The organism is Polyangiaceae bacterium, assembly GCA_016715885.1.
In the GTDB taxonomy this organism is placed as follows: Bacteria; Myxococcota_A; Polyangia; order Polyangiales; family Polyangiaceae; genus Polyangium.
Genome location: JADJXL010000025.1, coordinates 115,343 through 173,013, shown reverse-complemented (window position 1 = coordinate 173,013; position 57,671 = coordinate 115,343). Strand labels below are relative to the sequence as shown.

Annotated in this window: 43 protein-coding genes (2 of these 43 running past the window's edge); 21 read left to right on the top strand and 22 right to left on the bottom strand. The window is 58.8% G+C overall.

Going from position 1 to position 57,671, the window contains the following annotated elements; all coding sequences use genetic code 11:
- Positions 1-671, top strand: the 3' portion of a protein-coding gene (locus IPM54_35770; protein MBK9265127.1) for a PAS domain S-box protein. The gene continues 124 nt to the left of window position 1, outside the view; 671 of the gene's 795 nt are visible here — the last part of the coding sequence; the start codon falls outside the window, past its left edge; the stop codon is at positions 669-671.
- A gap of 176 nt (positions 672-847) precedes the next feature.
- On the opposite strand, the gene IPM54_35765 is transcribed toward IPM54_35770, so the two are convergent.
- Entirely contained in the window at positions 848-1,240 is a 393-nt protein-coding gene (locus IPM54_35765; protein ID MBK9265126.1) for a DUF779 domain-containing protein, read from the bottom strand.
- Positions 1,240-2,760 carry an aldehyde dehydrogenase family protein gene (locus IPM54_35760; GenBank protein ID MBK9265125.1) on the bottom strand — a complete coding sequence of 507 codons (1,521 nt, stop codon included), beginning with the start codon at positions 2,758-2,760 and terminating at the stop codon, positions 1,240-1,242. The genes IPM54_35765 and IPM54_35760 overlap by 1 nt, the downstream gene beginning before the upstream one ends.
- A gap of 130 nt (positions 2,761-2,890) precedes the next feature.
- Here IPM54_35760 and IPM54_35755 point away from each other — a divergent pair, with 130 nt between their 5' ends.
- Complete coding sequence (locus IPM54_35755; GenBank protein ID MBK9265124.1) at positions 2,891-4,018, top strand: hypothetical protein; 1,128 nt, start codon at positions 2,891-2,893, stop codon at positions 4,016-4,018.
- A gap of 130 nt (positions 4,019-4,148) precedes the next feature.
- A complete protein-coding gene (locus IPM54_35750) occupies positions 4,149-4,421 on the top strand; it encodes a hypothetical protein (protein ID MBK9265123.1) in 273 nt (90 codons plus the stop codon).
- 21 nt (positions 4,422-4,442) lie between these two features.
- Here IPM54_35750 and IPM54_35745 read toward each other — a convergent pair whose 3' ends face one another.
- Together IPM54_35745 and IPM54_35740 are read right to left on the bottom strand one after the other, a co-directional pair.
- A complete protein-coding gene (locus tag IPM54_35745; protein ID MBK9265122.1) occupies positions 4,443-4,727 on the bottom strand; it encodes a DUF3634 family protein in 285 nt (94 codons plus the stop codon).
- A gap of 48 nt (positions 4,728-4,775) precedes the next feature.
- Positions 4,776-6,281: a protein kinase gene (locus IPM54_35740; protein ID MBK9265121.1), complete on the bottom strand. Its 1,506-nt coding sequence runs from the start codon at positions 6,279-6,281 to the stop codon at positions 4,776-4,778.
- A 310-nt stretch (positions 6,282-6,591) separates the two neighbouring features.
- On the opposite strand from IPM54_35740, the gene IPM54_35735 reads away from it, so the two are divergent.
- The 4 genes from IPM54_35735 to IPM54_35720 all read left to right on the top strand — a co-directional run bounded on the left by IPM54_35735 (position 6,592) and on the right by IPM54_35720 (position 11,167).
- Positions 6,592-7,146, top strand: a complete 555-nt coding sequence (locus IPM54_35735; protein MBK9265120.1) for a hypothetical protein — start codon at positions 6,592-6,594, stop codon at positions 7,144-7,146.
- Between the two features lie 226 nt (positions 7,147-7,372).
- Entirely contained in the window at positions 7,373-7,774 is a 402-nt protein-coding gene (locus IPM54_35730) for a c-type cytochrome (protein ID MBK9265119.1), read from the top strand.
- 7 nt (positions 7,775-7,781) lie between these two features.
- Positions 7,782-8,825 carry a hypothetical protein gene (locus IPM54_35725; GenBank protein ID MBK9265118.1) on the top strand — a complete coding sequence of 348 codons (1,044 nt, stop codon included), beginning with the start codon at positions 7,782-7,784 and terminating at the stop codon, positions 8,823-8,825.
- A 92-nt stretch (positions 8,826-8,917) separates the two neighbouring features.
- Entirely contained in the window at positions 8,918-11,167 is a 2,250-nt protein-coding gene (locus IPM54_35720; GenBank protein ID MBK9265117.1) for a CHASE domain-containing protein, read from the top strand.
- A 5-nt stretch (positions 11,168-11,172) separates the two neighbouring features.
- Here IPM54_35720 and IPM54_35715 read toward each other — a convergent pair whose 3' ends face one another.
- Positions 11,173-12,177, bottom strand: coding sequence for a hypothetical protein (locus IPM54_35715; GenBank protein ID MBK9265116.1), 1,005 nt, complete (start codon positions 12,175-12,177; stop codon positions 11,173-11,175).
- A gap of 136 nt (positions 12,178-12,313) precedes the next feature.
- Here IPM54_35715 and IPM54_35710 point away from each other — a divergent pair, with 136 nt between their 5' ends.
- Complete coding sequence (locus IPM54_35710; protein MBK9265115.1) at positions 12,314-12,694, top strand: c-type cytochrome; 381 nt, start codon at positions 12,314-12,316, stop codon at positions 12,692-12,694.
- 69 nt (positions 12,695-12,763) lie between these two features.
- Positions 12,764-13,318: a GNAT family N-acetyltransferase gene (locus IPM54_35705; GenBank protein MBK9265114.1), complete on the top strand. Its 555-nt coding sequence runs from the start codon at positions 12,764-12,766 to the stop codon at positions 13,316-13,318.
- Between the two features lie 18 nt (positions 13,319-13,336).
- Here the strand turns inward: IPM54_35705 and IPM54_35700 are convergent, their stop codons facing one another.
- The 3 genes from IPM54_35700 to IPM54_35690 all read right to left on the bottom strand — a co-directional run bounded on the left by IPM54_35700 (position 13,337) and on the right by IPM54_35690 (position 19,095).
- Positions 13,337-16,240, bottom strand: coding sequence for a hypothetical protein (locus IPM54_35700; protein ID MBK9265113.1), 2,904 nt, complete (start codon positions 16,238-16,240; stop codon positions 13,337-13,339).
- Between the two features lie 178 nt (positions 16,241-16,418).
- Positions 16,419-17,702 (bottom strand): hypothetical protein, encoded by a 1,284-nt coding sequence (locus IPM54_35695; protein ID MBK9265112.1) that lies wholly within the window; start codon positions 17,700-17,702, stop codon positions 16,419-16,421.
- Positions 17,703-17,757: 55 nt separating this feature from the next.
- Positions 17,758-19,095, bottom strand: a complete 1,338-nt coding sequence (locus IPM54_35690) for a DUF4403 family protein (GenBank protein ID MBK9265111.1) — start codon at positions 19,093-19,095, stop codon at positions 17,758-17,760.
- An 88-nt stretch (positions 19,096-19,183) separates the two neighbouring features.
- Here IPM54_35690 and IPM54_35685 point away from each other — a divergent pair, with 88 nt between their 5' ends.
- The gene (locus IPM54_35685) at positions 19,184-19,891 is read left to right on the top strand and encodes an AgmX/PglI C-terminal domain-containing protein (GenBank protein MBK9265110.1); all 708 of its coding nucleotides are present in this window, start codon (positions 19,184-19,186) and stop codon (positions 19,889-19,891) included.
- A 21-nt stretch (positions 19,892-19,912) separates the two neighbouring features.
- On the top strand, positions 19,913-21,592 hold the full coding sequence (locus IPM54_35680) for a hypothetical protein (protein ID MBK9265109.1): 1,680 nt from the start codon (positions 19,913-19,915) through the stop codon (positions 21,590-21,592).
- A 1-nt stretch (position 21,593) separates the two neighbouring features.
- On the opposite strand, the gene IPM54_35675 is transcribed toward IPM54_35680, so the two are convergent.
- From IPM54_35675 to IPM54_35665, 3 genes are all read right to left on the bottom strand, one after another.
- Complete coding sequence (locus tag IPM54_35675; GenBank protein ID MBK9265108.1) at positions 21,594-22,235, bottom strand: class I SAM-dependent methyltransferase; 642 nt, start codon at positions 22,233-22,235, stop codon at positions 21,594-21,596.
- A 218-nt stretch (positions 22,236-22,453) separates the two neighbouring features.
- Positions 22,454-23,764, bottom strand: a complete 1,311-nt coding sequence (locus IPM54_35670) for an adenosylhomocysteinase (GenBank protein MBK9265107.1) — start codon at positions 23,762-23,764, stop codon at positions 22,454-22,456.
- Positions 23,761-24,798: a methyltransferase domain-containing protein gene (locus IPM54_35665; protein ID MBK9265106.1), complete on the bottom strand. Its 1,038-nt coding sequence runs from the start codon at positions 24,796-24,798 to the stop codon at positions 23,761-23,763. Before IPM54_35665 ends, IPM54_35670 begins: the two co-directional genes overlap by 4 nt.
- A 251-nt stretch (positions 24,799-25,049) precedes the next feature.
- On the opposite strand from IPM54_35665, the gene IPM54_35660 reads away from it, so the two are divergent.
- Positions 25,050-27,047 (top strand): alpha-glucosidase, encoded by a 1,998-nt coding sequence (locus IPM54_35660; protein MBK9265105.1) that lies wholly within the window; start codon positions 25,050-25,052, stop codon positions 27,045-27,047.
- Between the two features lie 58 nt (positions 27,048-27,105).
- Here IPM54_35660 and IPM54_35655 read toward each other — a convergent pair whose 3' ends face one another.
- The gene (locus tag IPM54_35655) at positions 27,106-27,684 is read right to left on the bottom strand and encodes a hypothetical protein (GenBank protein MBK9265104.1); all 579 of its coding nucleotides are present in this window, start codon (positions 27,682-27,684) and stop codon (positions 27,106-27,108) included.
- 328 nt (positions 27,685-28,012) lie between these two features.
- Here IPM54_35655 and IPM54_35650 point away from each other — a divergent pair, with 328 nt between their 5' ends.
- On the top strand, positions 28,013-31,891 hold the full coding sequence (locus tag IPM54_35650) for a hypothetical protein (protein ID MBK9265103.1): 3,879 nt from the start codon (positions 28,013-28,015) through the stop codon (positions 31,889-31,891).
- Positions 31,892-32,052: 161 nt separating this feature from the next.
- Here the strand turns inward: IPM54_35650 and IPM54_35645 are convergent, their stop codons facing one another.
- Genes IPM54_35645 through IPM54_35635 form a run of 3 tightly spaced genes read right to left on the bottom strand, consistent with a single transcriptional unit; the run spans position 32,053 to position 33,549 of the window.
- Positions 32,053-32,694, bottom strand: coding sequence for a hypothetical protein (locus IPM54_35645; GenBank protein MBK9265102.1), 642 nt, complete (start codon positions 32,692-32,694; stop codon positions 32,053-32,055).
- A complete protein-coding gene (locus tag IPM54_35640; GenBank protein MBK9265101.1) occupies positions 32,672-32,899 on the bottom strand; it encodes a hypothetical protein in 228 nt (75 codons plus the stop codon). Before IPM54_35640 ends, IPM54_35645 begins: the two co-directional genes overlap by 23 nt.
- Entirely contained in the window at positions 32,896-33,549 is a 654-nt protein-coding gene (locus IPM54_35635) for a hypothetical protein (protein MBK9265100.1), read from the bottom strand. Before IPM54_35635 ends, IPM54_35640 begins: the two co-directional genes overlap by 4 nt.
- A gap of 512 nt (positions 33,550-34,061) precedes the next feature.
- Here IPM54_35635 and IPM54_35630 point away from each other — a divergent pair.
- A complete protein-coding gene (locus IPM54_35630; GenBank protein ID MBK9265099.1) occupies positions 34,062-35,132 on the top strand; it encodes a hypothetical protein in 1,071 nt (356 codons plus the stop codon).
- A 187-nt stretch (positions 35,133-35,319) separates the two neighbouring features.
- Here the strand turns inward: IPM54_35630 and IPM54_35625 are convergent, their stop codons facing one another.
- On the bottom strand, positions 35,320-36,000 hold the full coding sequence (locus IPM54_35625; protein ID MBK9265098.1) for a hypothetical protein: 681 nt from the start codon (positions 35,998-36,000) through the stop codon (positions 35,320-35,322).
- A 214-nt stretch (positions 36,001-36,214) separates the two neighbouring features.
- On the opposite strand from IPM54_35625, the gene IPM54_35620 reads away from it, so the two are divergent.
- The gene (locus tag IPM54_35620) at positions 36,215-36,904 is read left to right on the top strand and encodes a hypothetical protein (protein ID MBK9265097.1); all 690 of its coding nucleotides are present in this window, start codon (positions 36,215-36,217) and stop codon (positions 36,902-36,904) included.
- A 120-nt stretch (positions 36,905-37,024) separates the two neighbouring features.
- On the opposite strand, the gene IPM54_35615 is transcribed toward IPM54_35620, so the two are convergent.
- The gene (locus tag IPM54_35615; GenBank protein MBK9265096.1) at positions 37,025-39,334 is read right to left on the bottom strand and encodes a DUF4215 domain-containing protein; all 2,310 of its coding nucleotides are present in this window, start codon (positions 39,332-39,334) and stop codon (positions 37,025-37,027) included.
- Positions 39,335-39,454: 120 nt separating this feature from the next.
- Between IPM54_35615 and IPM54_35610 the strand changes: the two genes are divergently transcribed.
- Positions 39,455-43,438 carry a DUF4215 domain-containing protein gene (locus IPM54_35610; protein MBK9265095.1) on the top strand — a complete coding sequence of 1,328 codons (3,984 nt, stop codon included), beginning with the start codon at positions 39,455-39,457 and terminating at the stop codon, positions 43,436-43,438.
- Between the two features lie 14 nt (positions 43,439-43,452).
- Positions 43,453-45,669, top strand: a complete 2,217-nt coding sequence (locus IPM54_35605) for a DUF4215 domain-containing protein (GenBank protein ID MBK9265094.1) — start codon at positions 43,453-43,455, stop codon at positions 45,667-45,669.
- Between the two features lie 10 nt (positions 45,670-45,679).
- On the opposite strand, the gene IPM54_35600 is transcribed toward IPM54_35605, so the two are convergent.
- The 3 genes from IPM54_35600 to IPM54_35590 form a co-directional block, all read right to left on the bottom strand.
- Positions 45,680-46,684 carry a PEGA domain-containing protein gene (locus tag IPM54_35600; GenBank protein ID MBK9265093.1) on the bottom strand — a complete coding sequence of 335 codons (1,005 nt, stop codon included), beginning with the start codon at positions 46,682-46,684 and terminating at the stop codon, positions 45,680-45,682.
- Between the two features lie 62 nt (positions 46,685-46,746).
- Positions 46,747-48,324, bottom strand: a complete 1,578-nt coding sequence (locus IPM54_35595) for a serine/threonine protein kinase (protein ID MBK9265092.1) — start codon at positions 48,322-48,324, stop codon at positions 46,747-46,749.
- Between the two features lie 233 nt (positions 48,325-48,557).
- Positions 48,558-52,718: a hypothetical protein gene (locus IPM54_35590; GenBank protein ID MBK9265091.1), complete on the bottom strand. Its 4,161-nt coding sequence runs from the start codon at positions 52,716-52,718 to the stop codon at positions 48,558-48,560.
- Here IPM54_35590 and IPM54_35585 point away from each other — a divergent pair.
- Positions 52,704-53,654, top strand: a complete 951-nt coding sequence (locus IPM54_35585; GenBank protein ID MBK9265090.1) for a hypothetical protein — start codon at positions 52,704-52,706, stop codon at positions 53,652-53,654. The genes IPM54_35590 and IPM54_35585 overlap by 15 nt on opposite strands.
- An 85-nt stretch (positions 53,655-53,739) precedes the next feature.
- Here IPM54_35585 and IPM54_35580 read toward each other — a convergent pair whose 3' ends face one another.
- Entirely contained in the window at positions 53,740-54,126 is a 387-nt protein-coding gene (locus tag IPM54_35580; GenBank protein ID MBK9265089.1) for a hypothetical protein, read from the bottom strand.
- A 27-nt stretch (positions 54,127-54,153) separates the two neighbouring features.
- On the opposite strand from IPM54_35580, the gene IPM54_35575 reads away from it, so the two are divergent.
- From IPM54_35575 to IPM54_35565, 3 genes are all read left to right on the top strand, one after another.
- Positions 54,154-54,357, top strand: a complete 204-nt coding sequence (locus tag IPM54_35575) for a hypothetical protein (GenBank protein MBK9265088.1) — start codon at positions 54,154-54,156, stop codon at positions 54,355-54,357.
- Between the two features lie 117 nt (positions 54,358-54,474).
- Positions 54,475-55,869, top strand: a complete 1,395-nt coding sequence (locus tag IPM54_35570) for an ATP-binding protein (protein ID MBK9265087.1) — start codon at positions 54,475-54,477, stop codon at positions 55,867-55,869.
- Positions 55,866-56,312, top strand: coding sequence for a hypothetical protein (locus IPM54_35565; protein MBK9265086.1), 447 nt, complete (start codon positions 55,866-55,868; stop codon positions 56,310-56,312). The genes IPM54_35570 and IPM54_35565 overlap by 4 nt, the downstream gene beginning before the upstream one ends.
- Before the next feature lie 184 nt (positions 56,313-56,496).
- On the opposite strand, the gene IPM54_35560 is transcribed toward IPM54_35565, so the two are convergent.
- Positions 56,497-57,671: the 3' portion of an insulinase family protein gene (locus IPM54_35560; protein MBK9265085.1), read on the bottom strand. 115 nt of this gene lie beyond the right edge of the window; only the last 1,175 of its 1,290 coding nucleotides appear in the window; the start codon falls outside the window, past its right edge; its stop codon occupies positions 56,497-56,499.

The window sequence follows — 57,671 nt, the reverse complement described above, 5'->3', positions numbered from 1 at the left end:
AGCTATCATCGGACCTCGTCGCAATTACTGGTTATGACGGCTACTTTAAGCTTTTGAACATGGCGTGGGAGACTACGCTCGGTTACTCCCGCGACGAATTGCGCAGCAAACCGTTCATGGACTTCGTACATCCCGACGATCGGGACAAGACGGTTTACATGGTCAACCGGCTTTTGCCCGGCGTGCCGCAATTCTTGTTCCAAAATCGGTACCTCTGCAAAGATGGCACGTACCGCCCGATTCTCTGGCGTGGATTCACGTCGGCGGATTCGCAGCGCTATTACACCGTGGCGCGCGAAGTCAGCAAAGAGCAGGAAGCAGACGAACGAAGGAACATGCTCGATGTGATTTGCGAGCAATCGCGAGATGCGATTGTCGTGGGATCGGTCGATGGAACCATTACCGAATGGACGGGAGCCGCCGAGCGATTGTTTGGATACTCGCGGGACGAGGTCGTGGGTGAGTCGATGACGCGGTTTCTTTCGCGCGACGATGGAAGGGCCACGCATTTGCTCGATTTACCCGCGCCACCAGCGGACGCCGATCGCGTGCGCGCGTTTTTCCTTCATCGGAATGGTACTCGCGTCCCCGTGCTCGTGGCCGCCGCCCCCGTGGGCAATGCCGATATGCCCGTCTCCGGCGTCATTGCGACGATTTCGCTTGCGTGTTGAATCCAGGCCAAGATTTGGTCGCTCGCTTCGCGCGCGTGGAACGCGCGCTTCGCGAGGCTAGTTTACGATGGGGGGGCCGAGGCTCGCCTCCCGGTGCTTTTGCTTGCGCAAAAGCACGGCGAGGCTCGGCCCCCCCATACCCCCCGATTTGGCCTTATTCCACAGTGAACGGAACTCTAGGTTTGATCGCCACGCTTGACGCCTGCCGCATCGAGCGCGCACATTTCGTCGCTCCCGAATACGTTGGACCGCGTGAGAAACCGCATTCCCTCGGGCGCCTCGACGGAAAAACCGCCTCCGCGCCCCGGGACTGCGTCGATCACGAGCTGCGTGTGCTTCCACAACTCGAATTGCGCGGCGCCGATGTACACAGGACATCCCTCGATTTCACCGAGCAAGACGTCCTGTGCACCGACCTTGAATTCGCCGCGCGGGTAACACATCGGCGAGCTGCCGTCACAGCAGCCCCCCGATTGGTGAAACATGAGCGGACCGTGCCGAGCGACGAGCCGCTTGATCAATGCGGCTGCCGCCTCGGTCGCGACCACACGCGGCGGATGCGAGTCCATCAGAAGAACCCGAGCGCCTTGGGGCTGTAGCTGACGAGCAGGTTCTTCGTTTGCTGGTAATGCGAAAGCATCATCTTGTGCGTTTCGCGACCCACACCCGATTGCTTGTATCCACCGAATGCCGCATGCGCCGGATAGAGGTGGTAACAATTCGTCCACACTCGACCCGCTTGAATCGCGCGGCCCATGCGATATGCGCGATTGCCGTCACGCGTCCACACGCCTGCGCCAAGGCCGTACAGCGTGTCATTGGCAATCGATAGCGCATCAGACTCGTCCTTGAACGAACACACGCTCACGACCGGCCCGAAGATCTCTTCCTGGAAAATGCGCAATCTGTTGTGCCCCTCGAAAATCGTCGGAGCCACGTAGTACCCATTCTCGAGGTCACCGCCGAGCCGCACGCGCTCGCCACCCAAAAGCAGCTTCGCGCCTTCTTTCTTGCCAATGTCGATGTACGACATGATTTTTTCGAGCTGATCGTTCGATGCCTGCGCCCCGATCATCGTCGTCGGATCGAGCGGATTGCCTTGCTTGACCTTCTTCGTGCGTTCGATGGCGCGTTCCATGAATCGCCCATAGATCTTGTCGCTCACGAGCGCACGCGAAGGACACGTGCACACTTCGCCCTGATTCAAGGCGAACATCGCAAAGCCTTCCATCGCCTTGTCGAAGTAATCGTCGTCGGCCGCCATCACGTCTTCGAAGAAAATGTTGGGCGATTTGCCACCCAGCTCGAGCGTCACCGGAATGAGGTTTTCCGATGCGTATTGCATGATGAGCCGGCCCGTCGTTGTTTCACCCGTGAAGGCAATCTTCGCAATGCGCGGATTCGATGCGAGCGGCTTGCCAGCCTCGAACCCGAAACCATTGACGACGTTGAGGACACCTGCGGGCAAGAGGTCCCCAATCAATTCGGCGAAAAGCAAAATCGTTGCAGGCGTCTGTTCCGCCGGCTTGAGGACGACGCAGTTGCCCGCCGCGAGCGCAGGTGCGAGCTTCCATGCGGCCATGAGCAGCGGGAAGTTCCACGGAATGATTTGACCGACGACGCCGAGCGGCTCCTGGAAATGATAAGCCACCGTCGTGTCGTCGACCTGCGCAATCGATCCTTCCTGCGCCCTGATGCAACCCGCAAAATATCGGAAATGATCGATTGCGAGCGGCAAGTCCGCGGCGAGCGTTTCGCGCACCGGCTTGCCGTTGTCCCACGTTTCGGACACGGCGAGCTTTTCCAGGTTCTGCTCCATCCGATCCGCAATCTTGTTCAAAATATTCGAGCGATCCGTCAGCGACGTTTTCCCCCAAGCTGCTTTCGCACCGTGCGCTGCGTCGAGCGCTTTTTCGATGTCCTCGGCGGTCGAACGCGGAATCTCACAGAAAGGACGGCCCGTCACCGGCGTGATGTTTTCGAAATATTCCCCCTTGACCGGCGCTACCCACTCCCCCCCGATGAAATTCGCGTAGCGAGTTTTGTAGGTGACTTTGGAACCCTCTTTACCAGGCGGCACGTACACCATTGCGACATCCTCCGCGCGTGAACCCTTGCTTCGGAAAAGCCCCACGTGGGCTCCAGCCCGATCAAGGGCGCATAGGAGAAACCGAAGCTCTTCCGCTGTCAAGCCTCATCGTGTTACTCTCGTCGCTCGAATGCACGACCTCATATCGTCGGGCCACGTGGGTCCAATCCTCTCCTCCCTGTTCGTCGACGTCTTCGGCACGCTTGGCTTCTTGTTCATCATGGGCGTCGCCCTCGTCGAGCGGGCGCGCCACTTGCGACAAGCTCGAGCCGCAGATGCCACTGCCTCCGACGTCAACCAAAAATTCGTACCCGGACCTGCCGTTTTGTTCGGAGAAGTCGAATATGCCCAGGGCGCTTCGGTTGCCGTTCGCGTCGATGTCGACCAGGACGGCGAAGAAACCGAAAGCTCGGGCGTCTGGTCGCACAAATGGACCGAAAAGAATCGCCGCGTCGACATCGCACCATTTTATCTTCGAGTTGCTGAGGACAAACGTATTCGCATCGAAAGCACGCGAGAGGTGTTTCTGGTCGATTCGATGGATGGCATCATTCGTGTCGAGTTGACCAAACGCACGCGGTACGCCGAGCTCACGCCAGGCGAAAAAATCTATGCATGCGGCGAGCTCGTCCGCGCCCACGATCCCGAATCGCCCACGGAAGGCGGTTATCGATCATCTCGCGAAGCGCTCGTGCTTCGGCCCATGCCAAAACAGCCCATGCTCCTCTCCACCGAACCGCTTGGAGCGCGATTTCGCGAACGGGCCAGTTTTCATGGGGTAGTGGTTGTATTGACTGCGATAGTTGCCATCCTATGCCATGCATTTTTCTTCGGCTTTCACGCCCGTCGATACCTGGGACAAACCGTCGATGCCAACATCACGATGCTCCATGATTTCACGACGAGAGACGGCGAAGGCGACATCACTCGGCATTGCCGCGTTTGGCTGAACCCCGCCAATGGCCCCATCTTCTCGGACGACGTCGATGCGCTCAAGTGCGACCAGCTGCGCGAGGGGGATGTGGTACCCGTGCGACTCGTTCCAGGCATTCTTTCGAGCCGATCGACCATCGGTCCCGACGTCACGGTCTCCACGGGCGCTTTCATGTTCATACCTCTCGTGCTGAGCGCGTGGTTCGCATACAGGCACAACGAAAAAGCGACGCGGCCGTGGTACATGAACAAGGTCGTCGATACTGCTCCAGGGCGCCTCGAAGAAACCATGCCCGCACAAGACGCAAAAATGAGCCGTTCGTAACGGAAATGTGCAGTTTTGTCGGCGTGCGTTCGTGCTGGCTTTCGCGAAAGAGTCGGATTATGGTCGGCCCCGTCGTTCGAGGCCGAGCCTCGACAAGAATCGATGTCGTTTGCGACAAAAGGTAGGAAACATGGCAAAGCATAGTTTTTCGATCGACTTTCCCGGCGCGGCGCAAGACATCGTCGCAAAAGCCAAAGGCGCCATCGAAAAGGTCGGTGGCAAGTTCCTCGGTGACGAAAAGAAGGGCGACTTCTCCGTGCCGACGCCCGCTGGCACCGTGAAGGGCATCTACACCATTACGGCGCAAAAGTTCGCGATCGACATCACGGACAAACCTTTCGTGCTTCCCGGCGGCGCCATCGAAGCTCAGGTCCGCAAGTTCATCGCCAACGACGGAACCTGATGGCCGACCAGCCGACGGCGCTCATCGCTTGACGCGCCGGGCAGCCCGCAGTCGCGCCGTCGAAAATCGTCCCACCACATTGCGCAGCCGCTGCGTCGTCCCTTCATCGAACTGCCCTTGAACACGCACCGCAGCTCGATCCCCTTCGAGCCGCACGATGATCGTGCCCGACGCACGCGACCGCGTCAGAACATCCTCGACATCATGCACGAGATCCCCGGGAGCTCGCCCCTCGAGCTTCACCACTCGCCCCGATTCGACCCGAATCTCGAGCAGTCGCCGTGATGCATCAACGCCGGCAATCACTGCAAAAACGAACGCAACAAGGCCAATCAGGGCAACCCACAGCATGGATTAGACGGAAATGAAGAATTCGGTGTGGCTATGATGAAAAAGCTCCGCTTTGGGGCGCCTCATTTCACGTACGAGCAGCAATGCCATCAAAACGATGAAAACCGAAAGCAATACGAGCGCCACCCAACCCCACAGCGGAACCTTGCTTTGAGCTGCGGGGGGCAATTTTTCTTTCGGTCGCGATTTTTGCTCGTCGGGCGGCGCCGGCTTGGCCTTGGCATCCTTCGACGCAGGGGGCTTGCTGGAACGAACGAGCGTCTTCACTTCGTCGTCCTTGGGCCCATCGTTTGCGACTGGCGCTGGTCGCTGAAGTTCTTCCGGCGAAACCTTCTTCTGCGTCGAGATCGACCCTTGAGCGTCGAACAGCGACTGAAGCTCGCGTTCGCTACGCGGAACCTTTTTCAATCCGGAATGGGACGCTTGCGGATCGAATAACGATTGAAGCTCGCGCTCGGGAGGCGCCGAGGGACGCAAGTCGTTCGCCGCTGCTTGCATCGCTTCTTTGGGCACGAGTCCCGCGCGAGGCACGGTGACCGACGACGAATCGTCGGGCACGCTCTTGCGAAAGGCTTCAGCCATTGGGTCGTCGTCGAGGTGACCCGTTGGCACCGACGCGCGGCTCGACAGCTCGCTGAGCACGGCGCGTACCGCACGCTGCATTTCTCGGGCACTTTGGAAACGGTTTGCCCGGTCAAACGCTAGCGCGCGAGCCATGAACGCCACGAGACTCTTCGGCGCACCAGGCGAGACGTCATCGAGCGACGGAGCAGGTTTCGACACGCTCGCGACGAGCGCTTGGTGCGGATTCAACTGACCGTGCACCAGCTGCCCCGTCAGCAGGGTGAACATCGTGGCGCCCATCGACCAAAGGTCGGATCGTTCGTCGACCTGATCCCACTGTCCCTTGGCCTGTTCAGGCGGCATGAACGCGGGGGTTCCGATCACGATGCCGTTGACCGTGAGCGCTTTGGCATGATGCGTCTCGCGCAGCTTGGCCACGCCGAAGTCGAGCAACTTGATCTGTCCCGACTTGCAGAGAAACACGTTCTCGGGCTTCAGATCGCGATGAATGACGCCTTTCTCGTGCGCGGCCGCGAGCACGTCGAGCACTTCGTCGGCCATGGTGAGCACGTCGTCGAAGTCGAGGCTGCCTCCGGCGCGCGCACGCCGCTCTTCCAGCGTTTCGCCTTCGAGCAGATCCATCACGAGAAAGACGCATCCGTGCTCGTCGACGTCGTCATCGACGACGGACACCATGCCCGGATGCTCGACGGCGTTGACGGCATACGCTTCGCGCAAGAACCGGCTTCGTGCCGTCTCGATCGCGCTCAGCTCGGGATGAAGAATTTTGATGGCAACGCGCTTGCCGTTGCGATGCGTTGCTGCGTAGACGGCGCTGAAACCACCTGTGCCAATCACTTCATCGAGATGCCACTTGTCCCGCAGCACACGACCTACGCGTTCGTATGCGGCCTGCGAGGCCATGCTGCTGCCGGGACTGCTCATCACCGCGGACCGTACCAGACTTGCCGCCTTTGGTGAACGATCATGCGCAGCGTCGCGCACCGAAAAAAAAGTTCGCGAACCACGCAACTCGCGCCGCGCTCGTTCGATGGATGTGTATAGGCCGCGGCTTCACCTCGAAGCGCGTGGGAGTATCGTCGCGAGCGCGCGGAGATCGGGCGACCGAGCGAGTCATTGCGGGATTGGCCGCGATGTCGCACGCCACGATTTGCGCCGTGCGCGTGCGTGCGTCCACGTGGTGAGAGCGGGGCCGGGATTGTCCTTCCAACCTCGAACAAGGTCGACGTGTACCATGGCAAATACCCGCACTTCCCGTTCCTCGTCATCCTCCACGGTTTCTTGCCACGCGTGTGGAAAAAAGCCGCGCTCCCCGGCAAAGAAGCGCCGGCAGAAACCGAATCCGAAACGCCGTCCCTCACCGGCTCCGTACTTCGAGTCGCTCGCGCTCGTTGCACAGCGCGTCGCTCGCATCAAACGCAAGCTCGTCGCTGAAGCACCCTTGCACGAAATCGTCGAGGACTTCCTCGAAGGCGTGACGAGTGAACCTGCATTTCCCCTCGAGCATCACGACGACACGATGTGGCTCCGTGATGCGATTGCTCGCAGTTGCGAGAGCATCTTGGATGAACCGACCGGAGAGTCGATCGTGCAGCTCATGGCGGTTCCCGAGCTCGATCTGATCCACGGATCGGTTGCGATCGCCGGTTACATGGGAGTTGCGCTGTATTTCGAGGACATTCATCTCGGCGTCGTGGGGCTCTATCCGGACCTCGACGATGGGGGCGCGTACTACGCTCGATTGGTTTGTTACGACAATCCTGCGGATTGGTTGTACGGGCCCAACTGAAAGGCGATGAAGCATGCCGCGTCGTCGAGTTGCGGCGCGGCATGCCCATTTCTTTGGGGACGTAATGTTTGTGCTCAAACAGACATCGTCGCGAAGAAACGTGCGCGTCCGTTTTGGAAGCGTTTGGGGCATGAAGCTGCGACGGTGGCTTGCGAGCACGTGCGATGTGCTAGCCTCCGCCCGTGGCGCATGGCCTTGACCGACGCTGCTGGAAACGACGACAAGAGTGGATACGGGAATTCAGGTGCACTTCATACATCGACGTCTCGTGGTGGTGATGGGTTTCGCGCTTCTCGTGCTCGCAGCGTGCGGTTCGCCGAAAGCAAAGCGTGAAGTGGTTGGTGGTGATCCCGAGCAGGGGAAAGTGGCCATCAAGAAATATGCATGCGGCGCGTGCCACATCATTCCCGGCATCGAAGGGGCCGTCGGGCGCGAATCCCACCCGCTTTACGGCTTTGCCAATCGCGGTGACATTGCGCAAACCGTCGTCAATACGCCCGAAAACCTCGTGCGATGGATCCGCAAACCGACCGACATCAGGCCTCGCACCCGCATGCCCATCATGGGCGTCAGCGAGCAAGAAGCGAAGGACATCGCGGCATACCTGTACACGCTCGATGGGGAATGAAGCTCGCATGCCTGTGGCCCCTCGGGCATTTTCTCGCTTTATCGCAAAAGTTGCGGCGTTTCTCGTTGCTACGTGCGTGACGATATCCGTCGCGGCCGCTCCAGAACGTCGCATTGGTTTTCCCTGTAAAGGCTGCCTGTTCGTTCCGCCACCCGAAGGCGCCACGAAGTCGCCGCTGCTCGTGGTTCTGCACGGAGACGCCCCTGGCGGCAAAACCCCACTCGTAACTCGTGATTCCGAACCCTTCGTGGCGGCGGCGTCCGAGCGAGGCATTGCAGTTCTTGCGCCGATGTGCCCAAAAGAAGAGGGGTGTCTCGTCGGAAGTTTTTGGCAATGGTCGAAGGGCGATCCTCCTGCCTGGATTGAAGCGCAAATCGACGCCGTTCGGCAGGATGTGTCCATCGATCCCGATCGCATTTGGATTGCGGGCTGGTCAGGCGGAGCGTCGTTTCTGGGGTATCACTATGGGCGGCTTGGAGAACGTTACGCAGCCGTGATTTTCGTGGGAGGCGGCATGCCGCCCGCGACGAGCGCATGTTCGTCTTGCTCGCCGCCCGCGTACTTTCTCGTGGGTGACAAGAACCCGCTGCACCACCTTGCTCGAGGTCTGAGGGACGACGTGCAAGCGTGCACCAAGGACGTCACTTGGGACCTCCTTCCTGGAAAAGATCACGCTGGAGAATGGCGAGCGCTCAATGCGAAGGGCAACGTGAGCACATTACTCGATTGGCTTGCCAAACACCCACGCAATTGCCCCGGAGCGGTCGAAGCGCCATCGCCACCGCCGTCCGCCGTCGTGCCTACCAGTTCGGCTTCGACAGACGCAATTCAGGAAAAGCGCCCCTTGCAGCGAGACGCGCCGTCGTCCATCGTCACGAAAGCTCCCGTCACGAACCCGCCGGCCATGCATTGTGGATGCAACATGGTCGGGCGAGCGGCGACAGCGACCTCTTTGTGGTGGTTCGTCCTCGCCATACTGACGTTCGTGTTCAGGCGGCATTCGCTCGCCAACCGAGCCGTTGGCGCTGTAACTTCGCGCAACTACGCATAAATACACGGAGAAAAGAGGTGCCATCAATGTGACATGGGTTACATTGATGGGCGATGCTGACGTGGATCGCGCGAGTTACCGTCCTGGTCGCGGTGAGCGTTGTCACAGCGAAGCTCGCGCTGCTCCTCACCGTCTCACCTGGACATGCAACGGCATTGTGGCCTCCTTCCGGGATAGCGCTTGGCGTGGTGCTGCTCTGGGGCTACCGCATCGTGCCGGGCGTGCTGCTCAGCATGTTTCTCCTCAGTATGAACGTCGATAGCAGACCGGCTCTAGCTGCCGCGGGCATCGCTTTGGGGTGTACGGCGCAAGCCGTGGTGGGAGCCTTTTTGATTCGACGATTCGTTGGGTTTCCAAGTCCGCTCGTACGGCAGCGAGATATTTTTCTCTTTTTTGCGTTGGGTGGCCCGGTCGCATGTTTGGTTTCGTCGACGGTAGCTGCGGGCGTGCTCTGGACATTGGGTCTGATTCCGCCAGCGAATGTCAATTTCAATTGGTGGACGTGGTGGGTGGGTGATTCCATTGGCGTGCTCATTTTCACGCCGCTCGTTCTCATTGCGCTTGCCGCGCCGGGCGGGGTGTGGGCGCGGCGCAAGACGACCGTGGCGCTTCCACTGCTCATTGCCTTGGCAGGCGTCACGGTGCTTTTCGTTTATGCAAATATTCGAGAACGCCAGCACCAGGAGCTCGTGTTCGAAGAGCGTAGCCGAATCCTCGCGGATGACTTGACCGACCAGTTTCATCGCTATCACGAGGTCATGTGGTCCATCGCCAGGTACTTCGAAGGGTCCGAGGCAGTGACTCGTGATGAATTTCAGCGTTTTACCGAGCCCACGCTCGAGCGCCTTCCCGGTATCAGAGGACTCAGTTGGAACCCCAGGGTTTCGAGCAGTGCGCTCGAAAATTTCGAGACATACGTTCGTCAAAATGGATTCAATGATTTTTACGTCACTCAACGCGACGCGAAAGGCCGTCACGTTCGAGTATCTGAGCGAAGTGAATATTTCCCCGTGCTTTATATCGCGCCAATGCGTGGCAATGGCAAAGCAATCGGGTACGATGTATCGTCCGATCCTTCGCGCGCGGAAGCTCTCGAGCGGGCGCTCGTGCGTAATGAAGCTTCTGCGACGGAGTGCATTCATCTCGTTCAGGAAACCGGTACGCAATGCGGTGTCCTGATTTTCGTTCCGGTGTATGCGCAAGCCGGCCCGTTCGACACGGTGGAAGAGCGGCGCACGCACCTGCGCGGCTATGCTGCCGGCATATTCCGCATCGACAGCATGGTCGACGACGTGCTGCACCGATCCGCTTCCAGCGCGTTCAAGCTCGACGTCCGTGTATTGGACGCAACCGAGCCCGGTATCGAACGTGATCTCTACACGGGGCGTTTTGCGGCCTCGGTTGCCGATGCGCAATCGCCGCTCATCAGGGATATCGTTGACGACGTCGCCGGGCGTCGGTGGATCTTGCGCATCTATGCATCACCAGAATACATGGCCAACCTCATTAGCTGGCAGTCGTGGATGGTCGGTGCCTTGGGCCTTGCATTTGCCGCTCTGCTAGGCGCGTTTCTGCTCATTCTCGATAGTCGCACCGTGGAGCTTGAAGCAACCAATGCGAAATTGCATGAAGCGGTCAAGGCCCGCGAAGAATTTCTGTCGATTGCATCGCACGAGCTCCGAACTCCGCTCACGCCGCTGAAACTGCAGCTTCAATCCGTTCTTCGGTTGCTCGCGAGGGAGGACCCTGCCGCCGGAACGCACGAGCGGGTCACGAAAAGTCTTCGAGCCATCGACGGTCAAGTCGATCGTCTGGGGCGACTCGTCGACGACCTGCTCGATGCATCGCGGATCAGTGCTGGACGAATGGTTTTAGAACGACAAACCGTGGACCTCAAACAATTGCTCATCGACGTGCTCGATCGGCATCGCAAGGAGCTTCAATCGACCGCAACCGTGGCGAAGTTGAAAGCACCCGAACCGGTCGTTGGAACCTTTGATCGCCTGCGAATCGAACAAGTCGTCACGAACCTCGTGACCAATGCCATCAAGTATGCTCCCGGCAAACCCGTGCACATTTCACTGTCTGCCAAAAATGCCACGGCAATCCTCGTCATGCGCGACGAAGGACCGGGCATTGCGCCCGAGGACATCGGCCGCATTTTCGAGCGATTCGAGCGAGCTGTGATACCCGGTTATCAGGGAGGGCTTGGCCTCGGCCTTTTTATCGCGCGGCAAATCGTCGAAGCACATGGAGGCACCATTCAAGCGGAAAGCAAGCTGGGGCAGGGGGCCACCTTCACCGTCGTACTTCCTCTGTCGGGGGAAGCCGCTCGACATTGAGAGCATCATTCGGGCAGGCGTCTCAGTGCATCGAAGGGAAATGGTTCCCAAAAAGGTGTCGTCACGGCTTTTTCGTCTTCATCCACGACAAACCAAACGCTCGTCGCATTGGGCCTGAGCACATGAACGTTCTGCGCCGGCACGAAACTTTGTCCGAGCAAGAGCGCGCGCCGCCCCTCTGCATCCTTTGCCATGTCGAGCACGAGCACGGCGTGGCCGTACGGCACGCCCGTAAGCACGAAAAAATCTCCCGGGCGAAGATCGGCCATCTTCACGCGTGCGCCATCCCGCGACAATGCGCCCGTGTTTGCCCAACCAAACACGTCATCGAGCCATTTGCGAAGCAATGCGTGCGACGGCTCGGCCGGCTTCGCGCTCGCGACGAATGATAGATTGTTTCCGTCGACGCGTAATCGCTCACCGGCCGCGTATCGAGCAAACGAAAGCTTCGTTCCGTTTGCTGCTCGATACACGTGATCACGATGCCCGCGCGCATAACGCCATTCGGCATGCAAACGAATGATGGCGTCGGCGCATTGCTGCAAGTCACGCGTGCCCACGTCGATCGCGACCACGGCTGCAACGTTGGGATGATTGGCGCTGCGAATGATGTCACCGCGATACGACAGCACGGGGGTGTTCGGTGCTGCCAGCGGCAAGGTGCGCAGGAATGCGCCGAAACTTCGCGGCTCGAGCTTCACGCGCGAAAACCCAGGCTCCGTGGGAAAACGTTCTTCCAGCGTCGAGTCGGCCGCGGGAATTCCCTTGGTGACCTTGTCGAACCATGGGTACCCGGTCGTGATGTCGCGCGCATGCGATGCGCCAGCAGGCCTTGGTTTCGCGCCGGCCGCGGGTGACGTAACGCTGCGATCTTCCACGCGTTTTGGAGCCGGAGCACCATCGTGGCTCGGCTCGGCACCTGCCGATGGCGCCATCTTGCATGCCACGAGGATCGATACGACGATGGCAGTGCCGAGGCGCTTGCTCCACGTTCCCAAGAAGTCCGTCATGACCTGTTCATCGCCCGAGCGAAGGAATGTGTGACGCGTTTTGGGAACTGCGTTTCGATTTCTTCGAGGCGTGCGCTGCGAGGGACGTGCATGATGAGAGTTTGCCCTTCGGGCAGACGTTGCTATCGTGCGCGCCATGAAAACCATCGGACTTTTTCTCGTTGCAGCATCGCTCGTTTGGACCAGCGGCTGCAGCAAATCGGACGGCGGAGGCGATGCCGTCGATCCTGCAGCGCAAGCGGAAGCTGCCAAAATATTCATGGAGCGTTGCGCGACCTGTCACGGGAACAACGGTACAGGAGACGGCGCGGGAGCAGCCGCTCTGAACCCGAAGCCGCGGAACTTCCAAGACCCCGCGTGGCAAGCGTCCGTGACCGATGAGCACATCGAAAACATCATCAAAGTGGGCGGTACGGGCGTTGGCAAGAGCGCCGCGATGCCTCCGAATCCCGACCTTGCAGGCAAAGACGCCGTCGTGAAAGCGCTCCGTGCCAAAGTTCGTAGCTTCAAACGCTAACGGTCGTGCGACTATGCCGCGGGCCAATTGAGCAATGACCCGCGCGCCGATTTGTGACACCATGCGCGCATGATTTCGTTCGATCCGTTTCCCATACTGGAAACACCTCGCCTCGTTTTGCGTCAGCTCGTGCCGTCCGATGCGGAAACGATGTTTCGTACGCACTCGGATCCTGCGGTTGCACGGTATCTCGGTCGTGATCCCGATGTGGACATGGAGCCGACGTTGCGGCGCCTGGAGCAAGTCTTCGAGGCCATTCGCGAGCACACGGGGATTCGCTGGGGCATCACGTTGCGCGGGGATCCGACGCTCATGGGCACGGTGGGGTTTTGGAAATGGAACAAGCCCCACTTCTACTCGGAAATCGGCTATGAGCTCAATCCCGCGTATTGGAACAAAGGGTACATGACCGAAGCGGTCGGTGCCGCTCTGCGATTTGGATTCGACCACATGGAGTTGCACCGCGTCGAAGCGAACATCGATCCGGCCAATACGGGGTCACGTCGCGTCCTTGAAAAGCTGGGTTTTACCCGGGAGGCGTTGTTTCGGGAGAATTGGTTTCACGGCGGGCGTTTTACCGACAGCGCCATTTATGGCTTGCTCAGCCGCGAATTTCCGCGCTGAACGACGAATCTTGCGGCATCAATCGTCATCGTCGTCGAATTCGTCGTCGAGCTCGTCATCGTCGGCGTAGTCATCCAATGAATCGAGCCTGTGGCCGCGAACGCGAGCCCGCTCCTCGGCTTCATCGAGCGCCGACAGGAGCGCTCGCGCAACCTTTGCATTCGCACCTCGGCAGCATGCCGAGATCTCCGCGCGAATGTTTGGCCGATCGAACAATGCCTGCGATATCACGGCCCTCGCATCGGAATGCGTGCCGTAAAGCGTGAGCACCATCGGAATCACTCTGGGCGAAGCGAGACGCGCAAGTTGACCGCCAATCGCAGCCGCGTGCGTCACTTGCGATAGACGTTTTTCGTATTTCGCGAGCATCCCGTCGCCAGCGAGCGATACGAGAAACACATCGAGCGGGGAGGGCGGCGTGTCCGGATCGAGCAGTTTGTCGCGGAGCCATTCGGGCGCATCCGCAACATGCGCATAATCACCCTCGCATCTCGCGCCGCGTTCGGCTGCTGCACGACCGTTCACCGCGAGGTCGAGCATTCGGGCAGTTTCACCATCATGGGCGCGAGTCGCGAGCGCCCGCAGGCGATTCGTTGCTGGTCCAACGAATCCGTCCGTACGACGTAGCACGTACCCAAGCTCGAACACGGCGCGCGCAAGTGCCGGTCTGTCGAAAGCCCACGCCTCGGGCGAAAGCTTCGCGAGTGCCTCGGTGAAAGCATCCACGACCTCTGCGCTTCCCACGAGCGCTTCGAGCAGCAGAACCATGTCGGGACCCGTTCGGGCTGGGACGTTCCACGTGCGCAAAACGAATCCTTCGACGAGACGCTTCGCTTCGGCTGTATGCAGCATGCGATCGATTTTCATGGCCGCGGCGATGCCGCGATCCATCGTCGCCCACTTACGCTCGGCCAAACCACACACCCGCGTCCACATGCAGGCCGTGCGGCGTGGCCAGAACGATCGCTGCCCTGGATGATCGGCGCCTACGAGGTACAAGATCGCTTGTTCCGCTTGGCCTTTTTTGTTCTGCGACGCCCCGTGCAAGAGCCACACGCCATGCGGATAACCGCGCGACAACGCGAAGCTCCAGTAAGGCGTGATGCCCATCCCTCCGGGCGACGCTTCGAGCTCGAGCGGACTATCGTTGTCGGCCCACGCATCACCTCCCGCATAGCTTCGCGTTTCGGCGAGATTCGGAATCCACCGTTCGGGGCTCGAGTTCGCTTCGCCCGGCAGACGCGTAATTTTTCGCCGGGCACGTAGCGCCTCGACCATCAGCACGAGGTCTTTCGAAGCCGAAGGAAATTGGTCTGTCCGGAAGTACTCGAAAGCGTCGAACGAAAACAGGCGATGGGCGGAGGAAGCAATTCCCGCCGCCGTGCGAAGGTCACGATCGGTCGCAAAGAGAAGGCGTTTGTGACGCTGACAAAGGTCGACGACCAGCGCTTCTGCGGGCGTCACGAGCCGCAAGTGGGATTCGTCCGCGTGGTTTGTCGGAGCGAACGAACGCGGCAGCCGAGCGTGTACGCGCAGCTCTTCGCCCTTCACGCGCGCGGTGGGACGTTTGACGTGTACGCTGATCTCGTCGGCCGGAAGCGGCAGAGGCACGATCCGCGGGGCGTCGGAATTCGCGATGGGACGGCCGTTTTCGTCGCGTTCGCCGAGCAGCACGATCTGCCCCGTGATCCCGTCGACGAAGTCGCCCTCGCCAATCTCGATGTTGTCCAGCCCGTCGGCTGTCGGGTCTACGAGATCGTCGCTTGCCCGCCGTTTGCCCGCGCCCGGACCATACGCGAACATTTCCCACGTGATCGGCGATTTGCCGTTTTGTCGGTGCACGATCTGCTCAATGACCAGCGCGTCTCCGTGCCGAGACGCATACCCCGATACACGCATCGCAGCCGTGGTGTACGTGGGGCTGTCCCAGAGCGGGATCTCGTCGCGACGAGCTGCATCGTCGAGCTCGGCGATGGTCCACACCGGGCCTCGGGGTTCGTCATGTACGTCTGCCTCCGCCAAGAGTTTTTCCAGCTCGTCGGGCAAGCGCGTTCGCGGCAAGTCGAACTTTTCGGTGTATCGTTCTGCTTCGGCGAACCCGAGCGATTGCTCCAGCGCTTCGCGCACGGCACCTCCGAGCACGGTGGCTCGGTCACGTAGGAGTGCGTCGGCGCGCGCATGGCCGTCGTAGGCGAGTTTTGCAAGTTGCCCGTAGAACGTCGGATGCAGCGTCATGAAGCGGCGAGCGATGTCGAGATCATCGGGGCGTTTCGGATCGTCCGATGAAGGCTCTTCGTCGTCCTCTTCGTCGTCCGCAACGTCGTCGCCGTCATCGCTCTCCTCGTCGTCGTCCTCGTCGTCGTCGATGTCATGCTCGTTGACGTCGGCGCGTGTCTGCACGGCGGATGGACGTGCTCGCGGCTCTACGTGCGCGGAAGCGGCATCCGTCACTGCGTGGACGCGCAATGCGAGCTCGAGGGCGCCGGTCGTTCCGATGGCGAGCAGGCAGGGCACGACGCACGAGGGCACGTTGACGAGCACGCCGTCGTCGCGCAGGCGGCTTTCGATCCACGGCAGGATGCCCATTCCGAAACGTTCGACGGCGGCGGTGTTGCCGCGACCGCGTCCACCGAATGCCCACTCCATGCGTTTGGCATGACGAACGAATTCTTCAGCGTTGTCGAGCGACAGGAGGGCAGCCCAGACGCGATCGCTTTCGAACACGCGCGAGCCTCCGACGAACTTCGCTTTGCCTCGACGAAACACATCGACGGACGCGAGAAATCGCCGCGCTTCAGCAGACGGAAGCAGTCCTCGAGCGTCCGTGCGCTTCACGCGCGCCGCACGCATGGCAGCAGCGACCTGAGGCGAGCTCGCCACGACGCTCACTGCATCGGACTTGGACCCCTGCTCCTTCTTCATCGTTCGTTTCGACTCGGAAGGAAGATGCTAGCGAGCGGGCCAGCAGATGGCTATGGGCTGTTACGTGTCGAGACGTGGCGTGACGATCGCGAGTCTGCTGCTTGCGAGAACGTTCGATTGATTCGTACAATGAAGTTCTTCGCGAATTTCCAGACGGCGAATTCGTAAACGGTCGCCATTACCCCTTCATATCGTGTGCGAGCAGCTTTGCTCCCGATTCAAACAATACCTCGACCTTCGTCCCATCCACTCGCCTCACCACGCCCCGGCCAAACTTCGAATGCTCGAGGACCTGGTCCACGACAAACCTCTCCGAGCTCCGATACAGCGTCGCAGGTTTGCCCTCGTGCGAAGCCATCGCCTTTTTCCACGCTTGCTCGGCAAGCTCTGCTTCCGTCGGCTCTTTTCGTGCGCGTTTCGGATCCCGAAATGGATCCCAATGCGATGCATAACGCAAAATCGAAGTCGCCAGATCGGGATGCGCTGCGGCCCACACGTCGTCGAACAACACCCATTGTTCGTGCCCAAAGAAACTCGACGTGTGCGGCGAGAAAAACGCCGCATGTTTGCCCAAGTGAATGACGCTTTTCGACGGATCACCGTCGAGCTCGAACGCTCCCGAAACCTTCTCGAACTCGCCTCGCGCATTCGCATGCGAGCCCACGCCGAGGTGCGAATGATTCGTTCCCGAAGCAACCGCGCGCAGCGGATACGCCGCGCAACGCGTGAGCGCAGGCGCGATTGAAATCTGCCCCGGCTCGATCATCGCTCGCAAAAGCCGAAGCTCGATCGGCCACGTTTCGAGCCACTCCTTGGACCACGATGCCGGCTTCTTCGTCGGCATGACGTTTCGCAAGTGCGAAGCGAGATCCGGCAGCCTCGCACCTGGAATCACAACCGGGTTTCCAGGCAACGAGTCACCATCGTAGAACGTGAAAAGACACGCGTACGTGCATCCTTCACCGTCACCCGCCGGCACGATTTCCTCGAATTTGAACGGCGGATTGTACACGCTCTCCGCTTCACCATCGGGCAATCGAGGTTCATCGTGCAGAAGCCACGCGAGCCGTTCGGGATGCGCTTTGGCCGCTTCATCGTCGAAGAAGTAATACGCGAGCGCCACTTCGTCATCGTCCGTCAAGACGCGCAACGAGTGTTCGTCGATGCGAAACTCGCCCTCGACATACAAGTGTTTCTTCAGGAGTTTTTCCAAGTCCGCGATGCTCTTCGGAGCGCGCAGCGAGTGTTCCTTGGCAGCCTCGAACAGCGTGCCGAAACCGTAAACGTAGCCCCCGAGCTCGTTCTGGTAGAGCTCGTTCGGATCATCGGCCGTGCGCGCTTCGTTGATCATACGAGTGAACCACGCGAGCACCGAGGGTGCCTCGAGGCGCCGGATGCGGCGCGAAAGCGGCCCTTCATAGTGTGATCGATACACGAACCAAATGCCCGGTTGGTCCTTCACGATGACGTCCTTCCTCGAATCGACGACGGCGGGGTTTGTCTTGGATGCGATGATGTCATGGACAAGGCATGTACATGGATGCGCTCGCGTTCGTGGTCACGTAAACGCGCATGTAGCTGTTGTGTACGAAGACCGAGCTGACCTCGATCTTGTGCACTTGCGCTTTGACACACCCCGCGCCGCCGGCAAACGATAGATCCGTGGACAGTTTGTCTTTGACGGCCTTGAGGCGTTCGCTGATGTCCAGTCGAAGAGCTGCTCGTGCTTGTCGCTTGATTTCGTCGGCATCCTTCGTTGCTTTGAGCCCCAACAAAAAATTCGACGTCTCGATCGTAGGCTCCAGATCGGGAATGCTGAGCTCGTTGTCGACGACCGCGGGTGTGCCCGTGAGGTACAAGTCGCCATCGAGGTTGGCGCTGATGCCGTATTTTTCAACGGGTCCGCCGATGTGCATTTTGAGGATGATTTTTTCACCCGAAGAATACAGCTCGGGTTTTTCCAAGTATATCTTCGGGTGATCTTTGGAGAAAAAGAGTTTTCCGTCCGTGAAAACCATACTCATTGCTTTGGCGAGCTCGTCGTGACGAGCGGCAATGGGGGTGACCACCGTAAACGGACCCGTGGGCAGCGACGCGACGTTTGCCAGGCGCGGCAATTCGCGGGTCATGTCGGGCGGCGAGCAGGGAATGGTGACCGAAGGCATCACGACGAGCGCGAGGTCCTTTTCGAAGCCATCGGCAAGCACCGTCGGTCCAGCTTCGACGCCGACGACATCGAGCGATGCGCAACCCGTCGCGTCGCCAAGGGGCAATTCCATGGGGCGACGAATGCGATCGTGCGCTTCGGCAATCGTGGGAAGAAGGTCATGCGAAAAGTCTTGCAGCTTGGATTTGATGGCCGATTTGATTTTGGGCAGAATGTCCGCGGCCGCGTCGGCGGCTCGGATGACGCGATCCTCGCTTTGCACCGTGACGTCGATGGATTGCAGCTTCGCCGAATATTCGCTTGAAACGATGGGCTCGGCGTAAATGGTGACATCGAGCGGTACGTCGAGGCTGCTGACGGGCATGTCGGCATTGGCGTCAACATGAACATCGATGCCGATGCGGCCTTGATGAAATCGCACGGACAAGTCTCCGCGGCGCCACGTGTACTGGCGTTCGGTGCCGAGCATGGGGAAGGTGCCTTGGCCGGTGCGAGGAATGGCTTGTTCGAGCGACTCGCGAAGGGACGCGCCGGTGATCGTCGCGTGAAGAACCACGCGTGAAGGGGTCGGATCGGCGATGGGCTTTGCAGCGGAATCTGCGGGCCGCGAAGGGTACACGGGCATGGCGGATCCGCAACCGAGGGTCAAGACGCAGGTAGCAATGGCAAGGAGCAGCGGCTTCGACATGCGCGCAAAATGACCGCGGCGGTGGGCATCTGTCAACCCAAAGAGCAGGGGCTATGCACCAAGTCTCGACCATGGTAGACGGCAATACGTGTGGTCTTTCCTCGTCGCAGGGCTTTTTGCCGTCTTCATTCTGGGCTGCGGAGGCAACGCCCCGCCTCCCGCACGAGAAGCTCCGAAACCGGCAGCAGCAGCCACGGATGAAGCTCAGGCGACGCCCGCGGCGCGCTCGGAAATCGGAGGTCTCAACGAAGACGCCGTGGCTCGCGCGTTCGAACGAATGAACGACGACGTGCAGAACTGCTTCGCCAAAGGGACCACGAAAGTGAGCTCTCTCGGCGGGCACGTCAAGATGAAGCTGCGAATCGATCAAAAAGGAGCGCTCAAGTGGGCTTACATGAGCGAATCGACGCTGGGCGATCGCGACACTGAAAAGTGCTTGCTCGACGCAGCGCGAGCCAAATCGTGGCCCCTGCCCATTGGAGGCGATGGTTTGGCGGAGCGATCGTACGACGTCGACCCGCCATCGCCCGTCAAGGAGCTCGACGCGAAAAAATTCAAGGTCGCCGTGTCGCTCGTGCAAAAAGAAACGGCGAAGTGTCGCAAAAGGGGTACGTGGGGAACCGTATTTCGCGTAACCGCATACCTGCGTTACGATGGATTACCGGTCTCCGTGGGTGTCGCGCCACCCAATGAAAAAGGCGAAGACGTCGTCGATTGCATGATCAAAATCATCAAGAAAGTCAAATTCGGAGGGATTGGACGCCGCATGGGCAAACTCGGATTCGACTTGCGCTGATTGCTTCGCTCATCCGAGGAAATGATGGAATCGCAGGCTGACCAAATCGATCTTTTGCTTGCGAGCGCGCGCGACCACAAGGCAGTGCTCGAAGATGGATTGGCGGCCGATTCGGTGATCTTGGCGCCGAAGCCCAAGAAGGACGAGTCTCAGCTTCGCGCGCGTCGAGATGCCGAGCGTAGTGATCTTCGATTGCAGCGCTGGGGCGTGATCGTGCCGGAAGGAAAAACCGGTGAAGCGTTGCTCGAAGCGATCAAGCCCCTCGTCGCATTGCGCAGCGAAGAACAAGGTGCACACCCGATGGTCTTCGAAGTGCCACCTGGGTTGAATCGGAAAGAATCCAGAGAATGGATTTTCGATAAATATGAGGACGAAGATATCGACGAGGCGGAAAGGCCACTCTATTTGTGCTTGCTAGGCAGCCCCGAACAAACTTCTTTCGAGCTGCAACATACTGTCGGGCACCGCGCGTACATTGGACGGGTTCATTTCGAGAAAAGCAATGGCGAGGTCGACCTCGACGCGTATGCCGCGTATGCGAAGAAAGTCGTGCGCTATGCGCGAGAAGGCGTTACCTCGGAACGTCCAGACCTCACCTATTACGTAGCGCCAGATGGCTCGCGTGCGACGAGAAACGCCATTCCGAAATTGGTTTCGCCAAGCATCGAAGCGTCGGAGCGGTCGGTCGCGAATGGCCGTCTCAACGCGTCGATCCGGCAGCTCGAGGTGGATTCGGTCGATTCATTTTTGACCGCCAATGCGAGCCCTCGACCCTCCGTGCTTCTCTCCGTGAGTCATGGCCTCGGCGGGTCGCCCGATGATTACAATTCCGCCGACGAACAGCGAATGCGCCAAGGGGCGCTCGTGGTCGGGCGCAAAGAAGTCCTCGATGCGGAAGCCATGACCGGAAAAACGTTTCTACCGGGTGGATTGTGGCTATTCTTCGCGTGTTTCGGAGCCGCAACGCCGTCCACGAGCGAATATTACAAATGGCTCGATGTGCTAGCGAAGACTGGCACATATCAAAATTCCGCAAAGGCCGTGCTGAGCTCTCTCGCGATGTCGGGCAGAGGCTTCATCGCCGCATTGCCTCAAGCGGCGCTGCGAAATCCCAATGGACCGCTCGCAGTGATTGGGCATGTCGATCTGGCGTGGAATTATTCGTACGTCGATCCGAATAGCCCTTCAAAAAGTCGTAGCTCCAAGTTCACGCGCGTTTTGCACACCATGACGCGAGGAGCGCGTGTCGGATGCGCTCATGACGAAATGATGGAACAGTTTCGCGAAGCAAACTTCGAGCTGAGCTCGATGTACGACACAGCCGAAGATGCTCGAATCGCTGGTCGACCCGATCCGACGGATCCCAAAGCGAAGGCGCGAATATGGATGCTTCGCAATGACTTGCGCGGGTACATCCTCTTGGGTGATCCAGCCGCGCGATTGCCTCAGGCCGAGCTGAATGGCCGCACGCCCGCGGAAGCTCCGGAGCCGCCCGTCGTGGAAGTCCAAACTGCGGCACGAACCCCAACGTCGATACCCATTTCGCAAGACACGAAAACGGCGGCCGTGCAGGCATTGCTCGAAGGCAACGAAGCCCCACGCGTCATTGCCGAACGCGCCGGTTGTTCACTCGCAGAGCTTTTTGCGTGGTTCGATGCGCACCGCGCAGCCGAGCGGAAAAAGCAGATGGACGGCTTGTGACTCAAGGCTTCGACAAGATGAATACGCCAAGGCCATTCCAGAAATTGCGTCCCGACGTCGTGCCTTGGCCGAGCCATCGTTCCCAGTCGATACGCAATCCGGCTTGTTGAATGGCGTCGCGCGTACTCTTCTGAATGATCGGATCTCTCCAATCATCGACGAGCAAAATTGCGGGATTCGCGAGCAACGGCGCAGCGGCAAGAATGTTGTCGCGCGTTGCGGCGTAGCTATGATCCCCATCGTAAAAATACACTCCAATGGGACCGCGCACCAACCCTTTACGGAACATGGTGAGCGATTTCATATCGTGAAATTCGACGGTGGCGGAATTCTCCTTGTACCGTTCGACATTACGATAAAAGGCAGCTCGAGCGGCAAAGCCCCAGCCTGTGTACTTGTTCCAAAAGCGAAATTTGTCACACGCAATGCAATGCTTTCCTTTGTTGCCGTAGGCAGCGGAGCAAAGCGTCAAACCTTTGAACGTGCCGATCTCGAGATATTTTTGATCGGCGGGCATGGCCGCGACGAGGCGGTTCAGGAAGTTGCAGACTTTGGGATCGGATAACCCCTCGATCTCGACGAGGTGTTTTGCACCTTCGAACTCGTTGTTCTCGCTGAGGATTCGTTCGACGATGTTGGACATGCTGGCCGCGCGTGATGCCAGAAGAACGCGACCGTGTCAAGACAAGAATGGAATTGATGATAGATTGATGTGAGGTCGAAGGCGGGGTATTTCGGATTGGAACCGAGCCTAAAGTTGAACGCTCGCTGCGCGCGCGTGGGACGCGCGCACGGCGAGGCTCGGCCCCCCCAAACCCCCCGAGTTGGCCTAATTATGCGTTGGCGAGGACCCGGTTTCGGTCAGTACCGGTAGTTTTCGGGCTTGAAGGGACCGTCGACGGGCACGCCAATGTAATCGGCTTGGTCCTGCGTGAGCTTGGTCAGCTCGACGCCGAGTTTGCCGAGGTGCAATGCGGCGACTTTTTCGTCGAGCTTCTTCGGAAGCAGGTACACGCCAATGGGGTATTTCTCGGTCCAGAGCGCAAGTTGCGCGAGAACCTGGTTCGAGAACGACGTGGACATGACGAACGACGGATGGCCCGTTGCGCAACCGAGGTTCACCAGGCGCCCGCGCGCAAGAACGATGAGCCGCTTGCCATCGGGGAAGATGAAATGGTCGACCTGCGGCTTGATGTTCTCTTCGCGGATTTCAGGGTTCTTCTCGAGCCAGCTCAACTGGATCTCGGAATCGAAATGGCCGATGTTGCAGAGAATGGCCTCGTCCTTCATCGCGAGCATGTGTTCGCCACGGATGACGTCCTTGCATCCCGTGGCGGTGACGAAAATGTCACCAACGGACGCAACGGCTTCCATCGTGCGCACTTCGTAGCCTTCCATTGCGGCTTGCAATGCGCAGATGGGATCGACTTCCGTAATGATGACGCGCGCGCCGAGGCCGCGGAGCGATTGCGCGCAGCCCTTGCCGACATCGCCATAACCACACACGACGGCGACTTTGCCGGCGAACATCACGTCCGTCGCGCGCTTGATGCCGTCGCCGAGCGATTCGCGGCAGCCATAGAGGTTGTCGAATTTCGACTTCGTGACGGAATTGTTCACGTTGAACGCGGGCACGCGGAGCAGCCCTTTGCGATGCATTTCGTACAGGCGATTGACACCCGTCGTCGTTTCTTCGCTCAGGCCCCGAATCGGGTCGTCGCCCTCGAAAAGTTTTTGGTATTTGTCGTGCACCATGACGGTCAAGTCGCCGCCGTCGTCGAGCAGCATGTTCGGGCCTTTGCCGCCCTCGAATGCATAAATCTGCTGCTCGATGCACCAATCGTACTCTTCGAGCGTTTCGCCTTTCCACGCGAACACGGGAACACCCGCGGCCGCAATGGCGGCAGCCGCGTGATCCTGCGTCGAATAAATGTTGCAGCTCGTCCAGGTGACCTCGGCGCCAAGCTCTCGAAGCGTTTCGATGAGCACCGCCGTCTGAATGGTCATGTGCAAACAGCCGGCAATTCGAGCGCCCTTCAGGGGCTTTTGTTGACCATATTCGGCGCGAAGTGCCATGAGACCCGGCATTTCCTTTTCGGCAATGCGGATTTCTTTCCGACCCCAGTCGGCAAGGCTCATGTCAGCGACTTTGTAGCGGGGTGCTGCGCTCATCGTTTCCTCGTTTCTTTTTCGTTGCAGGCCAATTGTGCCTCGTCGCGCCGGCCTACCAAAAGCTGCCAGACGAGGTTTCTATCCGGGCCGTCTCCTTGCCAAGCGCGAGGTAAACGGCGAATCGTAATGCCCGAGAGCCCCGATGCCTCGGCCAAATTGCGTAACGTTTCAGGGTCGAAACCCTGCCACAAATCTGCTTCCTTCTCGCAAAGCGCCAAGTCGTCGTGCGCCTCGTAGTCGATGACGCACACCGAACCACCATTCGGTTTGGCCAAATGGAACAGTGCATTCATCGCGCGCGCCGGCTTCGGCGCATGGTGAAGGACTCGCGCCGCCACCACGACATCCGCTCCGCCATGTTCGGCGACGGCTCGCAAGACGTCCGGCCCGTCGTATTCACCGAGAAAAAGCTTTACATTGTCGAGCTCCCGGCGACGAACACGTTCCTCGGCCAGCGATATCTGCGCTTCAGCCCGATCGATACCCATCACCACATCGAATAAAGGCGACAATAGCTCGAGCAGCGCGCCGTCCCCCGTGCCCACGTCGACCGCCAACGCTCGATGAGGCAATAGCGGCGCAAGTGCGGCCAAATACGCGCCAAATTCAAGCGGCGGACCAGCCCTCAAAGGACGTCCGCCACGCGCAAAAAACTCGCGCGTCGCCGCATCACGCGTCGATATGACCTCCGCAATGCGACCAAGCGTGCCATCGGCCGAACATGCAGCCGTGCCCGAACGTACCGCATCCGCTACCACTGGATCCGCCATCACCCCAGGCGTAAGCCGAAGCAGCGTCCACGTCCCCTGTTTTCGAGCTGACAAAAGACCTGCGTCCCGAAGGGCCGCCGCGTGCCGCGAAATCTTCGGCTGTCCTTCGTGCAAGAGCTCGGAAAGCTCGCCAACTCCAAGCTCCTCGGACGCCGCAAGCGCCAAAAGACGCGGCCGCACGGGATCCGCCAAGAGCCGGTACAGCTCCCACCGATTGGTCGCATCCGTCGAAAAACGACCACTCGAACCCGACGCGTCTTGCACGACGCTCTATGTATGCGTTCATCTGCATGAATGCAAGAAGAAAGTTGGGCAAATTTTTGTTGGTTGCATTGCGTTACGTAAAAGAGGTTGGGGCCTTTTGGAAGTTGGACGGCTCTCATTTGAAAAATGAGGTTGGCACCTTTTGGAGGTGATGATAGGCAACGAACGACCGAGCTTGGGCGCAGGTTTCTGATGACAGAGCGCACGTTCATCTATAGGTTGCATGCATCGGACGCGTCCGAAGGTGGGCCATGATTGGGATCGAAGTCGGAACGGACACGCTACGGATTTCGCTTCGAGGAAAGCTGATTCTCGAGCATTCGGTCGCGCGGCCGTTCCTCATGCTGGCCGAAGGTACGCCGGCGGTGCAGATGCACCGTGGCAATTACAACATTGCCGAGACGGTGCAAAATCCCATAGCAGCCGGGCCATGGGTTCTGCACGCGGCCACGACCGACGATGTGCTCATCGAGTTTCCGAACATCGCTCGCGTGCGCATTTTTCTTCAAAATGACGGCGCTCTTTTCATCGAGTTATCGGGCACGCTGAAGCGATACAATCGATTGCGCATGTCGCTCGTGGCAACCCAAAACGAACACATCTACGGCGGCGGCGAGCAATTTTCAACGCTGGATTTGCGTGGCAAGAAGCTGCCCATTTGGGTGCAAGAAAAGGGCATCGGGCGGGGCAAGGACCTCATTTCGGTCTTGGCCAATTTGCATTCGAAATCCGGCGGCAGTTGGGATACGACCTATTTTGCGCAGCCGACGTTCGTCACGGCCGGCGGTTTGTCGTGTCATGTCGAATCGGGCGCTTATCAAGAGCTGGATTTTCGATTTCCTGACCGCCATGGCATTTACGTATGGGGTATTCCCACGCGCATTCGAATCGACGTAGGGGACATGCCCGACCTATTGTCGCGTTTGTCCGCGTACCTTGGAAGGCAACCCGAGCTGCCATCGTGGAGTTACGATGGATTGTGGCTGGGTTTGCAAGGTGGGCGGGAGGCCGTTTCGACGAAGTTGCGTCGCGCGCGCGAGGCGGGGATCAAGGTGGCTGCCATTTGGGCTCGCGATTGGGAGGGCGGTCGCCCGACGGATTTCGGCTCGCATGTATTCTGGAATTATCATTACGACGCCATCTTGTATCCAGATTTGCCGGCATACATCGAACGGTTGCGCGAAACCAACGTGCGTTTTCTGGGATACATCAACCCGATGCTCGTGCCCGAGGGTGACATGTATCAATATGGGCGCGCCAAAGGGTATTTGGTGAAGGACGCCCAAGGAAACGTGCTGCACGCCGATTTTACCACGTTTCCTGCAGGAATCATCGATTTCGACAATCCGGATGCGCGCCGCTGGTTCAAGAGCGTCATTCGGCAAAACATGATCGACATCGGCATGAGCGGCTGGATGGCCGAATTTGGTGAAGCATTGCCGCTCGATGCGGTGCTCGCGACCGGGCGTAAGGGAATCGACGCGCACAACGATTATCCGATGATGTGGGCGCGCGTGAATCGAGAAGCCGTGGAGGAAGCCAACGCACTTGGTGAAATCGCGTTTTTCATGCGTGCGGGTTATTCGGGAAGCTCGCGTCATGCCACGGGTCATTGGGCTGGCAATCAATTGGTCAATTGGAGCTACGATGACGGGTTTGCCACGGTCATCCCTGCTGCATTGAGCCTCGGGTTTTGCGGCATTGGCCATCACCATGCCGACATTGGCGGGTACGCGACCGTCGCGTGGATCAAGCGGTCGAAAGAGCTACTTTTGCGCTGGTGCGAGCAGGCGGCGTTTTCGCCCATCATGCGCACGCACGAAGGGAATCAGCCCGGCCGCAATTGGCAATTCGATTCGGATGCGGAGACGCTCGCGCACTTTGCGCACATGACGCAAATGTACGTGCGGCTCGGCCCGTACCATCGCGAGGTCGGCAAACAATACGCACAAACGGGCCTGCCGCCGATGCGCCACCCATGTTTGCACGATCTCGCGGACGAAACATTGCATTCGCTGCAATACCAATATCTTTATGGCCCGGACCTCATGGTCGCGCCGGTGTTGAAACCCGGTCAAAACGAATGGCGCGTCTATTTGCCCAAGGATTCGTGGGTGCATCTCTGGACGGGCCGCGGGTATGACGCTGGTTGGCACGTCGTTCCCGCACCGATAGGGAAACCGCCCGTATTTTTCCGCGAAGGATCCAAGTTCCGGCCGTTATTCGAAGCCATGCGCAAGATTCGCTGACCGTTGCCTTGCACGAATTGCCGTGCGGTTAGCCCTTCAAACCAAATCGCAATCGTTCTTACCGTGAAAGCACGTGTACTGCGACGGTGGGTTCGCCGGACGCCGTCCAAAATGGTGATGGCTTGTGCCGCCCGTGGAAGGCATTTCCCAAAAGCCACCCGACACTGCGCAGGATCAAGCCCAACGCCGCTCTTTCGTGCACTCCCGGCGGACAGCCACCAATGGCAAGCCGCCCATGAATTCCTCCCAAAGATGCCCCGACGGCCGCATCGAGCTCGCTGCCTTGAAGTACGAAAAACCGCGTGGCAAATCCGACGAAGGGCGTGCGCGGTGAATACAAGCTATTGCCTGCCGGGGTTTTGCAGCAATCCGTGTATGCGCGGAACACGCCTTTCTGGGAAAGACGCATCGCACGCAGTTTGTCCGCCCCCGCCACGATACGAACGCGCGAAGGAGCCACTTGAACGATGTCCGTGCCTCCTCGGTCATTCATGATGTCGTAACGCCCCAAAAATCGCGCAAAGGCTTGGCAATCGTCGCAATAACACACGGCGCGATTGATGGTCGCGGGCGACGCTTCCGAAACGAATCCTTGCACCGCTCCACACGCGCATCGAAGCTCGACGTCGGTACTCATGAGCCAGCGCTATAGGTGAGCGACGAAGCCATTCCAAGTCCGAATTCACGCCGAGGCGCAATTTCGACAGTGTTCGTCCCCGGCATCTCAGTCACCTTGTACGCAAGGCATTTCACATGTTCGGCGTACATTTTTACAAGACGCTGCGTTCGAGGATTTACGCGTGTAATCGACCGCTCCAGGAAGCGGCGATCCAACATGCATTGGCATGTCAGACGAAGCTTTCGAACAGCGTCTTGAATTTCGTACAGCCCTGTGGCAACGAAGCAGAACGCGCTCGACTGTCGAGCGCTTGCTCTGTGATATTCGTCGCAAGGAGCATATCTGCATGAAATCAATCGATTATGGCACCTCGTTGGGGTTTGCCAAAAGTTTATGGGTTGCCATCGCGGCAGTCCTCGTCGTTGGATGTAGCTCGGGGGTCTCGGATGACGGGACCGGAGGTTTTGGTGGAGCCGGTGGAGATGGCGGTTCATCGAGAGAGCGTTTGGACGATGTCGTCGTGAACGACGATTGGGAAAGTGCGGAGCCTGGATCGCCCGATCAAGCGGCGATCGTGGGTACGCCGCCTTCGGCGACCGCGTGCACCATGGGATCTCAATGCCCGACGGGGTATTGTGTCGATGGGTTTTGCTGCGACCAAAAATGCGATAACAAATGCATGGCGTGCAGCGCTGCGAAAAAGGGTAGTGGAGTCGACGGCATTTGCGGATCGGTTGCGTATGACACGGATCCGGACAACGATTGCCCCTTCGGCGCGTGCGACGGGAAAAACATGTGCAAGAACTACAATGGTTTTTCTTGCACATCCTCTGCGCAGTGTTTGTCCAAGTATTGCGTCGACGGATTCTGCTGCAACAACATCTGCATGGGTGCTTGTAACGCGTGCAGCGCTGCGAAAAAGGGGCAAGGAGCCGACGGGGCTTGTGGCCCGATCAAAGCCGGGCTGGATCTCGATAGTGAATGCAATCCTGGTGAATGTAATGGTTCTGGCGCGTGCAATGCGAGCCCGCAGCCGCAAGCTCCCAATGGATCGCCCTGTGCGTCGTCGGCAATGTGCCAATCGGGATTTTGCGCCGATGGCGTGTGCTGCGATAGCTGGTGTCTCGGTAATTGCCAAGCGTGCACGGGTGCGAAAAAGGGTGGCGGCGCCGATGGTGTCTGTGGTTTCATTGCCAACGACAAAGACCCCGACGAAGAGTGTTGGGGTGGCGCGTGTAATGGCGCAGGTGTTTGCAAGCAATACAACGGCGTGCCATGCACGAACAAGACGCAGTGTTTGTCCGGGTATTGCGTCGATGGCGTTTGTTGTGGCAACGTCTGCACCGGTTGGTGTTCTGCCTGTTCCGAGGCCAAAAAGGGTCAAGGTTACGATGGCGTCTGTGGGCCCATTAAATATGGCCGCGATGTGGACAACGAATGCTCTCCGGGCGAGTGCAATGGTGGAGGTGCATGCAGCGAGCCGCAAACTCCGTTGCCCAATGGTACGGTGTGCGTTGCCGGCGCACAATGCGCCTCGGGCAATTGCGTCGATGGCGTCTGTTGCGAAAACGCATGTCTAGGCACCTGCTATGCCTGCACCGCCGCCAAGAAAGGCCAAGGAGTGGACGGGACGTGCGGAGTGATTGCTTCCGAGCTCGACCCCGACAGCGAGTGCAATGGCGGGCGGTGCGATGGCAGTGGCGTTTGTCGTTACTACAATGGCGCGCCCTGTACTTCGGCCGGGCAATGCTTTTCCAAATACTGCGTCGACGGCTTCTGCTGCGGCAACGTCTGTTCCGGGCCTTGCCAAGCATGTTCGGCGGCGAAAAAAGGCGGCGCCAGCGCCGACGGCGTATGTGGGCAGATTCCCGCAAGTTACGATCCGGATAACGAATGCAATCCCGGTGCATGCAATGGCGCCAGCGGTTGTACTCAGCCTCAAGCGCAAGGCCCCAATGGTGCAGCATGTACCCTGGCCACGCAATGCACCTCGGGTTGGTGCGTGGATGGGGTTTGCTGCAACGCTCCCTGTGCCACGACGTGCCTCGCCTGCACCACAGCAAAGACAGGCCAGGCGAACGGCACGTGTGCCTATATCGCGAACTTGACGGACCCCGACAATGAATGCACGAACGGCGATTGCAATGGTGCCGGCGCCTGCGTCGCATCCTCGAACTTGCCCAATGGTTCGACGTGCAGCACTGCATCGCAATGTCTCTCGGGTCAATGTGTCGACGGCGTCTGTTGCAATACGGCGTGCACCGGCGTTTGCGTCGCCTGCACGGCAGCGAAGCAAGGTCAAGGTACCGACGGTATTTGCGGCCCGATCAAGTACGACTTCGATCCCGAAGCGGAATGCGTCGATGGCGCCTGCAATGGAATCGGCGTGTGCCAATACTACAACAGCGCTCCGTGCACCCAGGCTTCGCAGTGCTTGTCGAATTATTGTGTCGACGGCGTATGCTGCGGAAACCATTGCGGCGGAACTTGTTACGCTTGCACGGCTGCGAAGAAGGGCGGCGGATCCGACGGCGTGTGCGGATTCATCAAGAAAAACAGCGATCCCGACAATGATTGCTCCGGGACCAACGTGTGCAATGGATCGGGCGTTTGCGTAGCCCCCTCGTGCAGCACGAACGCCGATTGCGCGTCGAATGCGACGTGTACGAACATGGCTTGTGTGTGCAATGCGGGCTATGCGGGCGATGCCTATACGATGTGCGCGGACGTCGACGAATGTCAAATGAGCAATGGCGGCTGTGACGTCAACGCGACGTGCACGAATACGCCAGGATCCAGGACATGCGCATGCAATGCGGGTTTTACGGGTGACGGCATTACCTGCACGGACATCGATGAATGCATGACGAACAACGGCGGGTGCGACATCAATGCGACTTGCACGAATACACCGGGATCACGCACGTGTGCGTGCAACATGGGTTATTCAGGAGATGGCATCACCTGCACGTTCTCCGGACAAATCGTGAAGATCCTCGCCGGATATGCCTCCACGTGCGCGCAATCCAACGACGACAAAGTCAAGTGCTGGGGCTACAACATCAGCGGGCAGCTCGGCGTTGGCGACACGAACAACCGTGGTGACAATCCGAACGAAATGGGAGCGTATTTGCCATTTCTCGATCTCGGCGCTGGAAGGTTCGTCGTTCAAATGTCGATGGGTGGAGCTCATGGGTGCGCCATTCTCGACAATGGCGACCTCAAGTGCTGGGGAGCTGGCGCCTATCTCGGCGTTGGCGATAATCTATCCCGTGGCGACGGGCCTGGCGAAATGGGCAACAACTTACCGGCGGTCAATCTTGGTACAGGGAAAACGGCCATCCAAGTTGCTGCCGGGTTGGGCTCGACGTGTGCCTTGTTGAACGACGGCACCGTCAAGTGCTGGGGCGAGAATAACTACGGCCAGCTCGGCCAAGGCGATACGATCCCGCGTGGCGACAATCCCAATCACATGGGCGACAACTTGCTTCCCATCGACCTTGGCACGGGACGAACGGCCACGGCAGTTGCGGTCGGATACCAGCATGCGTGTGCCATCCTCGACAACGGTAGCCTCAAGTGTTGGGGGAATCCATTCCACGGACGATGTGGTTTGGGCGATACCTCGACACGCGGCGATGAACCGGGTGAAATGGGCGATAATTTGCCTGTCGTCGATGTTGGTACGGGAAAAACCGTTACTGCAATTGCTCTAGGTTGGGAGCATACGTGCGCGTTGCTCAACGACGGCAGCGTCAAATGCTGGGGCGGTGGTAGTAGTGGGAGACTCGGGTTGGGCGACCAGGAAAACCGCGGCGACGCTGCGGGCGAAATGGGCGACAACCTCCCAACCGTCGACCTTGGCACGGGTAAAACGGCCATGGCGATTGCCGTGGGTATCTACCATTCGTGTGCCTTGCTCAACGATGGCTCGGCAAAATGCTGGGGACAAAACTTCGACGGGCAGCTCGGTCAGGGCGACACACTTTATCGCGGCGGTGCCCCTGGCCAAATGGGCGACAACCTCTTACCCATCAATCTCGGGACCGGAAAAACCGTGGCGGCCATCGCTGCAGGTGGCAGTCATACCTGCGCAATCCTCAACGACGGCAAGCTCAAGTGCTGGGGATTGAATTTCGATGGTGAGCTCGGTTTGGGCGACACGATCACGCGCGGCAATGCCGGCGGAATGGGCGACATTCTGGTCTACGTCCTGCCATTCTGACGAACCCTCCTGAGCCCCGCCTATTGCAGGGGGCGATTCATCCATCGCCCCTTCGCTTCACGAGTTCGGGGGCCATTCCTCACGGGTTGGCTCGACGTCCGTATTCCCATTGCGGTGCGGACCTTGAAACGTCGCATCACGTGCGAGCGAATCATGCTCCGTCACTCCGCGCCAGCCCAAGCGGTCACGGGGTAGAAAAACCAAACGACATATCGGTATACGAAAAACAGGATCACCAACGCGGCCGCCACGAGCTGGACAAGACTGCCAACGTCCGAACGCGCATCATTCAGGGCGAATACCATCACGCCGACAGCTATCGCGATGAACGTGAGGGGCAGGGTGCCCTCGTAGCCCGTGAAGCGGTGGAAGCACGATCTGCATTGAAATGTAAACGTCGTGATGGATTGCCAGCGGTAATACCAAGTGAAGTAATCGACGCAATCCATTGATTTCCCGCAACGACGGCATCTACGGAGCTGGTTGTTGGTGTTCGCAGACTCCTTGGCGCGCTGGTACATCTCCGCTGTCTTTTGCCCCTGAACACACGACGGGCATATCGGTTCGCCTTTATTGGATAAGGTCGTGTCCGAGCTCAGCACGGAAGTGCCGCACGCAGAACATCGAACCTCGTACCGCTTCGCGACCGCATTGACCGTCGCCGTCGCCGTTGCCGCGTCAAACTTCTTGTCGACCAGCGCCTGCCAGGTTTCCGCCTTGGATCTCCCGGCCTGAAGCATGGCCTCCGCAATCTGCTCCGCGGCCCCCTCGGCCGGTACGTCATTCGTCGTAGGCGCGTTCATGGCTCCTCCCTGCGAATCGATGGCACGTTCCGTACCAGCATTCGTGTTGCGTGAGTGCCGTTCTTTTCGTCTCTATCGCCCCGCATTGCTCCTCGCTTCCCCAATCTTCATGCACGTTCAAATGCTCGATGCCGTCTTGGACCGCATGTTGCGCCAATACGAAGCCGCTGCCGTGTTCATCGAGCCGAAGTCGTTCGTGAATCACTTCAATAACTTCGCAAACGTCAGGATGTCCTGATCGATCCCCGCCAACGTTTGTCCTTCACGAACGGGCGCGGATTTGGAACCTCGATAACTGCTTTTCGTCAGCACCGTTTGATCCGTTAGGCTGACGGCCGTCACGGTGCAATTGTACGTCGAGGACGATGTGCAGTCGACTTGCACGACCGTATCGACCTCTTCTGCTCTCGAGGGTTTCATTTCGTCTGGAAGTGCGAAGGTAGCGGGATGGACCTGGCGGTTGCGGACGTCCACAATGAGTACTTTGCTGACGTTTGGCCGTTTTCCAACGTACTGTTTAAAATACGTTTTCGTGTACGCGGCCATGTGATCGTCGACGTTAAAATGCGTTATTTGCTGCTTTTTGTCGTGAAGCCATTCTCCCCACCAGCGGAAGAAAAGACCGCCCAGAATGCCGTAAACGACCATGACAACCGCAACGGGGAGCTTCAGGTCAATTTCGCGTTCGTCGCGGAACCAATTTCTGAGCGCGTCTGCCCAGATGAACAGGCCGATGATCACGAATAGCGTTGCCGTCGAAACGTGGCTCTTGTAGAGGCCGGTCAATTTGACTCCGACGGCCAAGCAGGCGAGTGCCACGACGGATTTCAACAATGCGGATACCAAAATTTTCATTCAGACGTCTTCCATGTCCGCGGTCAGGACAAACCAGAGACGGCGCGTTCTTTTCAAATCGGCGCACGTGAGTGTGCGGTGCGACAACCTGTGGGCGTTGACGATCGAGTCCCTGTCGAGCGGCATCATAGCAAGGATCTTGCCATCACATGCGGCTTATCTCGAGCGCTGTGCTCGTGAGCTGCTGGGGCGTTGGTGCGCGAATATGGTCCGTGCGTCTGTGGGTTGGATTGTCATGCTATCGTTACACTGTAACGGCGTCGTGACACGTCGAAGCGGGCGATTGTAACGCCGCTGTGACAGTGTTTGCCTCCGGCACCTGTGGTGAAGACCGTTTTCGCTTCAGGTGGCGCGGAGGACCGACTCGTGCACGCTTGCCTCGGGGCCCACTGAACCTGGATACGGGATCGTCGTGTTCTCGATTAACACGCACATTGTGTAAATCTTTTGGACAAACTTTTTCCAAACTTTCCCTTGCTTTTGTGGATCCAGCCGTGTAAACTGGGTGCTCGATGGATCCGAAACACAACGGTTACAACGGTGGTCGAGCGATGTTGGCTCCGGGGACTGTGTCGAGTGTTTCGACGTATGTTTTGCCGAGTCGGGAGCGCACGCCTACGCCGGCTCCCGGGCCGTTTCCGCGAGTCGACGACCATTTGGTCGAGCCGGAAGTGACGCGAGACATCGTGATTCGCGGCGAGCGGATGGTGGCGCAGCCGGCGGAGAAGGACCATGCGGATGCGCATGCTCGTGTGGATTTCGTGCTCTTGGCGCATGTCAAAGATGACCGCACATCGAGCTCGGATTTGTTGACGCGCGTCACTCGAGGGTCGGATTTTGCGACCGACGGCAGTGTGCGGAGGTCTGGAAACGACCCGGCGACCGGAGCGCGGTATTTGGAAGAACTCTCGTTCGAAGTGGTCAATGAGCAAGCCCCGGGCCGAGCGAAACAAAAGGCCGAGGATCTGGCGTATCGTGGGATTCGGCGGATATTTGGGATATTCGTCAAGACGGGGACGGTAGGTGAGTGGTCGCGCGAGAAAAACGAATTCGTGCCGCTCGACGCAGAGAGCTTCATTGAAGATGAAGCTTTGATTCGGCCCATTGCGGTGCGGGCCTTGTTGGATCGGGCGCAAGCAGAAATCGATGTCGCCAAAGCGCTCATCAAGAAAAATAATCCGGAAATCGTCAAACTGAAACGAGCCGCCGAAGACAGAGGTCACAAGAAGGGCCTCGACGAAGGTCACAAGAAGGGCCTCGACGAAGGTCACAAGAAGGGCCTCGACGAAGGTCACAAGAAGGGCCTCGACGAAGGACACAAGAAAGGCCTCGACGAAGGACACAAGAAAGGCCTCGACGAAGGACACAAGAAAGGCCTCGACGAAGGACACAAACAAGGTGACCTGCAAGGCCGCCGCGCCATGCTCCGAGAAATCATGGAAGAGCAATTCGGCGCGCTCACGCCTTCCGTCACAACCCGCATCGAAATGGCCAGCATCGAGCAAATCCGCGCGTGGACCAAAAAGCTCCGGCATGCAACGTCGTGCGAGGATGTCTTTGCCGAAAACGATTCTCTGTCGTGAGCCATGCAAAGGCATTGACGCCCGCAGAGCCCGAAATTGGTTAGCGAGAGATCGCTGCGCGTAGCTTGCAGCTCGAGCGCACGTGCGCGCTGTTTGCTCGACGCGTCGCGCGCGCTCGACCGAATGAAGGTGGCGTCGACGTCCATCCGTACGAAATCTCGCCCGCGAGCCTTTCGGTCACCTGGCGCTAGCTTGAACGAGACAATCGCCGCCCCGCAACCAGGCCAAGTAATGCGAATGCGACGACGGCAAAACCTCCGGCACCTCTCTCGGACGAAAACCCTCCAATAGCGCATCCCGTATCGGATTCGTCATCGCCACCGCCTTGTCCGGGCGCCGCTCCGCCCGAACCGCTGCTGGTCGACGAGCTGCTGCCGCCCATTGCTCCCGAGCCGCCGCCCATTCCCCCGGTTCCGCCAGCTCCGCCGGAGCCCATTGCAGGTTCGACGACGTCGAATTGCACGAGAATGAGGTTGTCCGAGATGAGCTCGTGTGGTCCGAGCTCGAGCGTGCCATTGAAACCAAACAGGTCCGTGTCGGCGCATTTCTTGTTTATGGGGGCGAACGTGCCGGCCACGGGATTGAAGCTTCCGTCGCGAATGCTGAAGGTGGATGTATCGACGGGGGAGGGGCTACAGTTCAATGGTCCGCCGGGCGCGCTGCAGCAGGTTTCGCAACTGGAGGTAAAGGCGAGCGGTGTACCGAGGGGCCAAGTGGCCATCGGAGGCTTGGTGCAATCCTCGAAGGTGAGCTCGGCTTTGCACGACGTGAGGCATGTGGCGTGCGCTGGGGAAGACAGACCCGTGAAAGCGACGAGGGCGGACGAGATTGCGGCAAGAAGGGCGGAAAAGCGAAAAAAGCGCGGCATGGAACCTCCATTGAGGGGCGAGTGTAGAGTGTAGAACGACTCTGGGGGCTTTTGCAATGCTTTCGCTCGAACGAGGGAGATTTTAGGAGGCGCTCAGGAAAATCGAGCCGAGGATACAGTCCCAAGGCCATTTTCACCTACGGAAGCGGTGACTTCTTCTGGGGTTGACATCAATGTCGATACGTGGTCAGGTTCCGCCCGGGAAAGGATGACCATGTTGCATTCACGCGTAAACACAGTGCTTTTTTCCGCGTTGCTCGTGATGATGTTCGCGGCGATGCCTGGTTGCGAAGACAAATCGGCCCAGGCGCCCGCGGTCACGAAACCGACGGCACCGGCGGCTTCGCCGGAGGCGGGAGCGACGACGGCACCTGCGTCGAATGCGGCTGTTGCAAAGCCGGAATCGAAAGTGCGCGATGGGAAATGGGAAGCCCATTCTCCGGGGCGCGGCGTTGCGTATACAGTCGAATCGAAGGGCGATGTGGTCACCTTGAATATGGGCGGGACGATATTCGAAGGCTCCGCACACGAAGGAGGACGTCGCTATAAAACCGCAGCGAATGAATACCTCGTCGTTCCCACGGCTGATGGATTCGAGCTTCGGACGAAAGACAAACCCACCTGGAGCGTCGCGCTATCCACGGATAACGTCGTTTTCACGGCGGACGACAAGAAGTTTTCGTTGAGCAAGGTCGGCGATGCAATCGAAGTCAAAGCCGGAAACGACGTCATTGGAAAGGTGCAGACCGAGGGGCCAAAAGTGAAGGTGACGGATGCATCGGGGGCCGTGAAATGGGACGGGACCGATGGGCTCGTCGGCGCGTGGGGCGTGCTCTTGATGAAGGATATCGGTCAGCCGATGCAGCGATTGCTGTTCACGGAATTGCTCGCGCGCGGACGTTAGTAGCAGCCCATTGAATCATCGTCGCGAGCGCCTGAAAGCTAGGGCGACTGAGCGAGGAATACTGCAATATTTCGAGCATTGTCGACCGACGACTTTCGTCCCATTCGGCTGCGGGACGGATCAAAGCGGCACGTGTGCGAGGTTGTCGCCCATGTCGGTTGGTTCGTCGCCGCGATTGGCCTCGTCGCCCAAGCCGAGTTGGCCATAGGTATTGCGTCCCCAGCACTTGAGGCGCCCATCGTGGAAGACGACGCATGTCGAATTGCGTCCCGCAGCAATGCCCACCGCAAACTTGGCCGATCCCAGGTCGACGAATGGCAACGCATTGCCCATTTGACCAGGTAATCCGCCACGACTCGTCGTCGAGCCCAAACCAAGCCCGCCCGAATGCCCATTTCCCCAGCATTTCACGCGCCCATCACTGGTGACCGCGCAGGTATGGTCGTAGCCTCCGGCAAGCGAAACGGCCGTCACGCCCGTGCCTAGATCGACTGCCGGCAAGGCATTTCCCATTTCCCCCGGCGCATCGCCGCGAAGCCACGTATCACCGAGGCCAAGCGTTCCATAGTCATTGTATCCCCAACACTTGACGCTGCCATCATCGAGCTGCGCGCAGCTATGATACATGCCGGAAACGGCGATTGCGTGTTTCCCCGTGCCCAGGTCGATCGTGGGCAAATTGTTGCCCATTTCATTCGGACCGTCGCCACGATGATTCTTGTCACCCAATCCGAGCGCACCATGATAATTGGCGCCCCAGCACTTCAGCGTCGCATCGGCAAAAAGAACGCATGTGCGAGCCACTCCGGCGGCAATGGCCGTCGCCACTTTGGCCGTCCCCAGATCGACCGCGGGTAAAAGATCACCCATGTCCGCAGGAGAATCGCCCCGTAATTCTTCATCTCCCAGTCCGAGTGCCCCATAAGGATTGCACCCCCAACACTTGACGCTGCCATCGTCGAGCAGCGCGCAGGTGTGCTCGTGCCCCGCAGCAATGCTGATCGCGGTCCTGCCCGTGCCGAGATCCACGGCCGGAAGTGCATCGCCCATCTGTCCCATGTTGACGCCCCGTGCAAGCGTGATCTCGCCGAGACCGAGCTTCCCATACGAGCTCGAGTCGCAATCATTGGAGCCCCAGCACTTCACTTGCCCGTCGTTCAGGATTGCGCAGTTATGCGATTTGCCCGCAGCAATGTCCATTGCTGTTTTTCCCGCACCCAAATTCACTGCTGGTAGATTCTCGCCCATTTGATTCGGTGCATTGCCCCGATCCACCACGTCTCCCAGCCCAAGCTGCCCGCGTTGATTGAAGCCCCAACACTTGACGCGACCGTCCGCGAGCAATGCACAGGTGTGGTATTCACCCATGACGACTCGTACCACCGGTGTCGAACAAATGCTCGGACAATCGTCTCCATCGATTGTATTGCCATCATCGCAGCGTTCGCCGATTTGAACGATTCCATCACCGCAGGCTGCAGGTTGGCATTGTGCGGTGCAGAAGTCGGTAGAAATGACATTGCCGTCGTCGCAAGTCTCTCCAAGGCCGCTTTGCACGATGCCGTCGCCATACACGGCCGCTTTGCAGGTGCTCGAGCACGCGTCGGCATTGTCTTGATTCGCATCGTCGCATTCTTCGCCTACCGATACGTAGCCGTCTCCGCAAAAACAATCCGCGCCCTCTTCGTTCACTTCTCCGTCACAATCTTCGTCGATCATGGCGGCATCGCAAACCTCGTCCCGCGGAACCACTTCGCCCTTGCACTCCTCGAATCCGCTGCCGGAATCGGCGCATGCTTGCAGGCCCTTTTTGCATTCGCCGGTGCCCGCGGTCCCCATTGCTCCCGTGTAACATTCGCCGACCTCGCCAGGCGTGCAAATGCAGCCTTCACCTTCTTCGTTCACCTCGCCGTCGCAATCGTCATCGAGCGGAGAGAGACATGTTTCTGGCCGCGGAGCGACTTCATCCAAACACCCGGAGATGGGCACGCCAAACGCATCGCAATACAACGTGCCCGAGCGGCACGCGCCAATGCCGATCAATTCTGCAGGGCCGCTGAAGCACGGAATTTCACGCCCCGGTACGTGTTTGGGCAACGTTCCTTCGCACGAATCGATGGTGCACGGATCGCCATCGTTTTCCACATCGAGTGGCGCGGGAATGACCTTTTTACCACCGGATCCATTACACACGACGTCCACACAATCCCCCAGCTTCTGGCCTGGGATCAGCGTGCCAGCAAGCATATCGTCGTACACGCATCGTCCCGCGTCACACGCAATGGCCTTGCGACATTCGGCGACTTCGACCGGACATTCCTCGGCAATGGCGCATTCGCCATCCGTGGCATACTCGATGGCTGCGAGCCAATTACAGCTCGGAATGAAAATTGCCAACATGACAATGACGAGTGGAAGGGCTTCTCGCATGGGTACCTCGAGCGCGACGACAAGGCGACGTGCCGACCCTAAATGTTTCACACACGGAAAGCAAGGCGGGTCGTCCGCAGAGACTTGACGTGAAGAATCATTCGCCTATACCGTTGAACAATGACCGTGCGAACGACGAACCTGAACTTGCTCAGCAAAACGTTCCGGTTCGTATCGCTTGCGTTCGTGGGCAGCTTTTGTGGATGTAATGCGTTCGCCGATATTTGGCCCGGCAATGCGCTCGATGCTGATGGATGTATTTCCTTGGCGGATTGCACCGTGGCGGAACCGGCATGTCGAACGGCGGTGGCTTGCACGGAGAACCGATGCATCTTCGAACATGCCATCGAAGGCAACCCGCTGCCGATGCAGGTTTCAGGTGATTGCATGCAGACGCAATGCGACGGCAAGGGCGGCACGAAACAGATTCCACTTCCCGACGACGCGGATGACGGCAATCCTTGCACTCTCGATGCGTGCGATGGTTTTGCTCCAACACATACACTGCAAAATGGTTTTTCATGTTATACCGGCCCACTGGGCACGCAGAACCAAGGGCTCTGCAAAGCGGGGTTTCAAGCATGCGATGCGACCGGCAAACCCGTCGGAATTTGTGAAGGACAGGTGGTTCCAAGGTTGGAGACGTGTTACACGCCGCAGGATGACGATTGCGACGGATTCGTCAATGAAGAGGGCGACGGGTGCGCGTGCACGCCGGGGTTTGCCCTGCCGTGCTATTCGGGGCCGGACGGTACGGATGGGATTGGAGTATGCCGCCACGGCTTCATGACCTGCTCCGCCGATGGCATCGCGTATGGCCCGTGCGAAGGCGAAGTCGTCCCCGGCGTCGAACATTGCGATCCGGGATTCGTCGACGAGGATTGCGACGGCGAGGTGAACGAAGACGGTTTGGATTGTACATGTGGTGATAATGTCGTTTCGCACGGAGAAATGTGCGACGACGGAAATATCGATGCGGCGGATGCGTGCAATCCGCTGTGTCAAATTTCTACGTGCGGCGACGGATTCGTAGCATCCTTGCTTGGCGAAGAATGCGACGACCAGAACCTCGATCCGACGGATCGCTGCTTGCCGGATTGCAAGAATGCCCCATGCGGCGATGGCATTCATCAGTTCGAAGAGAGCTGCGACGACGGCAATGTTCTGGATGGTGACGGTTGCCCCTCCACGTGCTTTTTCCCCGTCGTCGATGTTGCAGCAGGACATGACCATACCTGCGCCGTGCTCATTGACGGACGCGTCAAGTGCTGGGGAGACAATGATTATGGTCAGCTCGGATTGGGTGACACCGAGCGGCGTGGCGCGACGCCTGAAACGAGGCCAGGGTATGTGCCCGCCGTCGACCTCGGCACGGATAAACACGCAATCGCCGTTGCCGCGGGCTTCGAACACTCGTGCGCTCTGCTACTTGACGGAAATGTCAAATGTTGGGGTAGGAACGACTCGGGGCAATTGGGTTTGGGTGACACGCTTCATCGAGGCGATGAGCCTGATGAAATGGGGGATGCGCTTGCCGCCGTCAACCTGGGAACCGACAAGACGGCCGTTGCGATTGCCGCTGGATACGGTCACACCTGCGCCCTGCTGAATGATGGTACCGTCAAATGCTGGGGCGGCAATTATTATGGACTGCTCGGCCTCGGCGACGAGGTGTGGCGCGGGGGCAATCCGACGGATATGGGCGACAAATTGCCCGCGGTGGACATCGATGGCTCGAAGAAGGCCGTGGCCATTTCGACGAGAATGTACCACGTTTGCGCGCTCATCGAGGATGGAACCGTCAAATGCTGGGGCTACAATGGGAACGGAGCGCTTGGACTGGGAGACGCGAACCACCGAGGAGACCAATCTGGTGAAATGGGAGCCAATCTTCCCCCCGTCGATTTGGGAACGAACGAAGTGGCGACCGCAATCGCTGCCGGATGGAGTTACTCGTGTGCGCTTCTCGCGGGCGGCCGAATCAAGTGCTGGGGAGACAATGGTCATGGGCAGCTCGGCCTCGGCGATACCAATCATCGCGGTGACGTGCCGGGTGAAATGGGCAATGCCTTACCCGAAGTCGATTTGGGCTGCATCTTCGTCCCAATGCCCCAAGATTCACCGCTCGCCCAGCAAACTCAGGGAGATTGCGTGAAGAAGGTCTGCGACGGTACAGGTCGCGTTAAGTGGGTCCCCGACCCATCGGATCCAGGGGACGACGGCAATCCCTGCACGTTCGACCATTGCGAAGGTACGGTCCCGGTCCACAGCGTCGAGCCATTTTATCATTGTTTCAGCGGACCAACCGAAGCGCGAGGGAAGGGGATCTGCCGGGATGGCATTCAATTATGTGATTCTACTGGAAAACCATTTGGCAATTGTCAGGGTGAAGTGCTGCCCGCCGAGGAGACGTGTTCGACGACCGACGACGACGACTGCGATGGAGAAACGAACGAAGAGGGCGCGAATTGCAACTGCCTCCCCGGTGAAACGACGGAATGTTATACGGGGCCGCCCGGTACGGCTGGTACGGGCATTTGCAAGATTGGATTGCAGACATGTAAATCGAACGGCCTAGGATATGGGCCGTGCGAGGGCCAGCAGATTCCCATTGCAGAAACGTGCGATATCGCCAATTTGGATGAAGATTGTGATGGTACGTCCAACGAAGAGGGATTCGATTGCATCTGTGGAGATGGCTTCGTGTCGCCTGCGCGCGGCGAAACCTGCGATGACGGTAACTCGAACGATACGGACGAGTGCCGGAACGATTGCGTGCTTGCAACCTGTGGCGACGGCGTGATCCAGGCGGGTGAACCATGTGATGACGGTAATGCATCCAACACGGATGCCTGCACGAACGGATGCCTCGGCGCTAGATGTGGTGATGGTTGCCTTCAACAGGGGGAAAGTTGTGATGATGGCAACACGAGGAGCGATGACGCGTGTCCTGCACTATGTTTGCGATCCGCGGTGAAAATCGCGGCCGGGAACAAGTTCACGTGCGCGATTCTCATGGATAGCCCGGTGAAGTGCTGGGGAACGAACTTTACCGGACAGCTTGGTGTTGGCGATACGAAAGTGCGTGGCGACGACCCTGATGAAATGGGCGACAATTTGCCGCCTGCCAGTCTGGGTAGCGGTAACGATGCCGTCGACATCGTTGCCGGAGAAAGTCATGTCTGTGTGATTTTATTGGGAGGTACGGTCAAATGCTGGGGTAGCAACGGACATGGACGATTGGGCCTAGGTGATCAATTGTACCGAGGCGACAATCCCAATGAAATGGGCGACAAGCTTCCTGCTGTGAGTTTGGGCAAACCTGCCATTGCCATCGGCGCAGGAACCATGCATACGTGTGCCATTCTGTCCGACGGGCAGCTCAAATGCTGGGGATCTGGTGGTGCGGGTGAGCTTGGATTGGGGGACAATGCGACTCGCGGCGATGAGCCTTTGGAAATGGGCAATATGCTGCCGGCCGTGAACTTGGGAACCGGAAAAAAAGCCGTCGCCGTTACATGCGGTCATCAATACACGTGTGCAATCCTGAATGATGGCAGCGTGAAGTGTTGGGGACGCAATGACGATGGACAACTCGGGCTTGGCGATAACGTGTCTCGTGGGTTTCTGCCTGAGCACATGGGTGATGCTTTGCCTGTGGTCAATCTGGGCACGGGAAAAACGGCCGTACAGATTGCAGCGAATTACAATCACATCTGCGCATTGTTGAACGATGGCAGCATCAAGTGCTGGGGGCAGCTCAATCCCCCAATCGGCGACGAACCGAACGAGATGGGTGACAATCTTCCGGCGGTGGATCTGGGACCGGGAAAAACGGCGGTAGCCATGACGAGCTCGTGCGCTCTAGTGGACGATGGTCATGTCGAATGCTGGAACAGGTCGTTGGATACCGTCAATCTTGGAACCGGTAAAATGGCAACGGTCATTGCGTCCGGAGCCGATCACGATTGCGCGATCGTGACGGGCGGCCGCATCAAGTGCTGGGGATGGAATCAATTGGGTCAGCTCGGATTGGGTCATACGCTGCGCATCGGCGACGATGTCGACGAGCAAGGAGACCTATTGCCATTCGTGGCCCCATGACGAGGTTTGGCCCGATGAAACGATTTCGTTCGTCGTGCATTGCGCTGTTCACGACGCTCGTGCTGGGTGGCAATCCTAGCTGCAATGCGATCGCGCACATCCTCGAAGGACTCCCTCGCGTGCATGGCGCGACTTACTCGACCATCGACGACTGCACGGTCGAATTTCCTGATTGCCGTGAGGCGGTCGCTTGTGAGCAGCGCACATGCGTTTTCGTCGATGCTATCGAAGGAACGGCGCTTGCGCAGCAAACCCCGGGCGACTGCGTCCAGGTGCAATGTGACGGCCTCGGAAAAACGCGCACCATTGTCGTACCCACCGACTTCGACGACGGCGACCCGTGTACCGAAGACGCGTGCGACGGACCCACGCCAGTGCATATGCCAAAGTCCAACTTCCCTTGTTATGATGGTCCACCCGGTACGAAGGGCAAAGGCGCGTGCGTAGAAGGTGTGCAGGCATGTGATCCGCAGGGAAAACCCATTGGCGGATGTGTTGGACAAGTCTTGCCCATCGAGGAAACCTGCTACACGCCCGAAGACGATGATTGTAATGGGCAAACGAATGAAGGGGGACTCGGATGCATCTGCGAACCGAGTCAGGTGCTCCCGTGTTATTCCGGCCCCGCAGGCACGGAGAACCAGGGTGTTTGTCATGGCGGCACGATGGTTTGTCATGGCGGGCTCGGTTTCGGGCCCTGTGAAGGAGAACGGACACCAAGCACCGAAACGTGCGACGCTGATCAATTGGACGAAGATTGCGACGGCTCGGTGAACGAGGAAGGAACGGATTGCTTTTGCGGCGATGGTTATCTGTCATCCGTGCTTGGCGAAGCCTGCGATGATGGAAACGTCGAGCCCAATGACGGTTGTTCCGAAACGTGCCAGGAATATATTTGCGGAAATGGCTTCGTGCAGACGGGCGAGTTATGCGATGACGGCAATACGGTGAATGGCGATGGCTGTCCTGCGATGTGCCGGCATTTGGCGACGACGGTCGTCATTGGGCGCAATCTCGGGCACAGTTGCGTCATCCTCGACGACGCGCGAGTCAAGTGCTGGGGCCAGAACAACTACGGAGAGTTAGGATTGGGGGACCAGCAACACCGCGGAGATGCACCATTCGAAATGGGCAACAACTTGCCCGCAGTCGATTTGGGAACGGACATGGTGCCCGTCGCGCTTTCTGCTGGAGGAATACATACGTGCGCGCTGTCGACGACCGGACGCGTGAAATGCTGGGGGAGAAATGCAGTCGGGCAGCTCGGATTGGGTGACAACACGCATCGAGGCGTCATGCCGGGCCAAATGGGGGACAATCTGCCTGCGGTGGAACTGGGAACGATGAAATGGGCCACGGCAATCACGGCTGGCTGGGGCCACACCTGCGCCATTCTGAACGACGACACCGTGAAGTGCTGGGGAGCCAACGACGTCGGACAGCTTGGTCTGGGCGATACATTGCCGCGTGGTGATGGACCGAATGAAATGGGTGACGCATTGCCCGCAGTCGATTTGGGAACGGGCAAAACGGCCATCGAGTTGTCATTGGGCGTCGGCTTTACATGTGCGCTCCTGAATGATGGCAACGTCAAGTGCTGGGGCAATAATGGTGTGGGTCAACTTGGTTTAGGCGATACCAATCATCGAGGTAACGAATCCAATGAAATGGGCGATGCTCTTCCTGCTGTCGATCTTGGGGTAGGAAAAACAGCCATTGCCGTGGTCGCCGGTCTTGAACATGCGTGTGCGCTCCTGAATGACGCTACCGTCAAATGTTGGGGAGGCAACATGTATGGTCAGCTCGGTCGGGGCGATGTCATGAATCGAGGCGATGAGCCTCTGGAGATGGGAGACAACTTGCCAACGGTCGACCTTGGACTGGATCAGAAGGCCAAAAGCATTAGCACGTTCGTATCGACATGTGTGGTATTGCTCGACGGAGGCGTGAAGTGCTGGGGCCGCAATTTGGGATTGCTGGGCATTGGGGATGCGTTCGATCGCGGTGACCAGCCCAATGAAATGGGAGACAATCTGCCTTTCGTGAACCTTGGAACCGGCGCGACCGTCGCAAGCGTCGCGGTGGGGGGTTGTGCCTGCGCCCTACTGACGACCGGCGACCTCAAATGCTGGGGTCCGAATTATTATGGACAGCTCGGGCTCGGCGATAAGGAAACTCGAGGTGATGAAGCGGGAGAAATGGGCAATCAATTGCCGCACATTCTGTTTTGAAGGCCAGGCATCAAAACGTTCCTCGCGCTCCGAGCCATCCCGGCGCCATGACAATGCCCGCCCGCACTTCGCCGCCGCGCGCATTCGGCTTCGGTTCGTCCGTTTTGCCTTGTTTCGGCGGCGGAGCGGTCACCCACAACAGGACCCCGCCCGCAGCGAGCGCGCTTCCCGCAATGATGAGCCCTGTCGACACATTGCCCCACTCCACGGCCTTTTCGCGCATGAGTCGGCCGAATTCGTCACAACGATTCGTTTGCACATCGCAATGGCCGTCCGCGTTGCAATCATTTTTCGTCGCAATGGCCACGCCTCCAAAAATCGCTCCCGCCACGATGGCGACGGCTCCCACCCCCGCACTTGCCATACCCAACGGCATTTGCCACGTCCGATCCGGAGCCGGCGGCGCAATCACGACCGGAACGATTGGCTCCCCGCCTTGCGGCTTTGCCTTGGGGTCCGGCTTGATGGCACCTTCGGGCACCGAAAACTTCACATTCACACCGTCGGTCAACACCTCGATGCGCTTTTTCCACGTCGTATACCCGGGCGCCGTCACCACCAGCTCGTGTTGACCAGCGTCCACGTAGAGCGCCGTTGCCCATTGCGGCTCACGTAACTCCACGCCATTGCGCACGATCGATATGCCCGGCACCTGACTCAGCACCGCAGGAACGATGATCGACAGCGTAGCGAGCTTCGGTTTCAGCGCTGCCGCTCTTTTGCTCGCATCCTCGGCCCGATCGGTTTGTCCGAGCCGCATCGCCACTTGTTCGGCAAATGCAAATTGCGTCCACGCACTCGCCAATCTCCCGAGCTGTTCGTAACACTCCCCCAGCGTATACTTGCCGCCCACACCTTCGGGCACGAGCCGCGTCACTTCCTCGAGCTTTTTGCACGCGCTCGCGAACTTTCCGGCGTCCATCTCGCTGACGGCTTGCTCATACAGCGCTTGCGCATCCGTTGCTCTTTGCGGGTCAATCGTTTGTCCAAGCGAAATTGCCGAAGCTACGAGCACCAAGCTCGAACATGCCCATGCACACGTCCATCGAGCCCCGCTGCTTGCGTGCAATCTCGAAATCAAAGTGGCCCTTTCCTCCATTTGCGTGCCCCGCCATCCGTCGGCGCTGGCGCCACCGTGGAGTTTTCGGCTTTCGGCGCCGCTGACGCGGATGGCGCTGCATCATCAACTGATTTCGTCGAGCCCTTCGGCGCTCCCGTACGTGCTGTCGTCGTGCTCGATGCGAACGTCGCTCCGTGCAGATTCGATGCGGCCTTGGCACTCGCACTCGGCAATGCAGCGGCGCTCGCTTCCTGCGCAGTCACGACCGGCTCGGCCAACGCCGATCCTACAGGCGCCCGTGGCTGCTCGACGGGCACTGTGTCGACTGATTCCGCCCTTGCGCTGAGATCATTCGAGTTTGTCTCCGTGTGCGAGGGCGAACGCATGCTCACGTACGTGCCAGCTCCAAGAAGGACGGTGACCACGCTGATGACAGCCGCGACCGCGGCGCGCGTTCGTTTTGTCGGTGGACGATTTTCCGAATCATTTTGCGACGTTGCGGCGCTTGCCCGCACCTCGTTGCCCTGCGTTTTGTCGTCTGGTTGCGACAAACCCGCGCGTGACGTGTCCTCGAACGATTCTTCGACGAACGCTCCCGCCAGCACCTGTTCGAGCGCTTTTTGTAGCGCTTCGACGTTGGGATATCTGCCCTCTATATTCTTTGCCAGACAGTGCTGAATCACCGCCTCGAGCGAAGGCGAAACATCGGGCACGTGCGCGCGTATGGGCTTTGGGGCGACATTCATTACGCTGTGGACCACCTGCGTCAGCGTTTCACCTTCGAATGGCACTTTTCCGGTCACGAGCTCGTAGAGCACGACGCCGAGCGACCAGATATCCGTTCGCGCGTCGACATTGCGGGCATGGGTCATTTGCTCGGGAGACATATAAAGCGGCGATCCGAGCATGGCGCCGGTTTTGGTGAGGTCCGAGCCGGGCGCTGGATTGAGCTGTTTGGAGATGCCAAAATCGAGCACTTTCACGATCGGTGCGCCGGTCTTTGGTTTTCGCGTGAGAAACAAGTTCGCCGGTTTGATGTCGCGATGCACGATTTCTTTCTCGTGCGCTTCGGCAATGGCCTCACATGCTTGCAGCACGTACGTGATTGCTTCCTTTGCGGGAAGACGGCCATGGGATGCGAGATGCGTCTTTAGGTCCGTACCTTCGAGGTACTCCATCACCATGAACAGGAGGCCATCATCTGGGCGGCTGATGTCGTGCACGCGTGCGACATGGTCGCTTTTCAGTCGTGCGGACGCGCGCGCTTCACGCAGAAAGCGATTCACGGCATCGTGTTTGTCCATGATATCGGGCAGCATGATCTTGATTGCATAAAGCTCCCCAAGCTCGATGTGCCGCGCCGCCACGACCGTGCCCATGCCGCCTTGCCCGAGCACTCGCTCGACGCAGTATTTGCCGAGCAAAATGTCGCCGGGCGACGGCATCGTGGGCGATTCGCCGCGTTCAGCTTCGCTGTTCTCCGGCGTCGCAGCGCCATGACCCCATTCGTTGGCACGCTTTGGCGGGCGCGCATCGACGGTGACTTCATGCTTTTGTTCGTGGCGAGCGTGGCCTTGTTTCGACTTGGCGCGCATGGGCCGTGCTTTGTTGCGGCTCACGAGTACGACGACGCTCGTGCCGTTGGGAAAATCCGGGCGCGATCATCGAACGATTGCCCCTTTGCCGCAACCATTTTTTGACGACCTGTTTGGGCTGCGTTCGGGCATCGGCTCATCGAGGAGTTCGCAGCACAGCGAGCGGATCGGAGCAAGTCAAGAAAATGCGAACGGATGCGCCGACAAACGTCGGCGCATCATGCACTGCACGTTCACTGGTACTTGGCCATGAAGAGCGCGTTGACCGCGCCCCAGCCGAAATCGACGTTGGTGTAGTTGTTGGGCGAAGCCACGTACACGGCACCGGATAGATCTCCAGCTACCAACAGCATATCGGCACTCACGAGGTCGACATGCCATAGCGCGTTTCCGGAGGCATCGAACTTGACGATGAACTTCGCGCCTGAAAGCGTGCCCGTGCCAAAGTCGATGGGTCCTGTATGATTGCCCCATACCGTCATATCGCCCGTTGCCGTGCGCGACAAGCCATTGACGTCTCCCATTGTGAACATGCTGCTGCCGAACTGTTTTTGCCACACGACGTTGCCTGCCAGATCGAGTTTGATCAGGCCGAGATCTTGCGGTCCTGCGGCTGTCATCGGACCGGCGCCGTAATTGATGGTGCCGGAAAAACTCACAGCGATCAGGATATTGCCGGCCGCATCGACATCCCATTGGGAGCTTGCAATGGAGCCTATCGGGGACTTGGTCCATAGCGGCGTACCGTTCACATTCGTCTTGATGAGACTCGCTCCGGAGCTCCAATGGAATTCTCCTGCCGGGCCAAGGACGATCGGCGTCTGAATGCCTGCGGGGACTGGCATGCTCAACTCCGTAACACCACCGGCGGAAGCGCGTAGGAGTTGGTCGTTTGGCAGAATTGTTCCGTAGGAGATGGGAGCGCAATAGTTGTTGTAGTTCGACGGCACGATGGCGCCGACTTGCCCGGCGTCGTTCTTACCGATGAGATGGTGTAGAGGAGCGAATCCGAGACCCGATGGTTGCGAAATGTCGCAGGAGTAGTTGCACGGTTCCCACGGGACAGTGCACCATCTGTCGGTCATTTCGTACGACGCCACCACGCCACCTCGGGCCGTTTGGATGGAGCTATACTGCGACCATTGATTGCTGGAGGAGCCATAATGCATAAGGTTTGGCATACCGTCGGCGCTGAAGGACCCTTTGAGCATACTATCCGTCCACCAACCGACGACGGCCACACCTTGCCCATTGTTGAACGCCGCGATTCCGTTCACATCGAGGTTGTAGCCCGTAGGGATGGTCATCCATTGGAGTGGGCCATTGGCAGGCTTTGGCGAGTCGCATACCATCTTGTTGCAGATGCGGCTCACGCATTCGCTGCCCGACGTGCAGGCGCCGCCGGTGTCTTTGATGCATTGACCTGCGCCATTGCAGATGTCATTGCACGCGGGGGTCCCGGTCGGGTCGCTTTGTCCCGCGGGGATGGGCGTGCACGCTCCCACGGACCCCGCCACGTCGCATGCGAAGCAGGTTCCGGTGCACGCCGTATTGCAACAAACACCGTCCACACAATGGTTGGAGCCGCATTCTGCATCCGTGCTGCACGCGCTGCCATTCGCCAACAGCACCGAGCACGCGGCTGCACCGTCGCATTTGCCGAGCGGGCATTCGTCGTCGGGATCGGTATTCGCAAGAATGACGTCACACGTACCGTCGCTGCCGCTGCTCTTTTTCGCCGCGCTGCACGCCATGCAGGTCCCCGTGCACGCATTGTCGCAACATACGCCGTCCACGCAGAGGCCCGACACGCAATCGGTTGCCGTAGCGCACGTCGTTCCATTGGGCGCTTTGATGCACGCGCCGGCACCATCACACGTCACTCCGCACTCGTTGTCCGGATCGGTGTTGGCAGCGACGAGGCCACAGGATCCATTGAGTCCACCGCCCTTTTTGTCTGCGCTGCACGCGTAACAGGTTCCGCCGCAATGATTGTTGCAGCAATACCCATCGACGCAATAGTTCGACAAACATTCCGCCGTGCTCGTGCACGTGGCACCATTGTAGTATTGGCAGGTGCCGCTTCCGGAGCAAGCACCGGCAAGACATTCATTGTCCGGGTCCGTGTCGTATTTGATGTTCCCACACGTCCCGTTCGCGCCACTGCCCTTTTTCGCCGTAGTGCACGCTGTGCACGTGTCCGAGCATGCCGAGTCGCAGCATACGCCGTCGACGCAGAATCCCGAAGCGCATTGCGTTGCCAGCGAGCATGCGGCGCCGTTGGCTTGCGGCGTTTGCGATTGGTTGCACGCGCCCGAGCCATTGCATTCACCAGGGTTGCATTCGTCGTCGGGGTCTTTGGTGTTGGCGATGGGCCCACACGAGCCGTCGTACCCTTGACCTTTTTTCGCGGCGCTGCACGCATAGCATGTGCTCGTGCAAACGTTGCCGCAACATACCCCGTCCACGCAATAATTCGAAAAACATTGCCCGGTCGACGTACACGGCGCGCCATTGTAATAGCGACACGTCCCATTGCCTCCGCACCGTCCACCGACGCCGCATTCGCCCTCGGGATCGGTCTCCGATGCAATCGGACCACATGTCCCATTCGCCCCGTTGCCCTTTTTGGCGGTGCTGCATGCTTGACAGATGCCCGTACACGCGGTGTCGCAACAGTATCCGTCGACGCATTGGCCCGAAGCACACTGTCCGCCCGACACGCACGTCGTGCCATTGGCTTGCGGCGTTTGAGGCTGATTGCATGTCCCGGAGCCATTACATTCTCCCGGATTGCATTCGTTTTCCGGATCCTTGCCGCTCGCCATGGGACCGCACACGCCGTCGTACCCTTGGCCCTTTTTCGCTTCCGAGCAAGCGTAACACATACCCGTGCAGATGTTGCCGCAACAGAAGCCGTCGACGCAATACCCGGACAAACACTGCGACTTGTCCGAGCAAGGCACGCCGTTGTATTGCTTGCACACGCCGGCGCCATTGCATGCACCACCCCAGCACTCTTCGTCGGGGTCTTTGTCGTTGGCAATCGGTCCGCACACGCCATCGGCGCCCTGGTTTTTCTTGGCTGCCGTGCACGCCTGACACGTCCCCAAACACCAATTGTCGCAGCACACGCCATCTGCGCAATAGCCGGACGCGCATTGTGTCGACGTCGAGCATGCCGTGCCATTCGCTTGTTTCGTCTGTGGTGTGGTACACGTCGAACCGTTACACGTGCCGCCACCGTTGCATTCGCCATCCGGGTTCGTACCCGCGGCGATGTTGCCGCAAACCCCGTTGATTCCGCTGCCTTTTTTCGCCGCGCTGCACGCTTGACACTCGCCCATGCAAATGTTGCCGCAGCAATATCCATCGACGCAATAATTCGACAAGCATTGCGTCGACGACGTGCAAGTAAAACCATTGTAGTTCTTGCACATGTTTTTCCCATCGCACGCGCCGTAAGGACAGTCGTTGTCGGGATCGGTGTCGTATTTGACCGACCCGCAGATGCCATCGGCGCCGCTTCCTTTTTTCGCTGCGCCGCACGCCATGCACTTGTTGTCGCATTTGCTATCGCAACAAAATCCGTCGACGCAATACCCAGTTGGACATTGCGATCCCATCGTGCATGCCGTCGCATTCGATGGAGGCGCCATGGCTTGCTCGATCCCCGCGGGCGCGTCCCAACGAGGGTCGTGGACAATATCGGATTCATTCGTAGCAATGCTCTCACTGCTGTCCGCAGCGCCGGCCCACCCGTTCGAGCTGCCTCCGGCGCCCCCGTGCCCTTCGGGATTCTCGGCGCCGCACCCGATCATGAATGACAAAACCGTGCAAGCAAGAATGTTGGTGAGGACGTAATTCGAAGGTTCAATGTGCCTTTGATTCTTCATCGTGGGTATTCCTGGCGTCGTTATGCCGTCGAGTTGGTGGTTGCTCGAAAGTGCCTTCGTTGCGGTTGCCGTGGTGGATGTTCGCGCGTTCACCGACGGAACCCAATTTTCTGCCGGTCGGTGCCAACCTCCAGGAGAAATACGCCGGAGCGAGAGACAGCGATACGCAATGCATTGGCCGAGCTCGGCGCTTCGTCCGAGCAATGATGGTGGTAGCGGTTCGTCTCGCCAATGCTCGAACCGCGGAAAAACGACGCAGATTGCGGCTTGGCTATTCGGCTCGGCTTGGGGCGGAGACCGTTTTCGCGTCAAGGCGCGAGGCGAACGAGGACCGAGGTGGCGGCCATCATTGCCGCAGCGCCGCCAAAGCCAGCGTTCCAGCCGCCAGCCGACGAGCACGCACATCGTGCAAATCTTCTCGACAAACTTTTTTCCAAACTTTCCCTTGCTCTTGTGGATCCAGCCGTGTAAACTCGGTGCTCGATGGATCCGAAGCACAACGGGTACAACGGTGGTCGAGCGATGTTGGCTCCGGGGACTGTGTCGAGTGTTTCGACGTATGTTTTGCCGAGTCGGGAGCGCACGCCTACGCCGGCTCCCGGGCCGTTTCCGCGAGTCGACGACCATTTGGTCGAGCCGGAAGTGACGCGAGACATCGTGATTCGCGGCGAGCGGATGGTGGCGCAGCCGGCGGAGAAGGACCATGCGGATGCGCATGCTCGTGTGGACTTCGTTCTCTTGGCGCATGTCAAAGATGACCGCACGTCGAGCTCGGATTTGTTGACGCGCGTCACGCAAGGGTCGGATTTTGCGACCGACGGCAGTGTGCGGAGGTCTGGAAACGACCCGGCGACCGGGGCGCGGTATTTGGAAGAGCTGTCGTTCGAAGTGGTCAATGAGCAATCGCCGGGCCGGGCGAAACAAAAGGCCGAGGATCTGGCGTATCGTGGGATTCGCCGGATATTTGGGATATTCGTCAAGACGGGGACGGTGGGTGAGTGGTCGCGCGAGAAGAACGAATTCGTGCCGCTCGACGCAGGTAGTTTCATTGAAGATGAAGCTTTGATTCGGCCCATTGCCGTGCGGGCCTTGTTGGATCGGGCGCAAGCAGAAATCGACGTCGCCAAAGCGCTCATCAAGAAAAACAATCCGGAAATCGTCAAACTGAAACGAGCCGCCGAAGACAGAGGACACAAGAAGGGCCTCGACGAAGGACACAAGAAGGGCCTCGACGAAGGCTACAAGCAAGGTGACCTGCAAGGTCGTCGCGCCATGCTCCGAGAAATCATGGAAGAGCAATTCGGGGCACTCACGCCTTCCGTGACAACCCGAATCGAATCGGCCAGCATCGAGCAAATCCGGGCGTGGACCAAGAAGCTGCGGCATGCAACGTCGTGCGAGGATGTCTTTGCCGAAAACGATTCTCCGTCGTAAACCATCGCACCCCGCCAAGCAGCGAGGTCACGAATTCCCGGGCGAGTCCATCCTTCGATCAAATCGACCCAAGCTTTTCGTGATGCTAAACGAACGTCATGTCGACGTGTCCCGCAATGAAGCCATAAATATAGTCCTTCATTACGTTGGTGCGCACCTGCACGCTGTACTTGTCCCGCCACGTCCAGAAGTCGAATTGGTAGCCAATACTGACTTGCTGAATTGGGCCCGACAACCATACCCAATGCTCGAATTTGGGCTGAGGCGTCGTTTGCACCGGCGCCCACCGCGTCAGTGTTTGCTGCGACGGTGATTGACTCAGCGCTTCGAGCTTCATCCATTCATCGCAGGCCGTGATGCCCATGAAGGCGAAAGCCGTTTTGTAGATTCGGAAATAACGATTGATATCCCCAATGACTTCGCGCAGCGGCATCGTCGACTTGAATTTGTATATATTTGCCTTCGGCAACACGCCTTTGAGCAATCCGGAGAGCGAGCCTTGCGTCGTCGCGAAATGGCCCCCACTGTCTTCGGGCGTCCACTTCTTCCCGTCAACCTCGCCGCGAGAGTTTGCGATGTGCAGGCCGTGAGCGGTTCGGGCGGGTGCACGCTGGCCGGCGAGCCTGCTGTCGGGGCCGCGTTGATTCTCGGCATGGCAGCGGCGCTCATGGTGGGCAGGCGTATTGGATTACGACGCCGCTGAAGCCCGCTTGGCGCGTGTGGGCTACGCGAGCGGAGCTGCGTGGCGTGGTGCGGTGGAGGCGGGGTAGGGGGTTCATGAGGGTTGAACCTGCGCGGCAAAGCTGACATAAGGACGGCGATGACACCGCACTGGAAGCTCACGGTTGAGGGGCTCGGCAAGATTGAGCATGCCGAGGTGGATATACGGCCGCTGACGCTGTTCGTCGGACCGAACAACACGGGGAAGAGCTATGTGGCGTCGCTGATTTGGGGGGTCGTGGCGATGCAGGGGGAGCTCGAGCCGCCGGAGGGGCCGGAGCTGGAAGCTTGCAGAGCGTGGGTGGCTCAGCACATTGTGGAAGGCGCGACGCCCGTTCAGGTAGCGATGCATCGTGCAGACATAGAGCTGTTCGAGCGACTCTTTCGCGTAATGCTCGAGAAAAACCGCGCTGTACTCATTCAGCGGATTTTCAAAAGTGAGCAGATTACTGCCCGTCGTATTGCTTGGGAGAACGAAGCGTGTCCGTCGGAAATGGCGTTTGCATGGTCAACGGATCGAGACGATCCGGAGAAGCACGTCCTAACCTTGACCGATGGGCCAGGGACGACGAGCATCAAGACCCATCCGCAAACGAACGATATTCGCGAGCTCAGGGCTGCTGCGCTCGACATGCTCGTGAGAAGAATTGTATTCTATCGATTGACGCGGTTATTTCGACGATTTGATGGTCCATATTCGAGAATTGATCCCGTTTATTTACTGGCATCTCGCACAGGATTCATGCAGCTTTACAAGGCGGTAGCGCGCCGTAGCTTGGAGCGATGGCATCAGGACGATGTCGATAATCGGCTTGAGTTGACCGCACCTTCTTTTCACTTCATCGACATGATGGCATTCGGCCTAAGGAGCAGAGTAGGAAGGCGTGACTTCGGAGAAGAAGCTGATTGGCTTGAACGGGCGCTTATGGGGAGAGTCGAACTGGTTTCTGGGAATTCTGCGGTCAATGAGTATTGGTACTATCCCGCGGGAATATCCAAACCGTTGCCTATGAATCTCTCGTCAACCCTCGTTACTGAACTAACACCAGTTATTGCTGTGCTTCGGTATGCATCAAGTCTTCCGCTGTTCGTCTATGAAGAACCCGAAGCCCACCTCCACCCCGAGCTACAACGACTCGTAGCTCAAGTCATCGTTCGACTCGTGCGTAAAGGGCTTTTTGTCGTGGTCACGACGCACAGCCCGGATTTCTGCCAGCAGATCAACAACTTCATCAAGCTTGGTTCGCTCGCCGCCGACAAACGTGCGGAAGCCCAAGCGAAACTAGGCTATGGTCCGCAAGTTTATCTCGAACAGGATGACGTGTCAGGGTACGAGTTCAAGTCAGATGATGCCGGAACGCGCACGAGCGTCGTCGAAATGAAGAAAAGGCCAAGTGGGCTCGTCATGCCTACGTTCAACGCGTCGCTTGCCAGCTTGAGCGATGAAATCTTTGAGCTTACGGAGCTCCTCTCGGAACACGAAGTGGTGTCATGATTGATCGATTGGGTGACCTGAAGACGCGAATACAACGTTGGATCAAGGAGAAGCGAAGCGACGGCAAACCCTTGTTCGAATTCGTCGATCCGCCGAATTCAGTCGTCGTGCGCGAGACCAAGGAAGCGGGAGAAGCCCACGTGGAGTACCAGCTTCCAGAGGAGACACACTGCATCTCGTGGCATCTCGAATCGACCGGGTATTTTTTATTTCTTAAAGGTGAAAAGAGTGCAGACGGCGCGTTTTTGTGTGTCACCAGGATGGTCGCATCGATGTCCATATCGTCGAATGCAAGAAGACAATGGAAGCACCAAAATGGCGTGATGCGAAACTTCAATTGCACGATTCATTATCGAAACTTCTTGCGATTGCAGGCGTTTTGGGAGTCGAAATCAATCACGTCTACCTCGGGGCAGCTTTTCGTGAGGATCGAGTCGACGTGACGGAATCATCAGAACCCCGCCTGGGCGCAGTTCCGTTCATGGACAATGAAGAAGCGTCAACGGTGATGAATGCGCGTGCTCAGGAACCGTTCGAATGGCGAACCAGTCAAGTTCGCTTGCGCGGCTTCGCCAAACCCTTTCCTCTCACAAAAATCCAACTCGATCCCCAAACCGGGCGCGGAACCTACCTCACCCCACCAAACCCCTGAACAATCTTGTCCATCTTCGACTCCTGCGACCGCTTCAACATCCCCACCGCTACCACGCCCATCCGTTCCGGACGGAAAATGCGCTGCGCTGCGTCACGAACGTCGGCCACCGTCACGCTCGCAAGCTGCTCATGACGCAACTGGGGCGTCCGTACCGAATTTGTAAACGCGGATAATCCGTAGAAGCTCGCCACCTCCTCCGCGTCATCCGCCATCGCCTCCACCGACCACAAATGCCGATCCTTCGCCTTGTCGAGCTCCTCCGGCCTCGGCCCATGCGACGCAAGCTCGTCCACCAACGCAAAAATCTCCGTCAGCACGATCGTCGCCCGGTCATGCGCCATACCTGCCGCTATGTCGACCACCCCGTCGTCCTCGTACGCCTCGAACATCCCCGACACGTCGTAACAAAGCCCAAGGCGATCACATATGCGCTCGTAGAGACGCGTCGACATGCCGTCGTCGAGAACGCGCAGCAGCATTTCGACGCTCGGCTCGTGCGCGTCGTGCTCGCTCACCGCGCGAAACACGATGCGAAGGTCGGTCTGGCTGGATTGGTTCTTCACGAAGGAAAACCGCGGGTGCGTTTGACCATTGCGCGGCGCGGTCGCCTCGACGCGGGCGCCTCGAGGCATCGCTGCAAACGCACGCTCGGCTGCCGCAACGGCTGCGGTTACGTCGAAGTTGCCCGCAAGGCAAAGCATGGCGTTGGCGGTCGTGTAATGACGCGCGTGATGCGCCCTGAGCATCGCTTCATCGAAACGGGCCAGCGTATCGAGCCCGCCCGTGATGCGATATCCGAGCGGATGCGCCTCGAAAATGAGCTGCCGTGAAAGGTCGTCGGCATCGATGACACGCCCATCGTCGTCCAGGTCTTCGAGGATCTCCTCGCGCACGATACCGCGTTCGATCTCGACGTCGGTGAACCTGGGCGTCGTCGTCACCTCACCCAACAGATCGATGATACGCTCGAAGTTTCGCGGTGGCACCGCGATGCTCATCACGCCGTGATCCACCGACGTTGCGGCGAACAGCGTTCCCCCAAGCCGCTCGAACGCGAGCGCTTGCGTGTGCGCGGACGGGTACGTGCGCGTGCCTCGAAACGACATGTGTTCGAGGAAGTGGGACAAACCGTTTGTCGCGGGCGTTT

Bases quoted from the DNA above. Each gene is read 5' to 3' on its own strand.
- IPM54_35765 (MBK9265126.1), bottom strand. From the start codon at position 1,240: ATGGACTCGCATCCGCCGCGTGTGGTCGCGACCGAGGCGGCAGCCGCA.
- IPM54_35760 (MBK9265125.1), bottom strand. From the start codon at position 2,760: ATGGTGTACGTGCCGCCTGGTAAAGAGGGTTCCAAAGTCACCTACAAA.
- IPM54_35755 (MBK9265124.1), top strand. From the start codon at position 2,891: ATGCACGACCTCATATCGTCGGGCCACGTGGGTCCAATCCTCTCCTCC.
- IPM54_35750 (MBK9265123.1), top strand. From the start codon at position 4,149: ATGGCAAAGCATAGTTTTTCGATCGACTTTCCCGGCGCGGCGCAAGAC.
- IPM54_35740 (MBK9265121.1), bottom strand. From the start codon at position 6,281: ATGAGCAGTCCCGGCAGCAGCATGGCCTCGCAGGCCGCATACGAACGC.
- IPM54_35735 (MBK9265120.1), top strand. From the start codon at position 6,592: ATGGCAAATACCCGCACTTCCCGTTCCTCGTCATCCTCCACGGTTTCT.
- IPM54_35725 (MBK9265118.1), top strand. From the start codon at position 7,782: ATGCCTGTGGCCCCTCGGGCATTTTCTCGCTTTATCGCAAAAGTTGCG.
- IPM54_35715 (MBK9265116.1), bottom strand. From the start codon at position 12,177: ATGACGGACTTCTTGGGAACGTGGAGCAAGCGCCTCGGCACTGCCATC.
- IPM54_35710 (MBK9265115.1), top strand. From the start codon at position 12,314: ATGAAAACCATCGGACTTTTTCTCGTTGCAGCATCGCTCGTTTGGACC.
- IPM54_35705 (MBK9265114.1), top strand. From the start codon at position 12,764: ATGATTTCGTTCGATCCGTTTCCCATACTGGAAACACCTCGCCTCGTT.
- IPM54_35700 (MBK9265113.1), bottom strand. From the start codon at position 16,240: ATGAAGAAGGAGCAGGGGTCCAAGTCCGATGCAGTGAGCGTCGTGGCG.
- IPM54_35690 (MBK9265111.1), bottom strand. From the start codon at position 19,095: ATGTCGAAGCCGCTGCTCCTTGCCATTGCTACCTGCGTCTTGACCCTC.
- IPM54_35680 (MBK9265109.1), top strand. From the start codon at position 19,913: ATGATGGAATCGCAGGCTGACCAAATCGATCTTTTGCTTGCGAGCGCG.
- IPM54_35675 (MBK9265108.1), bottom strand. From the start codon at position 22,235: ATGTCCAACATCGTCGAACGAATCCTCAGCGAGAACAACGAGTTCGAA.
- IPM54_35670 (MBK9265107.1), bottom strand. From the start codon at position 23,764: ATGAGCGCAGCACCCCGCTACAAAGTCGCTGACATGAGCCTTGCCGAC.
- IPM54_35660 (MBK9265105.1), top strand. From the start codon at position 25,050: ATGATTGGGATCGAAGTCGGAACGGACACGCTACGGATTTCGCTTCGA.
- IPM54_35655 (MBK9265104.1), bottom strand. From the start codon at position 27,684: ATGAGTACCGACGTCGAGCTTCGATGCGCGTGTGGAGCGGTGCAAGGA.
- IPM54_35650 (MBK9265103.1), top strand. From the start codon at position 28,013: ATGAAATCAATCGATTATGGCACCTCGTTGGGGTTTGCCAAAAGTTTA.
- IPM54_35645 (MBK9265102.1), bottom strand. From the start codon at position 32,694: ATGAACGCGCCTACGACGAATGACGTACCGGCCGAGGGGGCCGCGGAG.
- IPM54_35635 (MBK9265100.1), bottom strand. From the start codon at position 33,549: ATGAAAATTTTGGTATCCGCATTGTTGAAATCCGTCGTGGCACTCGCC.
- IPM54_35630 (MBK9265099.1), top strand. From the start codon at position 34,062: ATGGATCCGAAACACAACGGTTACAACGGTGGTCGAGCGATGTTGGCT.
- IPM54_35625 (MBK9265098.1), bottom strand. From the start codon at position 36,000: ATGCCGCGCTTTTTTCGCTTTTCCGCCCTTCTTGCCGCAATCTCGTCC.
- IPM54_35620 (MBK9265097.1), top strand. From the start codon at position 36,215: ATGTTGCATTCACGCGTAAACACAGTGCTTTTTTCCGCGTTGCTCGTG.
- IPM54_35615 (MBK9265096.1), bottom strand. From the start codon at position 39,334: ATGCGAGAAGCCCTTCCACTCGTCATTGTCATGTTGGCAATTTTCATT.
- IPM54_35610 (MBK9265095.1), top strand. From the start codon at position 39,455: ATGACCGTGCGAACGACGAACCTGAACTTGCTCAGCAAAACGTTCCGG.
- IPM54_35605 (MBK9265094.1), top strand. From the start codon at position 43,453: ATGAAACGATTTCGTTCGTCGTGCATTGCGCTGTTCACGACGCTCGTG.
- IPM54_35595 (MBK9265092.1), bottom strand. From the start codon at position 48,324: ATGCGCGCCAAGTCGAAACAAGGCCACGCTCGCCACGAACAAAAGCAT.
- IPM54_35585 (MBK9265090.1), top strand. From the start codon at position 52,704: ATGGATCCGAAGCACAACGGGTACAACGGTGGTCGAGCGATGTTGGCT.
- IPM54_35570 (MBK9265087.1), top strand. From the start codon at position 54,475: ATGACACCGCACTGGAAGCTCACGGTTGAGGGGCTCGGCAAGATTGAG.
- IPM54_35565 (MBK9265086.1), top strand. From the start codon at position 55,866: ATGATTGATCGATTGGGTGACCTGAAGACGCGAATACAACGTTGGATC.